Source organism: Haloarcula sp. H-hyl2 (assembly GCF_056934385.1).
Window position 1 is genome coordinate 992,426 of record NZ_JBRIIJ010000001.1, and the last position, 57,671, is coordinate 1,050,096.

The window sequence follows — 57,671 nt, forward strand, 5'->3', positions numbered from 1 at the left end:
TTGCTCGTCGTCGCGCTGGCGTTCTTCCCACCGGAAGCGGTCGCGCAGCCGGTCATCAAACTCGCACTGACGCCACCGGTGCTCCCGTTTGTCACCATCCCCGACCTCTACGGGACCCGTACTGGCATCGTCCTGCCGACCACGACGATGCTGTTACCGATGGGAATCATCCTGTTCACCCTGTATTTCAGACAGATACCGGACAATCTCGAAGCGGCCGCCCGCGTCGAGGGGTCGACCCGCATCGAGTCGCTGTTCTACGTCGTCCTCCCGCTCTCGAAACCCGCGCTCGCGGCGGTCGGCTTCATCGTCTTCATCGAGGTGTACAACGACTACTTCTGGACGTCGGTCCTGACCGGCGGCACGGAGTCGATCCCGACGGTGGCGACCCGGCTCAACGGGCTCATGGCGCTGCCCGCGCTGACGAACGCGAACTTCATGGCCGCGGCGACGCTGATCAGTCTCGTCCCGCCGCTGATTGTCGTGCTCTTCCTGACCGGGCGATTCGACTACTGGATGGGGTTGTGGACGGGAAAGTAGCGTAGCAATCGAAAATCAATGCACACCCGACCGCACGACAGCAGTGCGATCGGGTGTGAATCGTTTCGATTGCTACTATCGGGGCCGGCTACTGTGCGAGGTCGTACAGTTGTCGGAAGGCGGTCGGCGGGAACCGCGGTTCCAGCCGACTCGGCGGTCGCCCCTGTCCCGTATCTTTGGTCGACTGAACGCGTTCGACGATCCCGGTCTCGGCCAGTTCGTAGAGGAACCGTTTGACGGTCCCCTGCGAAAGATCGACAGTCGGTCGCCTGCTGATAGCCTCCGTCGTCTTCGTGACCGACTCCGTCTCGGTCGCGTCGAGGTCGACGAGTTCCCGGAGAACCGCCTGTCTGTTTGCCGGCAGCGAGAGGACGCGGCCGAGCGACACACAGGGATCGGGAATCTCTTCGATAGCGGCGGTGACGTCCGCCTCGGTGAGGCGGTCGCGCCCGTTGCTGTCGGCGTGAACGGCTGCTATCAGGAGCGCGGCGAGGGCGTCGTGTGCGTTCCCGTCGGCCCAGTCGGCGATCGTCCGGGCCAGTCGATGGTCGAGCGCCTGCTGTGCGAGTCCGTCCGAGGCCCGCGTCATCAACACGTCGACGAGCATCTGCCGTCGATAGCGGTCGACACGGATCGACCGGGCGGTGTACTCGGTTAGCTCCGTCTGCTCGGGACTGAGTCGGCCGATCGCCAGCCAGCTCGCCTTGCTCGGGAGCCCGGCGAACAGGCCGACGAGGTCGCTCGTCTCGGTCCCGCCAGGGTCGTCGATGTGGTCGACGGCGACGACGACACCCGAATGGGTACCGCCGAGCTTCTCGTGCAGCCGGGACTGTAAGGTCTCGGTGCCGATGCCGTGTTCCGGAACGGCCTCCTCCGTGAGGCTGTCGAGGATCGCGTGGTAGAACGCGAACTCGCTCGTCGTGGTCCTGGTATCGACGTAGACGAACGCTGGCGAGGTCGGGGTCTGTGCCCGTGTACTCGTGTGGATGACCGGTCGCGCGTCCGTCGGCAGCTGTTCGAGGTGTCCGAACAGCGCCGTGACGACGGCGGACTTCCCGGAGCCAGCAGGGCCGAACACGTACGCGTTGGGGGGCAGTTTGCCGTCGAACACTGGATCGAGGTGATCGAGCAACTGCTCGAAGACCGGCCCACGATCGGTCGGCTCTGCCGCGTGGTAGATCGGCGACAGCGCCTCGTAGTCGAGGACGAGTCTGTGTTCCCCGTCGCGTCGTTGGCGTCGTTTGATTCGCGCTTCGATGTCCATCGTTCAGGAGAGGTGGGCGGTCAGCCCACGAAATAGATTGCGAGCGCCTCGTCTACAGCAGACCCAGCGCCGGGACCCACGACGTGCCACCGAAGACACCGACGATCCCGAGGATCGCGATAGTCAGGGTGGCGACGACGATAGCGGCCGCGGGCGGGTCGAAGTGCGTATCGGAGTGCGCGTAGAAGATGCGCTGGACGACTTCGCCCAGGAGTGCACCGTAGACGCCGAAGACGGCGGCGACGATGACCGCGATAACAGCGTTCATGCCCGTCGGCACGCCGCCGAAGATGGCGAGCGCGGCGGTGCTCGCCGGCAGGGTCATGTGGTGCGTGACCGGAATCTTCTCGACGCCCAGGTTGAGGAACGTCAGGCTGGCGGCCGAGATACCGAAGCCGAGGAACGCACTCCCCGTCTCGACGGCGATGAAGCCGCCGAGGATCCCAGCGACCAGGCCGATCATGGCGACGTTGGCCCACTTGTACTGGTGGGGCAGCCACGGTTCGACGGCCAGGCGCTTGGCCTCGGCCGTGCCACCATCGGTCATGACGTCGCTACCACCGTCGGTAGCCATGCGTTTCTCGCCGTTCTCGAACGGGGTCATGTCGAAGATGTTGCGGTCGCCGGCACCGATCAGCGGGTAGCCGAAGACGACGCGGTGCAGGGCCGCAGAGACGACGACCATGATCGCGATCGGGTCCCACGGCAGTGCGAGGCCACCGGAGATAGCCGTCCCGACGGCGCCGACGATACCGAAGAGCCCACCGACTGCGAGGACGTCCGGGCGCGTGCCCAGCGCGTAGGCGATGTCCTTGGCCAGGTGGTAGTCACCGTCGCCAGGTTCGTACATCGCACCGTCCTGCTTGGCTGCGTACGCTGCTGCTGCGGCACCACCCGCGAAGGCGATGTGGGGACCGAACACGGCACCGAAGCCGATGGTCCCGGTGAGGGCCGACGAGATGCCCAGGCCGTCCGGCGCGTTCTCGAAGCCCGCGACGTTGACCGCCTCACCCGCGATGACCGCGAAGCCGGTGAAACAGAACGCCGGGAGCGCGCCGATCGCCGCGCCGAAGGCACCGCCGGCGAAGGCCGCAATGAGCAGGATGAGGAAATCCGGCACACTGAGGCCGATGACAGGAATCTGCAGTAGCATGTCGTACATCCTAGATCACTCCTCTTTGGCCCAGTCGAGGGACTTCTCGACGGCGTCGTCCCAGCGGCTGTAGAGCTTGTCGACTTCCTCGGCGCTCTTCTCGGGGGTGAACTCACGGTCGACCTGCCAGTTGTCGCGGAGTTCGTCGACGGTGTCCCAGTAGCCGACAGCGAGGCCGGCAGCGTAGGCGCTCCCCAGCGCGGTCGTCTCGTCGACTTCCGGCCGGACGATGTCCGTCTGGATGATGTCGGACTGGAGTTGGCACAGGAAGTTGTTCTTGACTGCACCGCCGTCGACACGCAGCGACGTGGTCTCCACGCCGGAGTCGGCCTCCATGGCCTCTGCGACGTCGCGGGTCTGGTAGGCGATGGACTCCAGGGTCGCCCGCACGATGTGTTCCTTGCGGGTACCTCTGGTCATCCCGACGATGGTCCCGCGGGCACGGCCGTCCCAGTGGGGGGCGCCCAGGCCGGTGAAAGCAGGTACCATGTAGACGCCGTCGGTCGAGTCGACCGACCTGGCCAGTTCCGCCGTCTGGGCGGCGTTGTTGATCAGGTCGACGTCTTCGAGCCACTCGATAGCGGCACCCGTGATGAAGATGGCGCCCTCCAGGGCGTACTGGACGGGTTCGCCGGACATCTGGAAGCCGATCGTGGTGAGGAGGCCGTGGTCGGACTCGACGGCCTCGTTGCCGGTGTTCATCAAGTAGAACGAACCGGTGCCGTAGGTGTTCTTGGCGTCGCCCTCGTCGAAACAGGTCTGGCCGAACATTGCGGCCTGCTGGTCGCCCAGTGCGCCGGCGACCGGGACTTCCTCCCCGAGGAAGCCGTCGGCGTCCGTGTGGCCGTAGAGGTTCTCGTCGGACGACGGCCGGACTTCCGGGACCATCTCCTTGGGCACGTTGAACTCTTCGAGGAGTTCGTCGTCCCATTCGAGGTCTCGGATGTTGTACAGCATCGTCCGGGAAGCGTTGGAGACGTCCGTGATGTGGTTCCCGGTGAGATTGTAGATGACCCAACTGTCGATGGTCCCCATGAGCAGTTCGCCGTCCTCGGCGCGGTCGCGCAGGTCGGCGCCGCGTGAGGCCTGCATCTTGAGCGGTTCCGCGTTGTCGAGGATCCACTCGGTCTTGGTCGCGGAGAAATAGGCGTCACATTCCAGGCCGGTCTTCTCGCGGATCCACTCGACCTTGCCCGCTTCCTGGATCTCCTCGACACGGTCGGTGGTCCGGCGGTCCTGCCAGACGAGTGCGTTGTGGACTGGCTTGCCGGTCTCCTTGTCCCACACGATCGTGGTCTCACGCTGGTTCGTGATGCCCAGTGCTTCCAGTTGGCTGGCCTCGAGCCCGGCGTCCGCGAGCCCCTCCTGGACGACCTGCTTGGTGTTCTCCCAGATCTCCATGGGGTCGTGCTCTACCCACCCCGGCTCCGGGTAAATCTGTTCGTGCTTCTCGTACGCGTTGGCGACGACCTGTCCGCTGTGGTCGAAGACCATAAAGCGTGTGCCAGTCGTCCCCTGATCGATCGAGCCGACGTATGTGTCTGCCATTGGTGTGTACTCCGTTGGCGGCATTGTTTATGCCGAATGCCGCTCTGCTAGTAAACAATATAGTGAACCATTATAAAGATTACCCACATTAGCCGAGCGTCGATAAAAAACGAAAAATCTCTTCACTAGATTACTTCTCGGCTCCAGATACCGGGTATTCGTATTTCGGCGCCTGGAACCCGGCACTTAGAATTCTGTGGCTCTCTACACTACCAGATCGTCGAATTTAATCCCGTGTGTACGTCCCCGATCGCAGACGATCTGTCCAAGTCTGATTCACAATCGTGCTACGGAGCCACACAGCCAGAACGACCGTCCATAGTGAGCGTATCCAGTTCGCGTGTGCGCGAGTCAGCGTGTATACCGACATATCTTGTCGTCACAGGGGCAATCCCGGACGTATCGGCTGGTACTCCCGGTCGGTGCTACCGGGACCAGTGGCAAACTGACTACTACGGGGGTAGTAGTAACTATCGTCTGTTGGGTCGCCCCGGATTATCATGTTCCGATAAAGAGGATAGATATGGGCTCTAGACCCGGTCTAGCGGGGATACTGGCGCTGATTTGTTTATCCTCAAGTTTCGGAACTCGATAATCATAATTATTCATGTTCATGATTACAGATAAAATTTACCAGCGAAAACCGTTCGACGGTAAAATAAAGTACATGGGCTCCAAAGTCCAGGTAAGATAGATGGCTTCATCACCACACATCGTCGTCATCGGCGGCGGTTCCACCGGGGCAGGCATCACCAGAGACCTCGCGATGCGAGGACTCGACGTGACACTGTTGGAACAGGGAAACCTCACGCACGGGACCACAGGCCGGATGCACGGGCTCTTGCATAGCGGCGGACGCTACGCTGTCTCGGACCAGGCCAGCGCCACGGAATGTATCGAGGAGAACCGGGTCCTCAGGGATATCGCGTCCCACTGTGTCGAGATGACCGGCGGAATGTTCGTCAAACGCCCGGAGGACACCGAGGAGTACTTCGAGAAGAAACTGAACGGCTGTGAGGAATGCGGGATCCCCGCAGAGGTGCTCTCCCGCACGGAGGCCCGCAAGATGGAGCCACACCTGGCCAAGGACATCGACAAGGCTATCTCGGTCCCCGACGGGGCAATCGACCCGTTCCGTCTGGTGGTCGCGAACGCCGCCAGTGCACAGGAACACGGCGCACGCATCGAGACACACTCGAAGGTCACCGATCTCATCATCGAGTCCGGCGAGGTCGTCGGCATCGAAGTGGACCACAGCGCCGGACCCGGCAAGCGTGTCCACGGCACCGAGGGCGGGACCGAGGAGATCCGTGCTGACTATATCGTCAACGCGACGGGCGCGTGGGCGGGGCGCATCGGCGACATGGCCGGCGTCGACATCGAGGTCCGCCCGTCGAAGGGTGTGATGACCATCATGAACTCCCGGCAGGTCGACACCGTCATCAACCGCTGTCGGCCCAAGGGTGACGCGGACATCATCGTCCCACACGAGACGACCTGTATCCTCGGGACCACCGACGAGGAGGTCGAGGACCCTGAGGACTACCCCGAGGAACAGTGGGAAGTCGATCTGATGATCGAGACGCTCTCGGAACTCGTCCCGATGCTGGCCGATGCCCGGACGATCCGGTCGTTCTGGGGCGTCCGCCCGCTGTACGAACCGCCGGACGTCGGCAGCGACGACCCGACCGACATCACGCGTGATTTCTTCCTGCTGGACCACGAGGAACGGGACGACTTAGACGGCATGACCAGCATCGTCGGCGGGAAGTTCACCACCTACCGGATGATGGGCGAACAGATCTCCGACCACGTCTGTAACCAGTTCGGCATCGACGCGGACTGCCGGACCGCCGACGTGCCGCTGCCGGGCAGCGAGGACTTCTCCGTCCTGCGGGACTACATGGACGAGTTCGGCCTGCGGTCGCCGATCGGCCGTCGGAGCGTCGAACGGCTGGGGTCGCGGGCCGACGAGGTGCTCACGACCGACGGCCCGAACCCGACGGTCTGTGAGTGCGAGGGTGTCACCCGCGCGGAGATCCAGGACGCCATCTCACAGTCCGGGTCGGACCTGAACGCCGTCCGCATCCGGACCCGCGCCTCGATGGGCAACTGTCAGGGCGGCTTCTGTACCCACCGGATGGCCAGCGAACTCCACGGCGAGTACGACGAGTCGGTCGCCCGCCAGGCCTGGGACGAACTCCTCCAGGAGCGCTGGAAAGGGCAGCGCCACGCCCTGTGGGGGCAGCAGCTCTCCCAGGCGATGCTGAACTACGCGCTCCACGCCACCACACAGAACCGCGACCACGACCCAGCGGACGGCGACCCGGTCGACTTCGCCGCCTTCGACACCGGACCCACACAGGCCGGTGGCGCGACCGGCACGGACGTCGCCGCGGACGGAGGACGCACAGATGGCAATTGAATCGGAAGTACTGGTCATCGGCGGTGGGCTGGCAGGCCTCTCGTCTGCGATAGCTGCGGCCCGCGAGGGAGCCGACGTCCGTCTGGTCTCGTACAAGCAGAGCACGCTCCGGAACGCTTCTGGACTCGTCGACATCCTGGGGTATACCCACGAGGGCGAGGGACCACTGACCGATCCGTACGAGGCCATCCCTGCCCTCCCAGCGGACCACCCCTACCGGACCGTCGGCGTCGACGGCGTCCGCGAGGCGATGTCGATGTTCGACGAGGTGACCGACTACCGTGGCCACCACACGGACACGAACGCGCTCCTGCCGACCCACGGCGGGACGGTCAAGCCGACCGCCCGCTATCCTCGTGGGGCCGCCCCAGGGCTGGCGAGCGACGACCGCGACGTGTTACTCGTCGGGCTGGGCTCGATGGTCGATTTCGACGCCCCCCACGTGGCCGCTCATCTGGACGCTGCCGGCGTCCCCTTCGACGCTCGTGGCGTGACCATCGAGTTCCCCGGTGACCTCCGGGCCGACGCGAAGGTCACCCGGTACGCCAAACTGCTCGACACTAACGGGGAGGTCGCCGTCCGCGGTCGGATGGTCGGCGCGCGCGACGCGCTCGCGGACGCCGTCGAACCCCATCTGGAGGGCGAAGAGCGCGTCGGCTTCCCGGCCATCCTCGGGGACGATCATCCAGACGCCGTCCGTGCCGCGCTGGGTGACGCGCTGGGTGTCGACGTCTTCGAGGTCCCGATGGGGCCGCCATCGCTACCCGGCCTCCGTCTGGAGGACGCGCTCTTCGAAGCGCTCGACGAGGCCGGCGGTAACTTCGAGACGGGCAACCCGGTCGTCGACTACGCCAGCGAGGCTGGTCGTATCGAGGAGGTCTACATCGAGAAGAACGGCGCGAAGATTCCGGTCAGCGGTGACCAGTACGTCCTGGCGACCGGCGGTCTGGTCGGCAAGGGCGTCGAGTCAGACCGCGAGGGGGTCTACGAACCGATCTTCGATTGCCACGTCCCCCACGCCGAGGACCGGTACGACTGGTTCGACCTGGACGTGTTCGGGGACCACCCGTTCGCGGCGTTCGGAGTACCGACAGACGAGCAGTTGCGCCCACTCACAACAGACGACAGCGTCGAGTTCGACAACCTGCGGGCCGCCGGGAGCATCCTGGGCGGCTACGACTTCGCAGCCGAGAAGTCCGGAAGCGGGGTGTCGATCGCGACGGGCCACGCGGCTGGCACGAACGCCGCACAGGAGGCACGATGAGCGACGCCGAATCACCCACAGAGACAGAGTTCGACCCAGCAGCACCGAACACGGGCGAGGACTTCGAGCCGGTCGACGTCTTCCCCGACAGTGACGACTTCGACCTGCGCCCCGGCGCGGACTCGTGTTACAAGTGCTCGACCTGTGACACCAACTGTCCGGTGGCGGAGGTCGACGACGACTTCCCCGGCCCGAAGTTCCAGGGCCCCGAGCAGTGGCGCCTCAAACAGAACGAGGACGACTACACCATCGACGACTCGATCACGGACTGCTCGAACTGCATGCGGTGTGACAACGCCTGTCCGTCGGGCGTCCCGCTCAGCCAGATGCACAACACCGCCCGCGGGGAGTACGTCAGCGAGCAGATGGACAAACTCTCCGTCGAGTACGTCCGTAACCGGATTTTGGCCAACTACCGCACCTCCGCGCGGTTCGCCAGCCTCGTCCCGAGCGTCGCCAACTTCGCGATGAACTTCGGCCCGGCCCGCTGGGTCATGGAGAAGACGCTGGGGGTCACCAGCGAACGCGAGTTCCCGTCGTTCGCCAAACAGACCTTCCGCGACTGGTGGAGCTCCCGTGGCGGAGCGGCCACCTCGAAGGCCAACGCACAGGAGGCCCGCGAACAGCGCGGCGAGGACCGCGACGCCGAGAAGAAGGTCGCGTACTTCCACGGCTGTTACTCGAACTACAACACGCCCGAGGTCGGCAAGGCGATGGTCCGTGTCTTCGAGGAGTTCGGCTACGAGGTCGTCGTCCCCGAACAGCGCTGTTCCGGGACGCCGATGTTCGCCAACGGGATGCTCGACGACGCACGACGGGGTGCCGAAGTCAACGTCTCCTCGATGTCCGATCTGATCGATCAGGGCTACGACGCCATCGCGTCCTGTACCTCCTGTTCGATGGCGCTCCGCCAGGAGTACCCCGAACTGTTCGACGTCGACGGCATCGAGGACGTGGCCGCGAACACCTTCGAGTCCGTCGAGTACCTCCGTATCCACGAGGACCTGCGGGGCGAACTCCGCGAGGCGGACGTCGAAGGCGACCTCGCTCGGGAGTTCGCCTACCACGCGCCGTGTCACGCCCGTAACCAGGGGCTGGAACGCCAGTCCGTCGAACTGTTCCGTGATCTGGAGGGCGTCGGCATCGAGGACGTCGGCGAGTCCTGTTCCGGCATCTCGGGGACCTACGGCTGGAAAGCCGAGAAGTACGAGAAGTCGATGAAAATCGGCGACGAGATGTTCGACCACATGGAGGACGCCTCCGGTGACACCGGGATGACCGAGTGTCCCACCTGTGCGATGCAGATGGAACACGGCACCGGCTACGAGATCCGCCATCCACTCGAACTGCTAGAGGCAGCCCTCGTCGAGTGAAACGGCTGCCGGGTCGTCCCGGCCTCGCGAGTGAGAGAAGCAGGCTGTCGGTTACTCTTCGCCGCGGACGAACGTGACCGGGCAGGGAGCGCTCAGCATGACTTCCTGTGCGGTCGAGCCAAAGACCGCCTTGCCGGTCGGGGAGCGCTTGCGGCCACCGACGACGACGAGGTCGGCGCTGACCTCCTCGGCGAGGTCGACGATCTGTTCGCCGTGGTTCCCGACGGCGCCACGGACGTCGGTCTCGATGTCCGCTTCGTCCAGTCGCTTGAGCAGTTCCCGAACGGTCGTGTGCCGGTCTGCGACCTGATCGGCGTCGGCTTCACTGACCGATTCGAATTCGAGTCTGTCGACGACGTTCTCGTACTCCTCGTCCGTGAATACGTGTGCGACGATTACTTCCGCGCCCGCCGGACCGGCGATGTCCGTGACGGCGCTGGCGAGTTCGTCGATGCGGTCTTTGTCGTTCGGGCCGACCGCGAGCAGGATCGTCTCGAGTGCCATAGCGGCCATGCTGTCGGCGACGGGGTAAATCCTTCGGTAGGTACCACAGGTGTTGTTACTCGACAGGCGCGAAATCGTGGCCACAGACCGCTGGCGCCGGGGGTTACCCGGTGTTCTTCATGCCGGCGGCGATCCCCTGGACCGTCAATCGGAGCGTCCGCTTCTCCTCCTCGGTGAGGTGAGACTGCGCGAGCAGGCGCACCTGCAGGAGGTTCAGCGGGTCCACGTACGGATTGCGCCGTTCGAGGTTCTCCTCTAACCAGTCACGCGAGAGTAGCCCCTCGCGCTGGGTGATCTCGGTGATCAGCTCGACGGTCTCCTCGTACTCGGACCTGATGCGCGGGAAGATACGCTCGCGGAGGTCGTCGTCGGCCAGATCGGCGTACTCCTCGGCGATACCCATCTCGGTGCGGGCCAGCGCCAGGGAGGCGTTGTCGAGTTTCGTGCGGAAGAACGGCCACTCCGCATACATCTCCTGGAGCGTCTCCATGTCGCCGCCGTTGTCGAGATACTCGTTCAGACCGGTGGCGATGGAGTACCAGCCAGGGATGATACAGCGGGCCTGCGTCCAGGAGAACACCCACGGGATAGCGCGCAGGTCCTCGACGCTACGGTCCTCGCTACGTGAGGCCGGGCGCGAGCCCATGTTGAGGTTCTCGATGACGGTGATGGGGGTCGCCTGCTCGAAGTAGTCGACGAAACCGTCCGTCTCAAGCAGCGACTGGTACTCGTCGCGAGCGGCGTCCGAGGCCGTCTCCATAGCCTCGACCCACTCCTCGGGAACTTCCTCGACCGGCTCCTCCATCGCGTTGTGGCGTGCCCGGATCTGGGCGTTGAGCATCTGTTCGAGGTTCCGCTCGGCGATGTCGTGGTTGGCGTACTTCTCGGCGATGGCCTCGCCCTGTTCGGTGAACTTGATCTGGCCGGTCACCGTCTCGTTTGGCAGCGCCAGCATGGCGTCGTTCATCGGGCCGCCACCGCGGGAGATCGAGCCGCCGCGGCCGTGGAACAGGCGCATCTCCACGTCGAAGTCGTCGGTGATGTTGGCCAGCCGGCGCTGGTTGTTGTACAGCGACCAGTTCGCCGCGAGGTAGCCGTTCTCCTTGTTGGAGTCGGAATACCCGAGCAGGATCTCCTGAACGGTGTTGCGGGCCTCCAACGCTTGCGAGTAAGCCTCGTTTTCGAACAGCGTCCCCATGATCCGCCGGGCGCCCGAGAGGGCGTACTCCGATTCCAGTAGCGGGACGATGTCGAGCCCACAGTAGCCGGGGAGGTCGACGATCCCGACCTGGTCGGCCAGGAAGAGGACTTCCAGCACGTGGCTGGGCTCCTCACACCAGCTGATCGCGTAGGTGTCGATGGCGTCGACGCCGAACTCGTTTTGCCAGTCGGCGGTCTTGCGGAACCGCCGCAGGACGCGGATCGAGTCCTCGGAGAGCCCGTCAGTGTCCTCCATGTCGACGACAGGCCCGTCCTGGAGGATCGCCTCGGTCAGGAACTCGACGCGCTCGTCCTCTGACATCGACTCGTAGTCGATCCCCTGGCGGTCGACCGCCTCCGCGATGGCATCCGTGTGCATCTTGCGGTGGTCACGAAGGTCCAGGCTCGCCAGCGTGAACCCGAACGTGTCGACCTTCCGGATGAGGGGATCGACGTGGGATTCGGCGATGACCGCCGCGTCGTTGTCCCGGAGGCTTGCGGCGATCGTGTGGAGGTCTTTCAGCAAGTCTTCCGGGCTGTCGTAGCCGCCCTGGCGTACGTCGTCGACGCGCAGCACCGACTCGCGCATCAGCTTGAGCTTCTGGCGGTAGGGCTCGTCCGGGTAGCGATCTTCGGCCTCGGCGGCGACGCCGGGGAGTCGCTCCTTGTGTTCGGCCAACCGCTCGTCGAAGCGGCTGTCGGTCGTGATGTTGGAGGCGTCCTGGCTCAGGACACCCGAGAGTGCCTTCAGCCGATCTCGATACAGCGGCAGCACCGTCTCGCGCTGGCGTTCCAGGGTCTCTTCGGTGACCTCGGGCGTGACGAAGGGGTTCCCGTCCCGATCGGAACCGGCCCACGACCGGAACTCGTAGAGTTTCGGAACATCGATCTCCTCGTCGTACTCTTCGTCGATCGCGTGTTCCAGTTCGTCGTAGACCTCGTCGATGACATCGAAGAGGACGTTCTCCAGGTACCACTGGATGTTCAGCGCCTCGTCGGTGACTTCCGGTCGGCGGTCACGGACCTGCGGGGTCTGCCAGAGGCTCGTGACTTCCGAGCGAACATCCCGCCGGACGACATCCTCCTCACGGTCGGTCAGTCGGACCTCGTCGAGCGTTTCGAGGTCGTTGGCCACGCTTCGGAGCTTCGCCTTGACCGTCTTCCGGCGGGCCTCGGTCGGGTGTGCGGTGAACGTCGGCTCGATGAACACGTCGTCGAGGACCTGCTCGACCGTCTCGGTGCCAATGTCGGCGTCCGCGAGCTCTTCGACCGCAGCACCGACGCTGTCTTCGAGTGTCCCGGCCTGGCTCGCCTCCCGGATCTCCCGGACACGCTGGCGCTCTTCGGCCAGGTTGATCAACTCGAAGTAGGTGGTAAAGGCCCGTGCGACGACCCCCTCCATCTCCGGGTCGAGGCGGTCGAGCGTCCGCCCGATCGACTCCCGCGTTTCCAGATCGCCGCGCCGATATTCGATCGACGACGTACGGATATCTTCGACGATCTCGAACGCTTCGGTGGAGGATTGCGTCTCCAGTACGTCGCCCAGCAACTCGCCCAGTTCCCGGACGTCCTGGGGAAGTTCTCTGGCGTGCAAAGTCATACCAGTCCCTCCAGAGTCGAGCCCTAAAACAGTATTGAAACGGGGTGGGACGAACCCACAAAGTACGTGGTAATTTGTGATGGAAACGCCGTCCAGAGGGCTTGACAGCCGAAAAGTGTCGATCGGAATTGAAATATGTGTGAATATATATCCACCCGAGTGGGACTGGAAACGATCGAACGATACGACCTACGTAGGAAGAATCATTTATGATTGTGGAGGTTCGGGTTCTGAGTAGCGGACACTACGTATGATTGACATCGCCCTGGACATGGAACAGTACGACTGTCCGTTCATCGACACGACTGCCGACCACGAGGTGGCGTTCGCGGCGATGCAGTGGGACTTCGATCAGAGCGCGCGTGAGCTGGAGACCAGGATGGTCGTCGAAGCGGAGGGTGGGGGCGAACTCGATACCGGATTGGAGGCGCTTCAGGCACACGGGAACATGAACGAGGTGTCGCTACTGCGCCGTCAGGGGGAAGTGGCCCAGATTCGGACGGTGATCGAGGAGACGGCAGCGATGCAGACGATCCGGGCCAACGACGGCTACATCACGGGGCCGTTCCACATCGAAGCCGGCAGCGAAGTCTGGCACGTCGGCTTCGATACCAGCCACGACGCGGACACGACGCTCTCGGAACTGGACAGGGACAACGAGTTCGACGTCGTCGAGCGCGAGAAGACCGGCCTCCCCGAACTGCAGGACGTGGTCCAGAACGCCGGCGCTGCCATGACACTCGTCAACGGCTGTCGGGATCTCTCCGAAACGGAGCGGGAAACCTTAGAGACCGCCGTCTCGGAGGGTTACTTCGAGAGCCCGCGGGGCGCGACACTCGGGACGCTGGCCGACGAGTTCGGCGTCTCCAAACCTGCCGTCTCGAAGAACCTGCGACGCGGTGAACGGAAGATGATCGAACGCGTCGTCGACGCGCTCGACGACATCGACGAGTGACGTTTCTCAGGCCCGGGGCGACGGGCGTTAACATGTAAACGCCCGTTACTATGCTGGTCGTACACGATAGTTTATCGTGTATGAGAGATTATGCCACACGACGCCGTGTACTGGGCGCACTCGGTGCCGGACTGACCGGACTTGCGGGCTGTGTCAGTGAGGACGGCGGCAACGGTAGTGGAAGTGACGGCGGCAGTGATGGAGGCAGTGGTGGCAGCGACGGAGATTCCGACATGAACGGCGACGGCGACTCATCGAGTGACGGCGGGAGCACTGGCGACGGATCGAGCGGGACGACGAGCGTCTCCATCGGGATGTTACAGCCCCTCGCCGGCGACCTCGCGTACTACGGCCAGCAGTCGCTGTGGGGGTTCCTCTCCGGACTCGCCTACAAGGCCGGGGAGGACCCGCCGGCCGAACCGAGCACCGGCGAACTGACGATGACCGTCGGGGACGTCGAGTACACCATCTACGTCCGTGACACGCAGTTCTCGGCCGACACCGCACAGACGGCCGCGACGAACCTCGTCGAGAACCAGGACGTCGACATCCTGGCGGGGTGTGCCTCCTCCGCGTCGGCGAGTCGCGTCGTCACCACTGTGGTCAACCAGGCGAACGTGCCGATGATGATCGGTCCGGCCGCCTCCGCGGGGATCACGTCCAACAGTGAGACCTGTGGCGACCTGGTCTATCGCGCCAGCGAGAACACCGCGATGGACGCCCGTTCTGGCGGGAAGTACGTCGCCAACGAGACCGATGTCTCGAACGTCTACCTGTTCGGTGCCGACTACAGTTTCGGTCGTGCAGTGGTCAACAACTACAAGGCGGTCCTCCAGAACGAGGGCGTCAACATCGTCGGCGAGCGGTTCGTCGAACGCGGCTACGCCGAATGGGAGGGACTGCTCGACAACGCCGAGGAGGCGGGCGCCGAGGGCGTCGTCGGCGGGTTCACCGTCGCGACGCTGCCGAGCATGTTCAACGCCTTCCTCTCGGGGGACTACTCCTATCGCGTGTTCGGCGGCTACGCGACCCGGATCACCAACAGCGTCGTCGGCGGGACGATGCAGAACGTTCTGGGAGAGCCACTGACCGAAGAGAAGATCAGCGACTCGAACCTGGGCCCGTTCACGACGCGGTACCACTGGAACCAGTACGACAACGAGATCAACAACGCCTTCGTCGACAGCTACACCAGCACGTACGGCGTCGTCCCGGATTTGTTCACCTCGGGGACGTTCACGGGTGCCTCGGCCATCCACCAGGCGGTTCAGGAAGGCGGCTCCAGCGAGGGTGCCGACATCGCCAACGCCCTCAAGGGCATGACGGTCACCGACACCCCGAAAGGCGAGGGCGGGTACACCTTCCAGGAGTACAACAATCAGGCCCGGTCGGCGATGACCGTCGCGGACCCCATCCCGACGACCGACGAGTGGGCCGAGAACTGGGGCGCGGCGATCATGCCCGGCGAGCCCCTCGCACGCATCGGTGCCGGCGAGACGACGATCCCGGCAGACAGCGACCAGATGGACTGCTCGCTGTAACATGCTCAGAACGCGGGGCCTCACGAAGGAGTTCGGCGGGCTCACCGCCGTCGACGACGTATCGTTCGAACTCGGGGACGAGCTATGTTCGCTCATCGGACCCAACGGCGCCGGGAAGACGACGTTCTTCAACCTCCTGACGGGGGTCCTCTCACCGACCGAGGGGACTGTCGAACTCCAGCGCGGGAACCAGTGGGACGACATCACCGAGGCGCCACCCCACGAGACGGCCCAGCAGGGGATCCACCGCTCGTACCAGGTGACGTCGGTGTTCCCCAACAGCAGCGTCCTGGAGAACGTCCGCGTGGCCGAGCAGGCCCACGGCGGCGACTCCGCCCGGTTCTGGCGCAACGTCGACCACTTTGAAGGGTACACCGAGCGCGCACACGAGATACTGGAACGGGTCGGTCTGGAGGACCGCGCCCACGACCCGCCGAGCACGCTCAGTCACGGCGCCAAGCGGAAACTGGAGGTCGGGATGGCGATGGCCGGGGATCCGGCGGTGCTGTTGCTCGACGAGCCAAACGCCGGCGTCTCCTCCGAGAGCGTCGACGAGGTGCGAACACTCATCGAGGACGTCGCCGAGGACCACGCTGTATTGCTCGTCGAACACAACATGGACATCGTGATGGACGTCTCGGAGCGCGTCGTCGTCCTCCACCAGGGTGCGGTCATCGCGGACGGTCCGCCCGAGGAGGTCCGTGCCAACCCCGACGTCCAGTCCGCCTATCTCGGTGGCTACGAACCTGGCTCTCTCGACGACGCGGACGAAGCCACGGACGAGGGAGGGGTCGCATGAGCCTGCTGGAACTCTCCGGCGTGAACACCTACTACGGCGACAGCCACATCCTCCAGGGCATCGACCTCGCCGTCGAGGAGAGCGAGGTGGTCGCACTCGTCGGGCGCAACGGCGTCGGCAAGACGACGACGCTGCGCTCGATCCTCCAGTTGAACCCGCCACGCGAGGGTGAGGTCACCTTCCGCGGCGAGTCGCTGATCGGCCTGGAGACGCACGAGGTCGCCGACCGCGGTGTCGGCTGGATCCCCGAGGAGCGGCGTATCTTCGGCCAGTTGACCGTCGAGGAGAACCTCCGGGCGGCCATCCCGGACACCGACAGCATCAGCGAGGGGCTCCAGTACGCCTTCGACGCATTCCCCATCCTCGAAGAACGGCGACGACAGGAGGCCGGGACGCTCTCTGGCGGCCAGCAGCAGATGCTGGCCATCGCGCGGGGGCTCGTCGGCGAGAACGACCTGTTGCTCGTCGACGAACCGAGCGAGGGTCTGGCCCCACAGATCGTCGCCGACGTCGCGGAGGCACTCTCGGAAGCCAGCGCCGAGGCGACCATCCTCCTTGTCGAACAGAACCTCCCGCTGGCGCTGGACCTCTCCGATCGGTTCTACATCGTCGATCACGGCGTGGTCGTCGACGACGGCGACTCCGATGCAGTGACGGCAGACGACGAGCGGTTCAGGAGGTATCTGTCCGCATGATCGTCGAGACGCTGGCGGACTTCCTGACCGTCTCGGAACTGGGCACCGTGATCGTCAACGGGCTCGCGAAGTCGGCGCTGTACGTGATGATCGCCAGTGGGCTGACGCTGATCTTCGGGCTGATGGGCGTGCTGAACTTCGCCCACGGCTCGCTGACGATGGTCGGTGCCTACCTGGGCGGCCTGCTGATGGTCACCGTCGTCGGGCAGGCAACCGGCTCGGTCACGCGGCTGGCGTTCTTCTTCGTCGCCATCCTGGTCGTGTTCGGCCTCCTTGCAGTCCTCGGTGGCACCATCGAGACGACGCTCATCAGGCCGCTGTACGACCGGCCGCCGATCTACCAGATCCTGCTGACGTTCGGCCTGACGCTGGTCGTCGACGAGGTGGTCCGGATCATCCTCGGTGTGTTCGGGATGCAGCCACTCTCGGACTGGCAGGCTGCGCTGGCGACCAAGCCGCAGTTCCTCCGTGAACCGGCGGCGGTCGCGGGCATCAGCGTCCGCTGGATGGCCGTCTTCCAGATACTGCTGGGCGTCGTCACCGTCGTGGGTATCTGGGCGTTCCTGACGAAGACGCGCTACGGGCTCTACATCAGGGCCGGCAGCGAGGACGCAGAGATGGCCTCGGCACTCGGTATCGACGTCCGGCAGGTGTTCACCGTCGTCTTCGCGCTGGGGATCGGCCTGGCCGGTGCCGCCGGTACCCTGCTGATGTGGGACGCCACGTGGGGTGCGAGCGTGCCTCTGGCTGCCGAGACGCTGTTGCCGGCGTTCATCGTCGTCATCGTCGGCGGCCTCGGGACCTTCCGGGGGACCGTCGTCGCCGCGGTCATCGTCGGGATGACCGACTCCGTGATGACCTGGTGGTTCCAGAACTACATCCAGTTCACCGGGTTGCCAGAACTGGTCCTGTTCCTGGTGCTGGTGCTGACGCTCATCGTCAGACCACAGGGCCTGTTCGGCGTCGAGGAGGTGGGTGGCCATTAGCACCGAGACCCAGGCCGGGACACCGACAGAGGTGTCCTGGCCCATGGCCTACGTCCGTTCGCACACGGCCCATATCGCCATCATCCTGCTGCTGGCAGTCTACCCGTCGATCTACAACATCCTGATCAACTCGCCGCTGCAGTACGAGGCGACGATGCTGTTGCCGACGGTCGAGACGATGGTCGGGGTGCTGTACTTCGGCCTGTTCGCGATGTCCTTCGACTTCATCAGCGGCTACACCGGCTACCTCTCCTTCGGCCACGCAGCCTTCTACGGGACCGGTGCCTACACCGTGATCCTCGTAGCAAACGGGAAGTTCCCACTGCTGGGGCCACAGACGCCGTTTATGGTCTCGCTCCTCGTGGCCGGTCTGCTCGCCGTCGTCCTCGCTATCCTGGTTGGCCTGGTCTCGTTCCGGCTGTCCGGGGTCTACTTCGCGATGATCACCCTCGGGTTCGCACAGGTGCTGTACGTGTTCATCCGCGGCTGGGACTACGTGGCGCGCAACCCCCGTGACGGACCGGCCGTCGGGCCGACCCACGCCAGCGGGTTCGAGATCGGGATCCCCTGGGTTGACCAGCTCAACCTCGCCATCGGCGTCCTCACCGGCGACGAGGTGTCGCTCCTCGGGACGACGCTCTCGGGGACGACCGTCTCGTTCTACATGGTCGGGCTGGTGGTGCTGGTCTGTTACTTCGCGATGCAGCGGATCATCCACTCGCCGTTCGGGCGCGTGATGATCGCCATCCGCGAGAACGAGGAGCGGGCCGTCGCCATCGGCTACAACACCTACGTCTACAAGCTGGCAGCGTTCGCCATGAGCGGCTTCTTCGCCGGTGTCGCTGGCGCGCTGTTTGCCGGCTTCAAGCGCTCGGCGAGCCCCGAGAACTCCTTCTACTTCCTGGTCTCCGGTGACGCCCTCCTGGCGAGTATCATCGGCGGCTTCGGCACCCTGGCCGGTCCGCTGTACGGACGCCTCTTCGACGAGACCGTCCGGGAGTTCCTCTCGAAGTCGGGGCAGGGCGGCGGCCTCCTGCCCTACCTCCGCTTGCTGCTGGGCGAACAGACGCTCGCTACGCCTGTCGCGGGCGGTATGACGCTCGGGGGACTCATCGACACGCTGCTCAACGGCCACGCGAGCCTGTATATCGGGATCATCTTCGTCCTGTTCGTCCTCTACGTCCCCGACGGCCTGCTCGGCACGATCCGGAACCGCATCGGCGGCACATTCGCCGACACTCTCCCGGCGAAGGTCTGGGACGACGACCGATGACGGTGGGGATCACCGGCCTCGGGACCTACCTCCCCGAGGCGACGATGACCGCCGCCGACGTCGCTGACCGGAGCGACGTGCCCGAATCCGTCGTCCGTGAGAAGATGGGACTCCGGACGAAACACGTCTGCCCGCCCGACGCGGACCACCCCGCGGAGATGTGCGTCGCCGCTGCCCACGAGGCACTGGCCGACGCCGATATCCCCGCTGACGCGCTCGACATGGTCCGGTACCACGGCAGCGAGTACAAGGACCACGTCGTCTGGAACGCCGCGGCCGCCGTCGCCGACGAGATCGGGGCGACCGGCGCCGCCGCGACCGAGAGCTACGCCCTCTGTGCGGGCTTCCCCGTGGCCCTCCGGGAGGCCCGTGCGCTCCTCGCGACGGAGGACTCGCTGGAGCGTATCCTCCTGGTCGCCGCCAGCCGCGAGGAGGACCTGGTCGACTACGACGACCCCGACACATCCTTCATGTTCAACTTCGGCAGCGGTGCGACGGCAGCCGTCGTCGAGGCCGCTCCCGGTGACCGAGCGCTCGCCCGCCTCCGCGAGAGCGCGACACTGACCGACGGCAGCTTCGCTCGCGACGTGATCGTCCCCGCCGGGGGGACAGCGCGGCCGCCGAGTCACGATACCGTCGAGAGCGGCGGGCACTCGCTGCGCGTACCGGACCACGAGAGGATGAAGGAACGCCTCGCAGAGGAGAGCCTGCCGAACTTCCTGGCTGTCGCCGACGAGGCATTGAACGGGTCCGGCTACGAACGCGCGGACGTCGATTTCGCCGCGATCACCCACATGAAGCGGTCGTTCCACGACCTGCTCTGCGAGCGATTCGGCCTCGACGAGGACCAGCACCGCTATCTCGACGACATCGGCCACGTCCAGAGCTGCGACCAGGTGTTCGCGCTGGCCGACTGTCGCGACCGCCTCGCTGCCGGCGACACCGTCCTCTGTCTGGCTGCCGGAACCGGCTACACCTGGGCTGCGAGTGTCCTGGAGTGGCGCGCGTAGTCGGGGACGGCGACCGCTGCCCCCTCGCATCGACGTTCACATGGTAACGTCCCCCTTGAAGGAGATAGCGGGAGTACTCCTGTCTATGCCATACGCGACCAACGACGGCGTCAGGCTGGCCTACGAACGGGCGGGGCCCAGTGACGCCGAGACCGTGGTGTTCGTCGAGGGACTCGGGTACGGTCGGTGGATGTGGCGCTGGCAGCACCGGGCCGTCAGTGAGGACTACGAGAGCATCCGGTGGGACAACCGGGGCACCGGCGCGTCCGACGAACCCGAAGGGCCCTACACCATCCCGGAGATGGCCAGTGATCTGGAGGCTGTCCTGGACGACGCCGGCGTCGACGCCGCCCACGTCGTCGGCGCCAGCATGGGCGGGATGATCGCCCAGCAGTACGCACTGGACTACGACCGGGCGGCGTCGCTGACGCTCATGTGCACCTCACCGGGCGGGCCCGAGGAGGTCCCCATCCCCGAGGAGACACTGGACCGGATGTACGGCGTCCCCGAGGACGCCGACGAGCGCGAAGCGATCCGGTACAAGATGCGACCGGCACTGACCGACGGCTTCTGGGACGACAACCCGAACCTGATCGAGCGCATCGTCGACTGGCGGCTGGACAGCGACGCCTCCGAGCAGGCCCGCGTCTGGCAGGGCCAGGCCGTCGACAGCTTCGACGTCCACGACCGACTGGACGAGCTCACGCTCCCGACGCTGTTGCTCCACGGGACTGCCGACCGGGTCGTCCCCTACGAGAACGGCGAACTGCTCGCCGAAGGGTTGCCCGACGTCGACTTCGTGACCCTGGAAGGGGCCCCACATCTCCTGTTCATCGAGCGACGGCGACAGGTCGACGACCACCTGCTGGAGTTCCTCGACGATGTCTGACCCCGCCCTGGCCCAGGAGTGGGTCGGCGCCTGGAGCGAGAAACGCGCCCAGTTGACACCGGACCGCGAGGGCCTGGTCGACGCCACGACCGGCGAGCGGTTCACCTACGCGGAACTGGACGGGCGGGCCAACCGCGCGGTTCGACTCCTTCGGGAGCATGGTGTCGAACAGGGCGACAGCGTGGCCGTCGTCTCCCGGAACCGGCCCGCCGTGGTCGACCTGTTCTTCGCCACGGCGAAGACCGGGAGCACGCTGGCGCCACTCTCCCACCGACTCGCACCGCCCGAACTGGGCGAACTACTGGCCCGCGTCGACCCCGCAGTGCTCGTCGTCGAGGCGCCGTTCGCCGCGGACGTTTCGGCCGCGCTGGACCACGCCGGGACGTCGCCCGCAGTACTCACGCTTCCAACTGAGACGGACGATGACGCGGTCCAAGGAGTCCCGGACGCCGCTCCGTACCCGGACGCGCTCCCTGCCGACGGAAGTCCCGTCGAGCGGGCGACACTGGCCCCCGAGGACCCCCACCTGCTGTTGCACACCGGCGGCTCGACCGGGACGCCGAAGGAGACGATCCTCTCACACGAGGGTATCGTCTGGAACTCGGTCAACACGATCACCTCCTGGGGGTTGCGCGACGACGACGTGACGCCGATGGTCTTCCCGATGTTCCACACCGGCGGCTGGAACGTCATCACGGTCCCGCTGTGGCACATGGGCGGCACCGTCGTCATCGCCCGCGAGTTCGACCCTGGGCAGGTCCTCTCGGTCGTCGACGAGGAGGGCGGGACGGTCCTCGTTGCCGTCCCGGCCGTCCTCCGGATGATGACCGAACACGACCGCTGGGCGTCGGCGGACCTCTCGCAGTTGCGGTTCGTCAAGTCCGGCGGCGGCCCCTGTCGCCAGTCCGTCATGGAGACCTGGTGGGACCGCGGGATCGACCTCTCGCAGGGGTACGGCCTCACCGAGTGTGGGCCCAACAACTTCGCGATGCCCGAGGGCTGGCCCCACGAGAAGGCCGATGCAGTCGGGATACCGAACATGCACGTCGACGCCGCGATCGTCGACGAGGACGGCGACCCGGTCGACCAGGGCGAGATCGGCGAACTCCTCCTTCGCTCGCCCCACGCCGCCGATGGCTACCTCGACAACCCAGAGGAGACGGCGGCGACCTTCGGGGACTTCGTCGCCACGGGCGACCTCGCCCGCCAGGACGAGGCCGGCTACTATCACATCGAGGGCCGCAAGAAGGAGATGTACGTCAGCGGCGGCGAGAACGTCTACCCGGCGGAGGTCGAGGACGCCATCGCCGACCACCCGGACGTCTCGGAGGTCGTCGTCGTCCCCGTGTCCGACGAGCAGTGGGGCCAGGTCGGGAAGGCCGTCGTCGAGGGCGACGAGAGTCTGACCCTCTCGGCCCTCCGGGCGTTCCTCGACGGTCGACTGGCCGGGTTCAAACACCCACGTCACCTCGCGTTCGTCGACGAGATGCCGACGAGCGGGCCCGACAAGATCGATCGGCAGGCTATCGAGGATCGCTTCGGCGACGCCTGAACGGGCCGCGATGACCGGGCTTCTTATCCCCGCCTCTCGAACGAGTCGCGTATGTCCTTCGACCGGTCGAGCGGTATCTTCCTGCACGTTACGTCCCTCCCTGGCCCGGACGGTATCGGGACCCTGGGAGAGCCGGCCGAACAGTTCGTCGACTACCTCGCCGATGCCGGCCAGGGCCTCTGGCAGATCTGTCCACTGGGGCCGACAGCCGGTGCGTTCGGCAACTCACCGTATCAGACTCATTCCTCGTTCGCCGGCAATCCGCTGTTCGTGAGCCTGGACCGACTCGTCGACGACGGCTGGCTGACCGACGACGACCTCGCCGACCGCCCCGACTTCGACGACCACTGGGTCGAGTACGACCGCGTGGGCGAGTACAAGGAGGGGATGCTCCGGACCGCCTTCGAGCGGTTCCAGGAGACCGCCGGCCAGAGCGAACAGGGGGCCCTGGACGAGTACGTCGACGAGAACGACCACTGGCTCGACGACTACGCGCTGTTCCGAGCACTGAAAGAGCACTTCGACGACGACGGCTGGACCCAGTGGCCCGCCGACCTCAAGCAGCGCGACCCCGACGCGCTCGCGGAGTACCGCGAGAAACTCGCCGAGGAGATCCGCTTTCGCGAGTTCGTCCAGTACTGTTTCGACCGCCAGTGGCAGGACGTCCGCGAGTACGCCAACGACAACGGCGTCCAGATCATCGGCGACATGCCCATCTACATGGGGATGGACAGCGCCGACGTCTGGGCGAACCCGGAGCTGTTCGATCTGAACGAGGACAACGAACCGGCGGCGGTCGCGGGGATGCCGACCAACCCCGACGGCGACGGCACCGGCCAGCGCTGGGGCAACCCGCTGTACGACTGGGACGCGATGGCCGAAAACGACTACGAGTGGTGGGTCCAGCGCTTCGAGGCGCTGCTCTCTCGGGTCGATATCACCCGCGTCGACCACTTCAAGGGCTTCGAGAGCTACTGGGCAATCCCCGAGGACGCCCCCACCGCCGCCGACGGCGAGTGGCGCGAGGGTCCCGGCATCGAACTCTTCGAGACCGTCGAAGACGCGCTGGGCGACCTCCCGCTCATCGTCGAGAACCTCGGCGCTATCACGCCCGAACTCCAGCGACTCCGCGCGGCGGTCGACGCGCCCGGGATGAACGTCGTCCTCTACGCCGACTGGTGCTCAGAGGACCACATGTACATGCCACACGTCTACGACCAGGACTCGGTCGCCTACACGTCGACCCACGACACGAACACCGTCATGGGCTGGTACGACGACGAGGTCAGCGACCGCCAGCGGGGCTGCCTGCACTTCTATCTCGATTCGGACGGCCACGAGATCAACTGGGACCTGCTGGAAGCGGTCTGGGCCGCCGACTCCATCTTCGCTATCACGCAGATGCAGGACCTGCTCGGCCTGGGCGGGGAGACGCGGTTCAACACGCCCGGCACCGCCGAGGGGAACTGGCGCTGGCGCATCACCGAGGGTGGCCTCGACCAGGGCGTCGCCCAGCGACTCCGTGACGTGACCGAGCGTCACGCGCGGGAGTGAGAAACGACCCGTCTCATACTGTCGGCTGAACGTCCTTCAAGAATTTCGCCACCACGGGGTGGCGAATATCGTGTCTCAGTTACAGCCAACAGTATCAGTCGTCGCTCGTCCCGAACCGGTCGTGGAACGACCGAGCCTGTTCGACGGTCATCGTCTCCCACTCGTCGTCGACGCGGACCTGTACCTTCCCATCGGGCACATCTACGTCGACCTCTTCGGTGTGGGCCTCGACGAGATGTTCTGCGTACTGTCGTCGCGCGCCGGCTGCCGAGGCCGCGATAGCCTGCCACCTGCACCCGTCGTGTGAGCACCGCATTGGTTGGTTACGGAAGGGGAACGACGTGGATAAACGTTGTCCTACCTGTCACCGGAGAAGGCAGAACTGGGGCGGGAAAGCTGCGCTTACTGTTCAGTCCAACGACCGGACGAACAGTGCGGCCTGGCTGTCGGCCAGCGACACCTCGTCGCTCGCACTTTCGACGTCCAGATCGGGCGAGGAGAGTGCGACCTCCCAGCCCTCGTCGTCGACGCCGACCAGGTCGGTCGGCGTGACCGTCTCGGCGACGCCCTCCATCGTCCCGACGAAGAGCAGTTCCTCGCTGTCGTCGGGTGCACGGCGGTGGCCGTAGTAGAGCACGGTGCCGTCGGTGGGATAGACGTAGTCGAGCGTGTCCTCGCCGGTGAAGTCCGTCGTCACCCACTCGTGGTCGTGGCGGAATTCCCGGACCCGCAGGTCGAAGGCGGTGCGCTCGTCGCCCTGCTGGTCGCGCCAGTGCGAGAGGTTGAAAAAGTCGCCCAGGTCACGCATCCACTCGCGGCCGAGCTGTTCGAGTTCGGCGACCGTGAAGTCGTCGCCGATGGGCGTCCCCGCGGTGTTGAGCAGGGTCGCCATCTCCGCTTTGTCGTAGTCGGTCATGCTGACCACGTCCGCGAGCAGGCCGAGGAACTCGCTCAGTTCGTCGCGTGACTCGAAGCCCCACTCCTTGAGCCGCTGGAAGTGGGCGTCGTTCTCGAAGTCCTGCGGGCGGATCTGCCACTCGGGGAAGTTCTCCTCCTCCGAGAGGACCTTCAGGTTCCAGACGGCGTCGGTGTCACGGACGAAGCCCCACGGCGCGCGCATGTTGGCGTGGGTGAAGTCCATCGGACACCCCGGCATGAACCCATGGAACATGATGGTCGAGGCCGGGTTGTTGTACGCCTTCCGGAGCTGTTCGTTGCGCGTCTCGCCCAGATAGCGGTTGATCTGGGGCTGGCTGAACGGTGGATCCGGCTCTAGCTGGGTCCCACGGCGGATTGTGTCGTGGTTGGCGACGCCGGAGATCCAGTTTGCGCCCATGTCCCGGACCTCCTTGACGCGCCACCACTTGGTGGCCCAGAAGGTCTGGAGCGCGGGCGTGTTGTGCGCGAAGGTGACAGGCCCCCACTGGTAGGAGTGGGGGTGTTCCTCGATGAGCGTCCGGTAGGTCGAGGCCAGTTCCCAGTCCGAACGGGGCCACGGGCGGCCGTCCTCGAAGATCATCCAGGGCCGGTACTCGACGCCGGCGACCTCCTGGCTGACCCGGTCCATCTCTGCGAGGTACTCGTCGTCGTGCCACTCCTCCTCGGCCTCGGGGTCCCAGTTCGTGAAGTCCTGTGCGCCGTCGACGCGGATGCCGTCCGCGCCGAAATCCATCTTCCGGCGCTGGAGTTCCAGCAGGCCCGCACGGACGACCGGCTGGGTGTAGTCCAGTTCCTGGCCGTACATGCCGGGGCCGGCGAACCATTCCTCGTTCAACAGCGGGAGTGCACCGTTGTCGGCGTGGCCGAGCGCGATGTCGAAGACCACCTTGATCGGTTCCGGGAGCGTGTGTAGCGTCGCGATGAGGTCGACGAGTTCGTCGGGACGGCGGGTCTCCAGAATGGCGGGGTTGACCGTGCCGAACCCGGAGATGATGATGTCGTAGCCCCAGTTGACCATATCCGGGCGACGGATGGTCGCGCGCAGTCGGTCCCCGGAGGCGACCTCGGGCAGCCAGTAGCCCAGTTCGTCCTCGTTCTGGGTGATCGGCGCGACGGGCATCAACTGGACGGCGTCGTAGCCGACGAAGTTCCGTTCGGCCGGCGTCAACTCCGCGCCGCTGTCCTGTTTCTCGCCGATGGTCTCGAACTGGCGTTGCAGGCCGGCCAGCGTCCCGGATTCGGTCGCCGTGCCGGGATGGATCTCCAGCATGCTCGTCGCCGGCTCGAACCGCGGCAGCCCGTCGTCCTCGTGGGCGTGGGGCGCGACGCCATCGTCTTCGAGCCGCTGGAAGTAGTCGCGGTCGTCGCGCTCCTCGTCGAGGCGGGACATGTCGTACAGCTCCGGCGGGCCGTAGGCACCGAAGGGCAGCGAGTCGGCGAACGGGTCGGTGATCGTCTCGCGCTCGCCGTCGGCCTCGTAGCTGAGCCGGTAGAGCGTCCCGAGCTGGTCGCGGGTGCCGGGGCGTGGCCCCTCGACGGCGGCCCAGGTAAACTCACCCTCGCGCCGGGTCTCGACGAACTGCCGGTCGAAGGCGACCTCGGATTCGTCGGCCGTCAGGTCGACGTCGTCCTCGGCGGTGAGCAGTTCCAGTTCGACCTCGTCTGCGGGGACCTCGTCGACGAGCTGGGGGGTCCAGAAGCCGAACTCCGCGTGGCCATCCCGCCAGTGAGCACCCAGGCGCGTGGTCAGTTCCTTTGCGGCTTCGAACCGGTCGTCGTGTGCGTCGAGCACCTCACGCTGGGACTCGATCAGCGCCCGTGTCTCGTCTTCGACGGTGGTGTACTCCGACATGGCTGGTAGTTACTCCCCTGCGGGCAGGACCACGACGTTGTCGACGGACGCGTCGCCGTCTGCTGCGGCCACGCTGTCGCCGGACACCGCGTCGGTGGTGTCGACAGATTCGGAGGGGAACGAGACCGTCGCGTCGCCCTCGCCGAAGTTCAGCGCGACGACGTAGCGCTCGTCGGCCTCGCGAGCGTAGGCGACGACCTCGTCGGCGTCGGCCTGGTACTCGATCTCCTCGTAGTCGCCCTCGTACTGGAGCGCCGGGATCGAGTTGCGCGTGCTCGTCAGCGTCTTGTAGTACTCGCGCAGGTCCTCCTGGGCGTGCTCCCAGTAGATGTGCCCGCGGCGGTTGCGCTCGCCGATCTCCTGACCGGCGTAGATCATCGGGACGCCGGGCAGGGTGAACTGCGCGCCCGCGGCGGCCTCGACGGCGTCACGGCCACACTCCTCGACGTAGCGGGTCTCGTCGTGGTTCTCGATGTAGAGCATGAAGCCGGCGTGGTCCGGGAAGCCGGTGACGGCACGCTGGCGGTAGGCGTCGGTCAGTTCGTCCGCCGGTGCGTCCCCGCGGCCGATCTGGCGCAGCGTGAAGTACAGCGTCGTATCGAAGTGGATGTCGAACGCCAGGTCGTGGAAGTCCGCGATGTACGGGATGGTCTCGTCCAGCAGGAGGAAGTCGTCGTCACGGGCGCGCAGGCGCTCGCGGATCTCCTGCCAGAACGGGTCCGGGACGGCCCACGCCATGTCACAGCGGAACCCGTCGACGTACTCGGCCCACTTGTCGACGGCGTCCAGCAGGTGCCGGCGGACCTTCAGGTTCCGGTAGTTGAAGTTCGCGATGTACTCCCACTCGAAGTAGGTCCCGGGGGAGCCGTCCTCCTGCCACTCGTAGTAGTCGACGAACTCGGGGTCGCCGGCCTCGGCACGCTGGTAGAACTCGTGGTCGCGCGCGGAGTGGTTCAACACGAGGTCGAACAGGACGTGCATGTCACGGTCGTGCGCGGCCGCGACGAGGTCCTCGAACTCCTCCTCGGTGCCGAGGTCGTCGGCGACCGAGAAGAAGTCGGTGATGTTGTAGCCGTGGTCGTAGCCGTCGTGCTGGAGGATCGGCGTGAGCCAGAGCGTGTTGACGCCCAGATCCTGAATCTCGTCTAGGTTCTCCTGGATGACCTCGAAGACCGACTGGTCCTCGCTGCCCTCCTTGTACCCGCGGACGTAGACCTCGTAGAGGGTCATGCCCTTGCTCCACGCCGGTGGCTCGTTGAGGTTCTCGACGCGGCCGTCGGGGTGGACGCGGACGGTGTCCGGGACGCTGTACTGTTCGCCGATGGCGACGGCACGCACACGGACCGGTTCGTCGAGGTCGGCCACCGAGAACGTCGCCGTCCGGTGATCGGTCTCGAAGTCCGCCGGGGTCGGATCACGGTCGTCGACCATGAACTCGACGTCGAGGGTCTCGTTCTCCTCGTCGCTGCTCGGGTCGGTCTTGACCGTCGCGCGGACGGTCGCGACGTCGTCCTCGGTCTCGCCGGTCAGGTGCAGTCGCGGGCGCGCCTGTTCGCCGCCACGGCTCGCGAGGTCGCCGGAGCGCGCGCTCCCGCTCTGGCCGCCGGAGAAGCCGCTCATACCGCTCACGCCGGAGACGCCGGAGACGCCAGAATAGCCGCTGTAGCCGCTCGTCCCGGTCCCACCGCTGGTGATCGCGGTATCGGCCGGGAACACACGAAGCGTCAGATGATGCGTCGTCTCGGGGGTCGACAGCGACGCCGTGTACTCGCCGGGTTCGTCCGGTGTGAAGTAGACGACCGCCTCGTCGTCTTCGAGTTCGACTGTGCTGTCCTCCGGTTTGTCGCTCAGTTCCCAGCGGTACGATACGGCAGGGTCGGGGTCGCGCGGTGCAAGTTCCGTCGTCTCACCGACGGCAAGAAACCGCGGCGGTCCAGGATGTTTCATCTGTACGTGTACCCTGTCGGGTCTTGGTAAAAGAGTTTTCTCAATCAGGTACTACGGGTGGTATTAAGACTCGCCTGCATCACAGGTGTTATTAAGAATCTCCTCTCTCTCTCAAGCATGCGCCTGCGCACAGCGCTCAACGATTACAAAAACCGCCTCGACGAGCCGTTCCCTGGTGAGGCCCCCACGACGACGGGGACCTTCTCCGGGTTCGGCGACCGACTCGTCTACGTCGAGCGCGATGGCTCTCTCCGCGATTACTCCGCGGAACTCTCCGGACTCCACGGCGTCGACCGCTCCCGACTCGGGATCGACACCGGCGACGGTGTCCTGTGGTTCGACGACATCGAGCCGATCCGACAGCACTACTACCGCGAGACGTCCCTCGTCGAGACCGAATACGACGCGGGGGCGTTCAGCGTGCACCAGTACGACCTGACGCTCGGTCGGGCCCACCTCACGCACGTGGAACTGCGCGGGGAGGTACCGCCGGACGCACAGCTCGTCGCGTTCATGACCCTCGCGCCCGAGGGCAAGGAGACACAGGTCAGTCGACTCATCCACGAATCGGCCGGCTACAACGACGAGCGGGTCGTCGAAGTGTACCACCGACGCGAACACGACTACGTCGCGGCCTCGACGAACCTGGAGATGGCCGTCGGCAATCGCGTCGAGACGATGGCCGAACTGCTCGACGACAGCCCCGTCTACTACCCGCGTGATCGCTACGAGGGCAAGCCCGAACAGGAGTCCCTGACGGGCGATATCGTCGTCACGGCGGACCTCGAACAGGTCGGTCGCGCAGCCCGGACGACGCTGACCACACAACTCTCCGACCACGACGAGACCAGCCGCGAACAGGCTCTCATCGACGTCACTCACGCGGCACGCTCGCACGCATCCGTCGACGACCTGCGTGAAGCAGCCCTCGAACGCGCCATCGACGAGGTGCCCGAGGACACGCCGAACGAGGACGCCGTCGCGTCGGACCTCCGCGCGCTGTCGCTGTTGACCGGCCCCAGTGGCGCGCGACTGGCCGCACCGGAGTTCGACCCGTTCTTCGAACACACGGGCGGGTACGGCTACATGTGGTTCCGCGACGACAGCGAGGTCTCTGCCGCGTTGCTCGACGCCAGCGAACGGCTCCCAATCGACCTCGACACCGAACTGCTCGACAGCGCGTTGCTGTACTGTCGGACCCAGCTCGACGACGGCACCTGGCCTCACCGGATCTGGGCCGTCGACGAGCGACTCGCACCGGGATGGGCGAACGAGCGCATCGAGGGCGAAGGCCCGGGCTACCAGGCCGACCAGACGGCCGCCGTCACGACGTACCTCGCAGAGTTGCTCACCGAGCGTGAGGACCTACTCACCGCCGACGCCCGCTCGCAGATCGTCGAGACCATCCACGACGCGATCGACGGTCTCGACGACGCGCTCGCAGAGAACGGACTGCCGGAACGGTGCCAGAACGCCTGGGAGGACATGACCGGGCAGTTCGCCCACACGACCGCGAAGTACCTCGAAGCCTACGCGACCGTCGCCAACGCGCCACTCGAATCTGGCCTGCGTGAACACGCTGCCAGCCAGGCCGAGCAGGTCTACGACGCGCTCGACGAACTGTGGAGTTCCGAGCGTGAGTTCTACGTGATGCGACTCGACGATGGTGACCTCGACGAGGTGGCCGACTCGGCCGCGCTCGAACTCGTCAGTGCAGTCCGTGCGTACGCGGAGATCGAACCCGTCGACGAGGTGACCCTGAGCCGACTCCAGTCCCACGTCGAGAACGTCGTCGACGCGCTGTACCGGAATCTGGACAACGGGCTCGCCGGCCTCATCCGCTACGAGGGCGACGGCTGGCGGACCGTGAACCAGGACCACGAGAAGCTCTGGTCGGTCGCGACCGCACTCGGGACGACCGCCGCTGCGGAACTGGGGATGCTCCTGCAGTCCGAGGACAAAGACGCCGAGGAGGCCCTGGATCTGGCCGGCGAACTATACAGCTACCTCCTCAACGACGGCCCGTTCGCGACGAACGCCGGGTTCCTCGCGGAGCAGGTGTTCGACGACGGGCGCCGTGACAGCGCTGCGCCGCTTGGCTGGACCCATGCCGTTCGCCTCCAGGCGACCGCTGTGCTCCGGGATCTGGGTGCGCTACCGATGCCCTCGAAGCCGGAGGGGCCCGGCGACCGACCCCACTGGACGACCGGCGAGAAGTTCGGCGTCGGGACCGTCGCAGACCACCACACCACGGGTGCCTCGAAGGTCTGGTTCACGCTGACCGAGGGGGCACTCACGGAGGTACGCTATCCACGCATCGACACCATGAACCTCCGGACGATGGACTTCCTCGTCGTCGACAGGGACGAGGACTCCGACTACGTCGCCCGGACCCACAACGAGACGCGGACCGACGACCACGCCGAGACGATCGAGCGCTCGGCCGAACTCGTCGAGGAGGACGCGCTCGTGTTCCGACACTCCATCGCCGAGACCGGCGACGGCCACGGCCACAAGTGGACGCTCGTCGTCGACTACGTCACCGACCCCGAACACGACGCCCTGCTCGCGAAAGTCACGTTCGAAGCGGACGACGACAGCAACTACGACGTCTTCTCTGTCGCCGACACGGCGCTGACTAACACCGGCAACACCGACCGCGGCCTGTTGCTGGGCAAACCCGGCGAGTACTCGCTCGCGGCCCGCGACGCCGCTGCCTTCGACGTCCACGACGAGGATCCGCTGCTGGTCGACGACGAGGGCGAACCGTTCAACGTCGCCGTCGCGATGACCTGTGATTCCTCGTTCGACTGGGCGTCCGCCGAAGTCGCCGGCACCGAACGCATCGACAACCTCTTCATCGATGGGGAACTCCCCCACTCCTCGAACGAGGTCGACGAGGAGAACGTCGTCCTGATCGGTCGCATCGGCTCCGGGAAGTCCCTGGGCGAGACGGTCGCGCTGGGCTTTGCCGAGGAGTCAGACACTGCAGGCGCGCTGGGTGAGGCCGACGGGGCCCTCGCGCGTGGGTTCAACACCGTCCGGGATGCCTACGAGGACAGTTGGGAGGAGTTCCTGTCCGACAAGGAACTGCCCGCTTCGGTGGCCCACGACGAGGACCTCGCCGCACAGTACAAGGCATCGCTGATGGTGCTCCAGGCCTGTGAGGACAAGACCTACCACGGCGCGGCCATCGCCTCGCCGTCGGTCCCGTGGGGCGAGGTCGTCCCCGCCGACCGGCCGAAGGCCTACGGATACAACTTCGTCTGGTCGCGTGACCTCTACCAGACGTTCACCGCGTTCCAGGCCGTCGGCGAGATCGAGACCGCCCAGGAAGCGCTCTCGTACATCTACGAGTACCAGCAGGACGAGCACGGGTTCATCCCGCAGAACACCTACCTGCAGGGGCGGACCCGCTGGGGCGGCGAGCAGATGGACAACATCTCGTTCCCGCAGGTGATGGCCTACCACCTCGCACAGGAGGGCATCACCTTCGACGACGCCGACTACAACTACGAGAACCTCCGGCGGTCCTCGGACTACGTCGTCCGCAACGGCCCGGCCACGGCCCAGGAACGATGGGAGGAGGAATCCGGCTTCTCGCCGAGTTCGCTGGCTGCGGAGATCGCCGGCTTGACCTGTTCGGCGTCGCTCGCCGACGACCACAGCCACATTGGCGACGCGCTCGTCTGGTACGCCGTCGCCGACGAGTGGGTGACCCACGTCGAGCAGTGGACCGCGACCCAGGAGGGGACCAGCGGGCTGGACCAGACGCCGTACTACTGCCGTATCACCCGCCACGGCGACCCGGACGATGGGTCGCGCCGGGCGCTGGCCAACGGTGGTCCCAAACTCGAAGAGCGGGCGATCGTCGACGCCGGCTTCCTCGAACTCGTCCGCCTGGGGATCAAGCCCTGGGACGACGAGACAATCCTCAACAGCGTCTCCGCCGTCGACGACACCATCCGCGTCGAGACGCCCCACGGACCCGCCTTCTACCGGTACAACGGCGACGGCTACGGGGAACTCGAACGCGACCGGGAGGGTGCACCGTGGCATCCCCACGAACCGGACGGCAAGGGGCGCCTCTGGCCCATCTTCACGGGCGAGCGCGGCGAGTACGAACTGCTCGCCGGTGCCGAGGACGAGAACGCACCCGACCGCCTCCTCGATACGATGGAAGGGTTCGCCAACTCCGGCCGGATGATCCCCGAGCAGGTCTGGGACGTCGAACGCCCCAGCGACTACAACTGGGAGTTCGGCGAGGGAACCGGGTCGGCGACGCCGCTGGCCTGGTCGATGGCCCAGTACGTCCGTCTCGCACACGGTATCGACAACGGCTCGCCCATCGAGACGCCCGCGGTCGTCCGGGAGCGCTACCTCGAAACGCAGCGGCCGGCCGGCCCCGACCTGTGGGTCGACACGAACTACGAGTCGGGCGGTCTCGTGGTCACCGTCGAAACCGACGGTGACCTCGTCGCCGTCAAGACTCCCGCCGAGACCGCCGTCACCGAACCGACGAGCGGCGCCTTCGTCGTCCGTCTGGACGTCGTGTCGGGCGAGAACCAGGTGACCGTCGCCGCCGCGACCGACACCGATCTCGACGTCGCGGGGACGACCGTCGAGCAGTTCACGCTATAAATCGGCCCCGAACACTTCTTTTAGACGCCAGCGCTCTGTGCGAACAGCACGCTCGTCCACAGGAACGCCAGTACACCGGCGAGCAGCATCGACCTGGTCACAGCCCAGACCGGAGCGGCGAGCAGATAGGCACACTGGCGCAACCCGGTCGGCAAGCGACCGGCCGTCGAGAACAGCGTGTCGGTGTCGGCGTCGCTGGGCAGCGCAGTGAAGCCGAAACAGATCCCGAGCCAGAGCCACAGCCACTGGAGCGGTGCCGTCGAACCGTGCCAGGCCCAGAACGCGGCAAAGGCCAGGATCGAGTTCACGGCGAACGGCGCCACCGCGATGGGGAAGTCCGCACCGAACGAGTCGACCGGTTCGTGTTCGAGGACCGCGTCGTCTGCGAACGGGCGCAACGCAGGGGGCGAGAGCACGGTGACACCGGTCAGCCGACAGGCCAGATAGTGGGCGTACTCGTGTGTCACGATACCGGGACCGACAGCAACCGTGACCGCGAGGTTCGAGAGGGAGGGCGCCACACCGAGCGGGTTGGTCCGGGTGGCAAATGGCTCTATCGGAGCCGTCTCCGGACCGCGGTGATTTTTGGACCACGGCCCGGTACAGCGACTCGTGATGACGCTGTGCCTCCACCCGCCCGGTCCACCGGCGTCCCAGTTTCGGACATCGGTGAGCCGAGTCCGTCCTGCGTTAGCACTACGAGTGACGAACCACCAGGGCCACCGCCGGCCCCAGCACCCGTGAGCGACGACGACCAGTCGGCGTCGAAACCGGCTTCGCTCCTGACGAAGACACAGCGGTCCCGTATCAGCAACGAGTTCGCCGACCAGGCCGAACACCAGCGCCGGCGGGATCAACAGCAGATACGCGAACGGATCCGGGCAGGAGTCACCGACTTCGAGTTGCTGGCGTCGTACCCGGACAGACAGTTCGAACTCGCGTTCGACGGCCTCACGGACGATGAGGTGACCGAAGCGCTGGCCAACGCAAGACTCGTGACGGAGCGACTGCGAGTGGTTCGTGACGTCGACCGCGAGGACGTGGTCTCGCGATCGAGCGACAGGGCTCGATCGGTCGCTCACGACTGCGAAGACACAGCGAGCCTCGAAGACGTCGAACTCGTCCCCGCAACGGAGTACCGTCAGCAGGGCCGTGCTGCCGCCACGGCCGAACACACGAACGTCTGGGACCGGCGAGCGGATGGACTCCTGAAGACGGCTGCCGTCGCCGCGTTACCTCTCCTTCTGGGGTGGTTCGTCGATACGGTCACCACGCAGAATCTCCTGGCGACGCGGACGGAGGTCGCTCTCGTCATGTTCCTCTCGGCACTGGTCGTCATCGCCGGCATCGCAGGCGTCCTCCTGATAAAGGGCGCACAGGCCCTGAAACACGACATCGTCCCTGGGACCCGGCGGTTCAGGCGGGATCCAGTCGGCACGCTCGGTGGACTGGCGACGGTACTCCGCCGACCGGGGGCCAAACTCCGGGCTATCTGGGAGGAACTCTGAGCCGGTCCCCTCAGAACGGGAGGAGTTCCAGCCCGATCTCGTGGATTGCGACCGTCCAGCTCATTGCGTGAGTGACTGCCGTCACCGTCAGGTTCTCCGTCCGTTCGTAGGCGTACCCCCAGAGCAAGCCGGGGACGAAGGTCGTCATCCCCCAGTAGAGCGCCCCTCCCGGACCGACACTGGGCGTGACGAGGCCGACGAGGACGTGCATCAACCCGAACGCGAGTCCACCCAGGACGACGACTCCGAACGTGTCGAAGGCCCGCCGGAGCGTTCCCTGGACGATCCCACGGTAGACGAGTTCCTCGGCCGGGGCCGCAAACAGGTACATTCCGACGAACGCGACCGGCCAGAGCAGCGGTCTCGTCGCCAGATCGATCGATTCGCCGCCGCCGTTCGGGTGTGGGTGCGGGAGACCGACGGCGGCGAGGACCGGCGACAGGAGCGCACCCTGCGCGGCGAACAGAATGGGGATGACGACGATCCAGCCCAGGTCTTCGAGGGTCGGTCGACGGAGCTTGCAGTACCGCCCGAACTCGCCTCGCCAGGCGAGGAACGTCACGGCGAAGGCGGCGAAGCCGATCTGGATGAGGTTGCCACGGAGGACCTGCACAGCGGGGACCGTGAAGAGATCTGCAATCCGGAGGACTGCGCCGACGAGGACGATGCCGACGAGGCCAGCGAGGAAAGCTGTGACAGTGATGGCAAGCGTAGCCCCGCCGACACGGAGACGCGCTGGGAACCGGGACTTGCTGCCATCCCAGTAATCAGTCAGAGCACTCACCTGCGGACACCTCCCGGTGTCTGGCGGTGATCGCTGGGCGGGGTCGATTCCGTCTGCCCGAACGGGCACAGCTTCCATATGAATCTCGTCGACATCGCAGTCTGGGCTGCGACGAGAGCGCATATAATCCCGAACGGCCGTTCACGGCTCCTGTACGGCCGTACACCGATGCTCGGCTCGAAACAGGTGGGCGGGTATACGGGTGTACACCGACACAGATCGCGTCGAGACGAGTTTCGGGTTCGCCGCCATGATGTCTCCGGCTGAAACCGCCACCCCAGGGCCGACCACCGGTGACCCGTCGTCCGAGGTGAGACGATCACCGGCAAGAACGAACTGCTGGTCGCCGTGGCCTCTGTCACCGACCTGGCGACGCCAACACGAGGGTGGAACGGCTTGTGTTCTAATGATAAGGGGCAGGATGTCGATCGGCTCGTCTGGCGATCAGTCGATCCCCGTTCGACGGGACGGTCCGCGGATCTCGAACTGCGCACCGCCGTTCTCGCTCTCGGTCACACCAATCTCCCAGCCGTGGGCTTCGACGATGGACTCGGCGATCGAGAGACCGAGTCCCGTTCCCGAACTGCTGGTCGTGAACCCCTTCTCCATGATCTCCGTCCGCTGGTCGGCAGTGATCCCCTGACCGTCGTCGGCGACGAAGAAGCCATCCGAGAGGTCGCCGACGGTGACGGTTACCACGTCCGCCGCATCTTCCGGCCGTCCATGTTCGAGTGCGTTCCTGAAGAGATTCTCGAACACCTCCTGGAGACGTCCGCGGTCGCCCTCGACGATCCAGTCGCAGTCACAGACCAATCTCCCACCCTCGGAGTCGACGCTCTCCCAGGCCGAACGGGCCAGGTCGTCGATCTCGATCGATTCGGTCTCGTCGACGGTCTGGCCCTGCTTGGCGAGCGTGAGCACATCCTCGATAATCTCCAGCATCCGATCGTGGGAGCGACTGATTCGGTCGAACAGTTCGGGATCGTCTCGTTCCTCTGCCATGTCGAGGGTTCCCATGGCGACGTTGAGCGGGTTCCGTAGATCGTGGCTGACGATGTCGGCGAAACTTTCCAGCCGCTCGTTCTGGCGTTCGAGCTGTTCGGTACGGGCCTGGAGCGTCTGCTTGCGCCGCTCCCGCTCGGTCACGTCCTCGATGAGTGCGACCCGACCCGCGTGGTCCTCACCGCTGGTGGTCAGCTCGGTCAGGCGGGCGTCGTAACAGCGCCGTTCACCTTCTGGTGGGTTGGCCCAAACGCCGGTCCACTTGCCGGTCACTTCTGGTTCCAGAAACGAGGTATCCGCCTGTTCGTACATCTCGGGCGGCGTCACCTCGGCGAGTCGCTTCCCGATGACCCGTTCCTCGTCGCGGTTGAGGATCTGCCGCGCCATCGGGTTCACGTCGACGATCCGGTTCTTGTGGTCGATGACGACCACGCCGATGGGTATCTCCTCTAGCACCACGTCACGGGCGATCGGTGAGAGGCTCCGGGACTGGCTGCTGAACCACGACAGGACCCTGTCCAGCGGGAGCGCCGTGACGAACCGGTTGCTCAGCCCGAAAAACAGCGAGACGATTCCCAGTCCGAGAAAGAGCAGTGGCCCGAGCGTCGAGTAGGGCAGGGGACTCAGACCCGCCTCGCTGATTCCGTGGCCCACTGTCAGCAGGACGCTGTCGAGAAAGAGGATCAGCGTCCGCTTGCGGTAGACGTTACGCGAGCCCATGAACTTCTGGAACAGGAGGTAGTTCGCCCACGCCAGCAGGGCGTAGACGTAGACGTAGTTCGGGATCCAGAGCGGGCCCCGAGTGATCTCGAAGACGAGTTCGCCGCCCTGGGAGACCAGTCGTGGATTCGAGAAGACGAGGCCGTGGACACCGTTGGTGGCGAGCGCCGTCAGATAGATCGCCGGTTCGACCGCCAGCGCGAGCAGGATCGGGCGGCCCACCTGTTCACTCCGGCCCGTGTACTGGTACGCGAAGACGAACCAGACCGGGCCGATGAAGGTCAACACGACTGCTGTCATCGACAGCCCGAGCCGGGAGAGCCAGATCGAATCGGAGACAACCAGCAACGTCTGGCCTGCGGCCCACCCCGCGACGACGAACGACCCCACAGCCGCTGCCGTCGAACCGGTCTTCGGGCGTTCGCCCCAGACGAAGGCTCCCACGACGAGTGAGAGCAAGGACGAGATGACGAGGGCCACTACCAGTGACCCGACGGGGAGTGGCATCGAGGATATGATGATTGTCTCTGTTAGTATTTAAGAACCGGTGACGGACTGGGTAAGAAGTGACGGGTAGCTGACGTAGCTCGGTGAACTCGGCGAGGCTTGTCGGCGAACGACGAAAATCTGATATTTTCGTGCTTGTCGAAGCTTACGCTTTGTCAAACACCGCCGAGCGCTGCCTGGCGAGTACGACGAGTCGCGTTACTCCTCGTCGAACAGGGCGAATCAGAGATTCGCTGGCTCGACGAGTCGCGTTACTCCTCGTCGAACAGCGTGTCGCCCTCGACCATGTGCTCCTCGACGGCGTCCATGTCGAGAGTGAGGCCGAGACCGGGTTCCTCCGGGATCTCGATGTAGCCGTTCTCGATGACGTCCTCCTCGACCAGGTCCTCCCACCAGCCGAGTTCGTAGGAGTGGTACTCGACGGCCAGCGAGTTCGGCACGGCGGCGCCGACGTGGGCGCTGGCCATCGTCGCGATCGGCGAGGAGACGTTGTGCATCGCGACCGGGATGTAGTACTGGTTGGCGACGTCCGCGACCTTGCGGGTCTCTCGCATGCCGCCGACCTTGGGCATGTCCGGGGCGATCATGTCGACCGCCTGGTTCTCGATGAGGCGGCGCTCCTCGGTCACGCGGTAGCGGTTCTCGCCGACGGTGATCGGCGTCGTGGTGGACTTGGTGACCTCCTCCTGGACTTCGAGGTTCTCCGGCGGGACGGGGTCTTCGAGCCACCAGACGTCGTACTCCTCGATCTCCTTGGCCAGGCGCTTGCCCGAGCCGCCGCTGAAGGTCCAGTGGCAGTCGAAGGCGACGTCGGCCTCGTCTTTGACCTCCTCGGTGACCTTCTCGACGATCTCGGCCTTGTGGCGGATCTCGCCGGGACGGAGGTGACGGTTCGCGCGGTCCTTCTCCAGGCCGCTCGGGACGTCGAGGTCGAACTTCAGGGCGTCGTAGCCCAGTTCGTCGACGACACGGCGGGCCTCCTCGGCGCAGGCGTCGGCGTCGGCCTCCTCCTCGGTGTGGCAGTCACAGTAGACGCGCATCTCGTCGCGGTACTTCCCGCCAAGGAGCTGGTAGGCCGGGACTTCGAGGATCTTGCCGGCGAGATCGTGCAGCGCGACCTCGATGCCGGCGATGGCGGTGACCGTGACGCCCTCGACGGATCCTTCGCCGGACATCTTCTGGATAAGGTGCTCGTAGAGGCGGTCGATGTCCAGCGGGTTCTCGCCGACGACGAACGGCTTCATCCGCTCGATGAGTTCCGGAACGCCGGCGCCCCAGTAGGCCTCGCCCGTCCCGACGATGCCGGCGTCGGTGTAGATGCGCACGAGAGTCCACGGGAAGTTCCCGTCGACCATCGTCGTCTGAACGTCGGTGATCTCCACGTCGCGGCCGCCACCACGTTTGGCGGTGACACCCATCGTCTCTGCGGAGAGTTCCCGCATCGTATACTCCGCGTTCGGGTCGTGCAGGTCAGCGTAATCCACGTCGTTTGCCTGTCCCATGACTGGGCATTGCTACCCCCGTTACAAAAGTGTAGAGGAATCCGGGATGACCGGCATCCGGTACGTGACGGACTCACACCCTTCGAGAGGGGGTATCTGGCGACCAGGGGGGCGACGAGCCGAGCGACGCCAGCGGGGACCGCCCTTCCGAAACCGTCTGTGACTGTCTCCGAACGGGCCAGGCGTCGGGGCGACGGCTTCCCGGCTCGTAATTTCGAGAGATAGACAAAGAATATTACGTTATGATGAACTCTCCAGGGCCGTAATAACTGAATCCGCGGTCGACTGGATATCCCACGACGAGACGAACGCGGACATCGCGGTCTTCAGTTCGATCAGTTGCTCCGGTTGCACGCCGAGTCCGTGTGTGATCGACAGTGGCTGACTGTCGGCCCGCTGGAACGCCTCGTGCTGGTCACGGAGGAACTCCGTAAACTGGCTCACGTCCACGTCTGCGCGGGGTGGGATCGACCCCTTCTTCTGGTTGAACCGCCGCTGTCCGTCGGCCGACCCGACGTACTGCAGGAAGGTGGCGACGGCCTCTGGGTTCTCCGTGCTCGCCGCGGAGACGACAGAGTCCATGTTGACGGCGTAATACCCGTCGGTACCGGGGAACGGCGTGTGTGTCCAGTCCGTCTGATAATCGAACCCGGAGGTCTCGGTGTACGCACCGGCCGCCCAGTCACCCTGATGGAAGAAGACGGATTCGCCCTCGACGAAGCGGTCGTTTGCGTCGGTCAGCGAGAGGTAGAGCCGGTCCTCCGTGGCGACGTTGCCGTACCGGGCGACGATCTCCAGTGTGTCGGCGATCTCCCGGCGGTGTTGACTCGCCCGACCGTCGCTGATCGCCCGGTAGGTGTCGTGACCGTGCTCACCAAGCAGGACCGTCTCGAATATCTGGAGGACGGTCCAGGGGTTCTTCATCGGGAACAGCATCCCGACGTGGTCGGTCTCGGTGTCGATCCGTTCGAGTTCGTCCGCGAACGCACTCGGACTGTCGATACGTGTGGGATCGACGCCGACCTCGTCCGCCAGCACCGGGTTGATGAACAGGTTGTTGATACGGTGGATGTTCAGCGGGACCGCGTGGTAGGTCCCGTCGAAGCGTGCGGCCTCCTTCGGCCCGTCGAGGTAGTTCCGCTCCATGTCGCTCTCGGTCCACACGTCCGAGACGTCGCCGACGACGCCAGCGTCGGTGTAGGGCTTGAGGTTCTGCCCCGGCCACTCGATCCAGACGTCCGGCGGGTCTTCCTTGAGGATCCGACTCTTGACTGCGAGACTGAGGTTCTCGTTGGTGACGTCGCCCAGTGGGACACTGGGATGGTGCTGTGAGAACCCTTCCAGGAGGGCCGCCAGTGCTGCACCCCCGTCGCCACCGACGAGGCGGTGCAGCAACTCGACGTCCGCACCACTCCCGGTCGAAGCCCGTGACATACAGTGCGATTACTCGCTCCTGGTTATCAAGCTACCCCGCGGATTCTCAATGTTGAACACAGGGGGCAAGGGGATTTATATCGATTATGTATATATCCCATATCATGGTACATACTCGACGTAGGTGGGTCTTCGTCGGCATCGCGGTGCAGTTTCTCCATGCTCTCTACCAGATCGCCGTGGTCGGGTTCGGTCCCACAGGCGTCAGGTGGCCGCTGGCTATCGGTGGCGCGATAGTCGCAGGTTCTGGCGCCCTGTGGACCGGGATGCTCGTCCGGGACAGTCTCGGGGATCTGGCCGACGAGCGCGATCGGCTCCAGACAGAACTGGTCGAGGAACGCACGACACGACAGGATCTGGACGCCGAACTCGAACGGGTCCGAGCGGAGTTCGCGGAGCTGGAAGCCGCAAAGGTGTCTCCGAGCAGTGCCACGGCTGCTGCGACCGACGGCGGCGTCTCCGCGGCCGACGGCCTCGACCACGAGCAGCTCTCGGCGTATCTCTCGGACTGCTGTGCGACCATCGACGCGGCGAACGAAGGGGACCTCGGACGGCGGATGGACGCCGAGACACCCTCGGAATCGCTGAACGAACTCGCGGCGGAGTTCAACGAGATGGCGGCGGCCTTCCAGCAGACCATCGAGACGGCCGACGAGTTCTCGAACGACGTGGCTGGCTCCTCCGAACAGGTGACCGCGGCGACCCAGGCGGTCAAGGAGGCCTCACAGAACGTCGCCGAGACCGTCCAGGGAATCGCCGACGTCTTCCACGAGCAACACCAGCAGATCACGACCATCAGCGAGGAGATGTCACAGATGTCGGCCACCATCGAGGAGATCGCGGCCTCCTCGAACGAGGTGACCGAGATGGCCGATAAGACCGAGCGACGGACCGTCGAAGGCATCGAGGCTGCCGAGCGCGCTCAGGAGACGATGGTCGAGACGGTGACACAGACCGACGAGGTCGTCGAAACCGTCCAGACGCTGGACGACCAGATGAACGAGGTCGGCCGGATCGTCGACCTCATCGACGACATCGCCGAGCAGACGAACATCCTGGCGCTGAACGCCTCCATCGAGGCGGCCCACGCCTCCTCCGGCGCCCAGAACAACAACGGCTTCGGGGTCGTCGCGGACGAGGTCAAGACGCTGGCAGAGGAGACCAAGGAGGCGACCAACGAGATCGAGGGGCTCATCGGCGACATCCAGTCACAGACAGAGGAGGCTGTCGGCGAGATCTCGGAGATGCAGGGCTCGGTCGAGGACGGGCAGGACGCGGTCGAGGAGGGCCTGACCGCGCTGGAATCGATCATGGAACACGTCGAGAAGACCTCCTCCGGCGTCAAGGAGATCAGTAACGCGACCGACGACCAGGCCGCGACCTCCGAAGAAGTGGCCTCCATCGCGGATACGGTCGCGGAGACCTCCCGGCAGAACGTCGAGGAGGCCGAACACGTCGCCGCTATCGCCGAGGAGCAGAACCTCGCGCTCGGCGAGATGTACGTCAACGCGAAGATGCTCACGATGCGTGCACAGCAACTGACGACACTGTTCGAGCGGTACGACACCGCGGAGTGAGGATCGACAGACGGCACAGCCCCACGCAAGGATTTAATAGCCTCATTTTCGCAGTACCACGCATGCAAGTCGGTGTACTCACCGTCCCGCTGGGGGACCAGTCGCTCGCGGACGCACTGTCGTACCTGGATAGCATCGGCGTCGACGCCGTCGAACTCGGCTGTGGCGGGTTCCCAGGGGACGACCACCTGCCCCGCGACCAGTATCTCGACGACGAGGACGCACAGGCGGACCTCCAGGAACTGCTCGACGAGCACGACATGGCCGTCAGCGCGCTGGCGACCCACAACAACCCGCTCCATCCGGACGACGAGCGGGCCGACAAAGCCGACACCGAACTGCGGGAGACCATCCGGCTGGCCGATCAGCTCGGCGTCGATGCGGTGACCTGCTTCTCGGGCCTGCCCGCGGGCGGCCCCGACGACGAGGTGCCCAACTGGATCACGGCGCCGTGGCCGACCGAACACGCCGACGCCCACGAGTACCAGTGGGACGTCGCCACCGACTACTGGAGCGACCTGGCCGACCACGCCGCCGACCACGACGTCGACGTGGCCATCGAGATGCACCCCAACATGCTCGTCTACGAGCCCCACGGGATGCTGAAACTGCGTGAGGCCACGAACGAGCACGTCGGCGCGAACTTCGACCCCTCCCATCTGTACTGGCAAGGCATCGACGTCACCGAGGCCATCCGGCTGCTGGGTGAGGAGGACGCGATCCACCACTTCCACGCCAAGGACACGAAGGTCTACGAGTCCCAGTCCCGCGAGAAGGGCGTTCTGGACACGACCGCCTACACCGACGAACCCAACCGCTCGTGGCTGTTCCGCTCGATCGGCTACGGGCACGACGAGAGCCACTGGAAGGACGTCGTCTCGACACTGCGGATGGTCGGCTACGACGGCGCGCTCTCGATCGAACACGAGGACTCGCTCACGAGCGCCCGCGAAGGACTGGAGAAAGCCGTCGACGTCCTCTCGCGGGCCGTCTTCGAGACGCAACCGGGCGAGGCCTACTGGGCGGAATAATTCATGACCGACACACCACTCGACATCGGCGTCCTGGGGTACCGCTTCATGGGCAAGGCACACGCCAACGCGTTCGCTCGCCTCCCGATGTTCTTCGACGACGCGCCGGCACTGAACCGGGACGTCATCGTCGGCCGCGACGAGGAGGCACTCAGCGAGGCCGCCGACCGACTGGGCTTCGACCGCTACGCGACCGATTGGCGCGAGGTCGTCGACGACGTCGACGTCTTCTACAACCTCGGGCCGAACCACGTCCACCGCGAGCCCTCGATAGCGGCCCTGGAGGCCGGAACACCGACGTTCTGCGAGAAGCCGCTGGCCCCGACGCTGGACGATGCCGAGGCGATGGCCGACGCGGCCGCCAAGGCCGACGTGCCCGCCGGCATCGCATTCAACTACCGGTTCGTGCCGGCGATCCAGTACGCCAAGGGGCTCATCGAGGACGGCGAACTGGGTGAGTTGCACCACTTCCGTGGGCGGTACCTCCAGGACTGGCTGGTCGACCCCGAGGCGCCGTGGTCCTGGCGCAACGACGCGGAGATGGCTGGAAGCGGTGCGCTCGGCGACCTAGGCGCCCACACCATCGATCTGGCGCGATTCCTCGTCGGCGACATCGACCGACTCAGCGGTCACCTCACCACGTTCGTCGACGAACGCCCGGTCGAGGGTGGCGACAAGACCCGGCCGGTGACCGTCGACGACGCCTACAGCGCGCAGGTCGAGTTCGCGGACGGCACCGTCGGCACGCTGGAGGCCTCGCGGTTCGCCAACGGCCACAAGAACGATCACACCATCGAGATCCAGGGCTCGAAGGGGAGCCTGCGGTTCTCGCTGGAGCGACTCAACGAACTCGAACTGCTCCGTGATGACAGTCGGGGTTACGAGACCATCCTGATGACCGACGAGAGCGACCCCTACGTCGACCACTGGTGGCCGCCGGGCCACGTCATCGGGTGGGAACACACCTTCGTCCACGAGAACTACGAGTTCCTCTCCAGCGTAGCCGCGGGCAGCGACTACGAACCCAGTTTCGCCGACGGTCTCGCGGTCCAGCGGGTCCTCGACGCCGTCGAGCGCAGCGACGAGCGCGGCGAGTGGGTCGACGTCGAATAACTATCGAGTCGACCCCACCTGTTCTCCAGATTAAGTTTATATACTATTCCGGGAGAAGAGTGGCGTGAGAACCTATGGACGTCGAACTCACCCACAAGCCCTCGTACACGCACGTGGTCGTCGACCTCGAAGACGGTGAATCTATCATGGCTGAACCCGGCGCGATGGTCAGTCACACGACCAACGTCTCGATCGACACGACGACCAGTCGTGACGGACTGCTCAGTTCCGCGAAGTCGATGTTGGGCGGCGAGTCGTTCCTGGCCAACGAGTTTACCGCGAACGGTGGCAGCGGCACTATCACGCTCGCCCCGCCGACACCCGGTGACGTCAACCACCACGTCCTGAACGACGAAACACTCTACGCCGTCGACGGCGCGTATCTCGCTTCCGACCCAGAGATCGACATCGACTCGGAGTTCGGCGGGCTGAAGTCGATGCTCGCCGGGGCGAGCATCACACCGCTCGCACTGAAGGGGACCGGCAACGTACTCATCGAGGCCTTCGGCGGCATCGAACAGAAGGAACTGGCCGACGGGGAGACCTACACCATCGACAACGAGCACGTCGTGGCCTGGACGGAGTCGGTCGACTTCGACGCCCGCCGTGTCGGCGGCCTGAAGTCGACCCTCCTGAGCGGCGAGGGGCTCGTCATGGACTTCTCCGGGCCGGGTACCGTCTGGTACCAGACCCGCGGACTGGACTCGTTCATGGCAGCCATCGCCGAATCCTTCGGTGGGAGCGGCGATCAGGGCGGCGACGCCCCGGACATGACGGACTTCCTGTAGTCAGTCCTCGCCGACGGTCACGTCGGCGGTCGCTTCGAGGTGCTTGACGACTGCGCCCATGTCCTCGCCACCGTGTCCGCGGGCGCGTGCGGCGCTGAACGCTTCACGCGCGGCGGCAGTCTGGGAGAGCGGGACGCCGACCTCGCCCGCCCGGTCCAGCGCCAGCGAGAGGTCCTTGAACTGGTAGTCGACGGGGAACCGCGGCTCGAAGTCCCGCTCGGTCAGCAGCGCACCCTTACCGGCGAACAGCGGACAGTCCAGCGCGCCGTTCTCGACGACCTCGAGCATGTCGCCCAACTCCAGCCCGTTCGCACTGCCGAAGACCAGCGCTTCGGCGAAGGCACTCATCGCGTCGCCCAGCAGGAGGTTGATGAACAGCTTCATGTTCGTCCCCTGCCCGACGTCGCCACAGTGCACGACGGGCTCACACATCGCTTCGAGGACGGGACGAACCTCGTCGACAGCCGCTTCGTCCCCGCTGGCGAGGCCGACCAGCGTCCCCTCACGGGCGGGACCGACCGTCCCCGAGACCGGCGCGTCGAGGAAGGTCGCGCCCGTCTCGGCCACGAGCTCGGCGGCAGCCATCGTCTCGGCGTAACCGATGGTGCTCATCTGGACCACGGTCGTCTCCTCGTCGAGGCCCTCCAGGACGCCGAGATGGCGTTCCAGGACCTCTTCGACGGCGTCGCCGTCGCTGACCATGATACAGACCACGTCAGATCGTTTGGTGAGGTGTTTCGGCGAGTCGGCGACCGAGACACCGGCCTCCGCGAACGGCTGTTCGCGGTCGGTCGTCCGGTTGTACACGACCAGGTCGAACCCGGCGTCGTCGAGGTTCCACGCCATCGGTGCGCCCATCGCACCGAGGCCGATGAAGCCAACTTTGGTCATGGCGCCGTCTTCGAGTTCGTCCCTCTTGTAAGTCGGGGCGGGAAACGCTGATACATCAGGCCGTCTAACCGCCAGGTATGAGTGAAGGTAACTGGACCGACCGGATCGCGGCCGAGCGGATGCAGGTCGACCAGCAGTTCAACGACCAGGTAGAGGTCTCCTCGTTCTCGAGCCAGCAGTGGGGCCTGGTGATGACAGCCGTGGAGTTCGAGATCGAGAACGCGTCCGATCCGGATTCGGCCCGTATCGTGGCCGATACGTCGAAGCTACCGAGTATCATGCCCGAACTCGACCGGATCGAGCAGCAGTCGGCGATGGGCGGCGCGCCCGAGAAAGGCGGCGGATCCGGCGGCGGTGGCGGCGGCATCTTCTCCGGTGTGAAGGACGCGCTTGGCCTCGGTGGCGGCGGCGACGACGAGCGGATGGACGAGGCGGCCGAACTGGCCCAGAAATACGCCGAGCAGCTCCAGGAACAACTGGAGTCGAACGGACGCTGGAAGGCGGTCTGTGAGCAGGCCTAGTACTCGTCACCGCCGTGGAACAGCGTCAGTTCCTCGGCCTCGTAGATGTTGATCAGTTCGGTGACGAGTTCGTCGTAGGATTCGTCCTCCTCCCGGAGCGCGTCGAGCCGTTCGACGGTGTCGGCGTCGAGTTCCACTGTCGGCATATGACCTCCTTCCACGGCGAGGGTCCTAATGGTTGTGAACGTGCAAAAATGAACACGAACAGTAGTAAACAATAGATACCGAAAACTGTTAATGGCCGTTCTGGGTAGTTCAACCACATGCGACCCGTTGATGACTCCCCGATCGTTCGTGACGACAAGACGCTCGTACTCGCCCACGACCACGGGCTCGAACACGGCCCCAAGCAGTTCAGCGGTGTCGAGGAACGCCTCGACCCGCGTGAGGTGTTCGAGATGGCGACCCACGACGCCGTCACTGCACTGGCCGTCGGGAAGGGGCTGGCCGAGACCTACTACCCGAGCTACGAGGACGACGTGAACCTGCTGGCGAAGCTCAACGGCAGTTCCGACCTCTGGATGGGCGACCCGTACTCGCCCCAGAACTGGTCGGTCGACTACGCCGCCGAGCTGGGTGCCGACGCCATCGGGTACACGATCTATCCCGGAATCAACCGCGAACCCGACTCTTTCGAGGACTTCCGGCCGGTCCAGGAGGCGGCACGCGACCACGACCTGCCGGTCGCGATGTGGTCGTACCCGCGCGGACAGGCCGTCAAGGACCACCGGACGCCCGATATCATCGCCTACGCGGCCCGTCTGGGCCTGGAACTGGGCGCGGACTTCACGAAGGTCAAGTACCCACGAAGCAAGGAGGCCATGGCCCACGCCGTCGATGCTGCCGCGGACAACCGCGTCCTGCTCTCGGGCGGCTCGAAGACCTCCGACCGTGACTTCCTCGAACTCGTCGCGGACTGCATGGACGTCGGCGTCTCCGGGCTGGCGGTCGGCCGGAACGTCTGGCAGCGCGAGGACCCCTACGACATCCTCGACAAACTCGAACCGGTCGTCTTCGAAGGCGCTGCAGCAGACGACGTGCTGTAGGCCATGGCAGCGGAGACGCCATCGGACGCTCCCGACCAGCCGACACGCGACGCCGTCACCGACGCACAGCGTCGCCTGGGCGATGGACTGGACGACGGCACGCACGGCCACGTCGTTTTCGGCTTCGACGGCTACCTCGACCGCGTCCGTGAAGTCGTCGCCGACCGCACCGACCCGGAGACCTACGAACGACTGGCCACCCTCGAAGGGTTCGGCGACCGGGTCGAGCGGTCGGTCGCCGCCGAGAGCTCGCTGACCTTCGAGTGGCTCCAGGACGGGAGCCGGACCGGTGGCCACACCTGCCATCTCGCCCGAGCGTTCGACACGTGGGCGTTCGAGACCGTCATGATCGGGATGTACGACGACCCCGTTCGCGAGCCCTTCGAGGCCGAGTTCGGTCACCTCGATCTGTACAGTATCGGCGAACCGGGCGTCACCGACGCCGTCGAGTTCGACGACGGGAAACTGATGCTGACCGAGATCGGTGACACGATGGATCTCGACTGGGCGACCCTGGACGAGCGGTTCGGTCACGACCGACTGCTCAACCGGCTCGACGGTGCCGCGCTGTTCGGGACGGGCTACTGGTCGGAGACGCCGGACCTGCCGGACGTCTACCAGGGCTTGCGAGACGACTGGGGACGGATCGGGGACCCACCCGAGACCGTCCTCGTCGATCCCGGTGACGTCCGGAAACTCGACGCCGACAGGCTCCGTGCGGGCCGTGAGGCGCTCGCCGCACTCGACGACGTGACCGACGTCGTCGTCTCCTCGAACCGAGCGGAGACGGCCGTCCTGGCCGACGCCTACGCCGGCGAGGCCGAGCGGACCTTCGAGGAATCGGCCCAGGCGGCCTTCGAGGCGCTCTCGCCGACGTGGTTCGTCGGCCACGGCGTCGACCGCTCAGTCGTCGTCACGGACGAGGGGACCGAGAGCGTCTCCGTCCCCGCCGTCGACGATCCCGAACTGACGACGAGTTCCGGCGACCACTTCAACGCGGGTCTGGCACTCGCTCGTGTCGCCGACCTCGATCCGGCAGCGGCGATCGTCGTCGGGAACGCCGTCGCCGGCTACTTCGTCCGGACGGCGGACCAGCCGTCGCTCGACGAGGTCCGGGCGTTCGTCGACGACTACGTCGAGAAGTTCTGATCGACTGTCCGGCCCGGTCAGAGTGTCCGGACGACGACGTCCTCCCGCAACGATTCGACGGGCTCGAAGGAGGGGACGCCGGTCCCTGCCTGTGAGACCAGCAGCGACGAGACGGCGATGCCGGTCCGGAGCGCCATCTCGTCGCTCTCGCCATTTTCCCAGGCCGACAGCACGCCCGAGAGGAGCGCGTCGCCGGCACCGACGGTGTCGACGACGTCGACGTCCAGTGCTTCCGCGAACAGCAGGTCGTCGCCTGTCGCCATGACTGCACCGTCGGCACCAAGTGACGCCAGGACTCGGTCGAATCCCTCGGTCCGGAACTGGCCGGCAGCACGTGCACAGCCCTCCAGCGTGGAGACGTCGGCGTCCGTCGCGTCACCGAGCTCCTGCCGGTTCGGTTTACACAGCGCGTACTGCGCGTCCAGTTCCCTGAGGATCGTTCCCTGGACGTCGACGACGGTCTCCCAGTCGCCACCCTCTGCGACGCGGTCGATATCCGCGATGGAGAGCCCCGGCGGGAGACTGCCGCCGACGAGGACCCGATCCGGATCGTGGGTCCGAATGCGGTCGAGAACCTCGTCGACCACCCCGTCGTCGACCGACGGCCCCTGTAGGTTGAGTTTGTACTCCTCCCCGTCGGCCAGCGCGGTCGTGTTCAGCCGGGTGATACCTGCTATCTCCGTGAAATCCGTCTCGACGCCGCCGGACTGCATGTCCTCGCGGACGAACTGTCCGGTGAACCCGCCGGCCAGTCCCGTGGCAACACAGGGCTGGTCCATCGCGGTGAGGAACTGGGCGACGTTGATCCCCTTCCCACCGGCGTCGTAGCGGTTGCTACTGGCCCGCATGACGCGATCGGGTTCCATCGGCTCGTCGAACTGCACTGTCTGATCGACTGCTGGGTTGTAGGTAACTGTCACAATCATGCGCTGACTCCATCGACGACGACACCGGCGTCTTCGAGTGCGGTGGCGAGACGACCTGTCGGTGCCTCGTCGGTGACGAGGTGATCCACTGCGTCGAGATCCGCGAACGAGACGAAACTCCGTTCGCCGAACTTCGAGTGATCCGCGACCAATACGACTCGGGAGGCTCGTTCGACCATCCGGGACTTGACGGCGGCCTCGTCCTCGTTGGGGGTCGAGAGCCCGGCCGTCGCGTCGAGGGCGTTCGTCCCGAGGACGAGCAGGTCGAAGTTCGTCCGGTCGAGGAAGGCCATCGCCGTCGGCCCGACGAGTGCGCGGGTCCGCTTGCGCATCGTCCCGCCGGTCAGTTTCACCTCCAGACTCCGATCTGCCAGTTCCATCGCGAGATCCGGCATGTTCGTCGCGGCCACGAACTCCATGTCCGGCACTGCGCGGGCGACTTCCATCGTGGTCGTGCCCGCGTCGAAGAACACCACTTCCCCCTCGCGAATCTCCTCGCTCGCCCGGCCGGCGATCGCACGTTTGGCGTCGAGGTTCTCGACCTCCCGCTGGTCGTACGGGCGCTCGGTCCCGACCGACGAACTGGGGACGGCACCGCCGTGTGACCGTTCGATGCGTCCCTCCGCCTCCAGGTCCCGCAGGTCACGGCGGATGGTTGCCTTCGAGAAGTCCAGTTCCGTCGCCAGTTCGGCGACTGAGCAGCCGTCTCGCTCGGTCACCAACTGGACGATCGTGCGTTTGCGCTCGGCCGGGAGCATCCTCTCTCCCGTGATTGTTTCGCTCCGGTTTTACACCTTTCTATCGGAAGCTGACTGTTTCTGCTCGGTTACAGTTCCGCGAGGATCGCCGCCGTCACTTCCTCGGTGGTACCGTCGCCACCGAGGTCAGGTGTGCGCGGGCCGTCCTCCAGGACCGTCTCGACGGCGTCCCGGACCTGGTCACCCGCCTCGTCGTAGCCCAGGTGATCGAGCAGCATGGCCGCCGAGAGGATCATCGCGGATGGGTTCGCGACACCCTCGCCGGCGATGTCCGGAGCCGAGCCGTGGACCGGTTCGAACAGCGCGTTCTCGTCGCCGATGTTCGCCGAGGGGAGCAGTCCCAGGCCACCGACGAGACCGGCTGCGAGGTCCGAGAGCATGTCGCCCGCGAGGTTCGGGCAGATGACGACGCCGTAGTCCTCGGGGTTCATCACGAGGTGCATCGCCAGCGCGTCCATGAGCGCGGTGTCGTAGTCCGCGCCGCGGTCCTGGCCGACCTGCTCGGCGGTCTCCAGGAACAGCCCGTCGGTCGTGCGCATGACGTTGGCCTTGTGGGCGATCGTCACGTCGTCGTAGCCGTTCTGTTTCGCGTAGTCGAAGCCGAACTCGGCGATCTTCTCGGAGGCGCCCTCGGTGATGACCCGCGTACACGTGGTCACGCCGTCGGTGATCTCGCTCTCGATACCCTTGTAGACACCCTCGGTGTTCTCGCGGATGAAGACGAGATCCGTGTCCGGCTGGACGGCGTCGAGCGCCGGGTAGGCCACCGCCGGGCGGACGTTGGCGAACGAGCCGACGATCTGTCGGAGCGGGAGGATGACGTCGGCGGCCGTCTCGCCCGCTGCACCGAACAGCGTCGCGTCGGCGTCGGCGGCGATGTCGGCGGTCTCCTCGGGCAGTGCCGTGCCGGTTTCGGCCTTGACGGCGTCGCCGGCCTCGGCCTCGACGAATTCGAAGTCGACTGTCTCGACTGCTTCCAGGACCTCGACGGCGGCGGGCGTGACCTCTTGCCCGATCCCGTCGCCAGGGATGACGGCGATCTCGTGTGTCATATCCCAGCAGAGACGAGCGGGGGGTGAAAGTGGTTCGATTTCCGTCGCGCTACAGCCCACCCGTGGCCTGTGCCTGCCGGCGCCGCTGGTCGAACACGTACAGACCGGCGACGACCAGTGGGAAGGCGACGACCCAGTAGCTCACCTGCGTGTACGGGTCCGGGGGCGCTGCTAGCGCAGCCACGGCGAACGAGAGGACGCTCCCGATGGCGAGCACCCTGGCGAGATAGAAGCGATTGCCGGGCGGCCGGGTACGAGCGGCCCGTCGGCGCAGCAGGTAGAAGACCACCGGGAACACGGGATAGAGCGGCACTGCCAGCAGCCCCCACAGGAGCGGGTTCTCGCCCCTGGTCCGGGCGTCCAGGGCCACCCAGAGGACCAGCCCACCGACTGTCACCCCGAGCATCAGGCCCAGCAGCGGGACCAGGAGACCGTGTTCTGTCACTGTCGTCGGTTCGATACGGGTCGAGAAAAGCGCCGCGGTCGCGCAGTCGGTAATCGACCGGATGCGTCAGCAGGGACCAGCGGGCAACTGGAAGGCCCCGGGCAGGGCCCCGTGCGTGTCAGAGGCACGCCCTCACTGCACGGGGTGAGGGCGGGCGCGGGGTGGCGTGTCCGTCCCGGTGTCCGCGATGGAGGGCCGAAGGGGGTGGACACCGGGGACGACTCGCCGACCCGTGCGCATCTCCTGCTTCGACGGGTCGGTATGTACATTCTATCTGTATACTCTCGATACAATTCATAGTATCTGTACTATCTATACTATCGAGACGAGAATTTCCGTAGTGGGCGTCACCGTCGTCGAGAGAACGATCCGACGGGTCCGGCCTCAGAGTTTGTGCCGGAACGCGTGGAGCACGTTGCGGCCGGTCTCGGTGAGTTCGATCTGCTTGGTCCGCCCGACCTCACGGACGCTGATATATCCGTCGTCGGTCAGCGGGTCGACGATGTTCGCGTTCAGCAGCGCGAACTTCGCCTTGTCGTTGGCCGGGTCCGCGTCGTCGATGAACGCGAGGCCGGCCTCCTCGGAGAAGTCGATGAGATCGGATTTCTTGGCAGTGTAGCTGTCGGTGTTCGTCCGGTCGAGATAGTCCAGCACGGCGACCTGGTCCCGGGAGATGGCCTCGATGGGATACGAGGGCAGGACCTCGGCGTCCTGCATCCCCCGTGTGAGCGGTTCCTCGGCCACGGCGGGGACGTGGCGCTCGGGGTGGACGTAGTAGGCCGTCGCCTCGGTCGCCATACAGGCGATAGCACTCCCGATCGCTGCGAGCTTTGGCCCGCTGGAGACGTTGACACGGACGATATCGTCCGGGTGGTCGGCCGTGACCGTCGTGACGACCGCGAGGACATCGTAGAGGTCGTGCAGGTCGGTCTCGGTGATCTCGATCGCGACACCGTCGGCTTCGAGGTCCTCGACGAGGGCCTGCTGGTACGGCGTGAGTCGCTGCCGCCGCGTGCTCTGGGTGAGGAGGTAGACGGCGTCGGCGTTGTGCTCGCGGATGGGCTCGACGATCCGGTCACGTTCGTGACCCAGCGGGGCGATGTGGATCTCACGAATCCGCTCCATAGACAGTACAGGTGGTCCGCGGGTAGATGTGACTTGGCATCGCCACCCGGCACTCAGCTCGTGTTCGCGTATCCACCGTCGACGAGCAGTGACTCCGCAGTGACGTGGCTCGCCATGTCGCTGGCGAGGAAGGTCGCGGCGTCGGCGACCTCCTCGGGCTGGGCGAACTTTCCGAGCGGAATCATCTGCTTGATCGCTTCGCCCTGTTCGGTCCCGACGAGCGGCATGTCCCGGGTAGTCATCGCCGTCTCGACCTCGCCGGGGTGGACCGCGTTGACCCGAATCCCGTGCTCGCCGAGCGCGTCGGCGAGCGCGTAGGTCATGTTCCTGACCCCACCTTTCGCCGCGGAGTAGGGGACGACCTCCCCGTAGCCGACGATCCCCGCGAGGCTGGAGATATTGACGATGGCACCCCCGTTGCCCTGTTCACGGAACGCCTCGGCGGCGGCCTGCGAGCCCAGGAAGACCCCGTCGAGGTTGATCTCCATCAGTTCGCGGTAGTCTTCGTAGCTGACCTCCGTCACCGGCCCGAGCGGCCCCATGATGCCTGCGTTGTTGACCATGACGTCGAGCCCGCCGAACTCGTCGGCGGCCGCGACCGCTTCTTCGAGATCACCCTCTTCGGTCACGTCGGCGTGGACGAACCGCGCGTCGGCGTCGGTCTCCTCGGCGATGACATCGTGCGTCGGCAGCCCTCCAGTCCGTGGATCCTCGCGGACGTCCGCGACGACGATGTCGGCGCCCGCCTCGGCGAACCGCGTCGCGATTGCTCGGCCGATACCGCTCGCAGCGCCCGTGACGACAGCGCTCTCACCGCGCAGTAGTGTACTCATCGTGACGGTCGATAGACCGACGGCTCGGCCTTTAATCTATCTCCCGAGACGCAGGAATGAATCGCGTTCTGATGGGAGGAGAGCTGCCGCGGTTCTCTCAGTCGTCCGCTTCCAGATCCGACCGGGTCTGATCGAGATAGGGCAGGTTCGCCGCGGTCTCCTCGATGGCGTTCTGGTTGGCCTTCATCAGGGCCGTGGTGTCCCAGATGCCCTCGACCAGGGCCTGTCGCTGGGCGTCGTCGACGGAGACGCTGATCTCGTTCCCACCGTAGCGAACGGTCTCGGCGGCCACGTCGACCTCGATCTCACCGTCGGGGTGGTCGTCGACCCACTGCTGGAGCGCGTTGATGGTCTCGTGGTCGGCAGTCACCGTCGGGATTCCCAGTGCGAGGCAGTTCCCGGCGAAGATCTCGGCGAACCCTTCGCCGATGATCGCGTCGATGCCCCAGCGCATCAGCGCCTGCGGGGCGTGTTCGCGCGAGGAGCCACAGCCGAAGTTGTTGTTGACGACCATGACGTTGGCGTCACCGAATCGCTCCTCGTTCATCGGGTGCTCTTTCTGGTTGTCCTCGTCGTCGAACCGCAGGTCGAAGAAGGCGAACTCGCCCAGGCCGTCGAAGGTGACGACCTTCATGAACCGTGCGGGGATGATCTGGTCGGTGTCGATGTCGTTCCCGCGGATCGGGATGCCGGTGCCCTCGACGTAGTCGACCTCGGGGATCTCTTCCGTCGGATCGCTCATGCCAGCGCCACCTCCTCCAGGTCGCGCACGTCAGAGACCTCGCCGGTGATGGCCGCGGCGGCCACCATCCGAGGGTTCATCAGCACGGTGCGGCCGTCCTTGCTGCCCTGCCGGCCGACGAAGTTCCGGTTCGAGGAGCTGGCACAGGCCTCGTCGCCCTCCAGCTGGTCCTCGTTCATGCCCAGACACATCGAACAGCCGGCGTTGCGCCAGTCGAAGCCGGCCGCCTCGAAGATGTCCTTGAGCCCTTCCTCCTCGGCGGCGCGCTGGACGCGCTGGCTGCCGGGGACGACGAACGCGCGCACGTCGTCGGCGACCTCGCGGCCCTTGACGATGCGGGCCGCACGGCGCAGGTCGGGCAGCCGCGCGTTGGTACACGAGCCCAGGAAGGCAACGTCGATCTCGTAGCCGTTCATGGTCTCGCCGGGCTCGACGCGCATGTGCTTCTGTGCGCGCCGGGCGGTGTCGACTTTGTCGTCGGCGAGGTCCTCGGGCGCCGGGATCGGGTCGTCGATGCCGATACCCTGTCCGGGCGTGGTCCCCCACGTGACGACGGGGTCCAGTTCGCCCGCGTCGATCTCGACGACGTCGTCGTACTCGGCGTCGTCGTCGCTCTGGATGGACTCCCAGTACGGGACGAGCTCCTCGAACTTCTCGGGGTGCTCCTGGAAGTAGTCGGTCTCTTCGAGCCACTCGAAGGTGGTCTCGTCGGGGTTGACGTAGCCCGCGCGAGCGCCGCCCTCGATAGACATGTTACAGATGGACATCCGGCCTTCCATGTCGAGGTTCTCGATGGCCTCGCCGGCGTACTCGTAGACGTAGCCGACGCCGCCCTCGGTCCCGAGACGGCGGATGATCTCGAGGATGATGTCCTTGGCCTCGACCCCCTCGCCGAGTTCGCCGTTGACCTCGATCTTGCGGACCTGCTGTTTCTCCATCGCGATTGTCTGGGTCGCCAGGACGTCCCGGATCTGGCTGGTCCCGATCCCGAACGCGAGCGCGCCGAAGGCGCCGTGCGTCGAGGTGTGGCTGTCGCCACAGACGATGGTCTTGCCGGGCTGGGTGATCCCCTGCTCCGGCCCGATGACGTGGACGATCCCCTGATCGCCGGTCGTCGGGTCCGAGAACTGGATACCCGCGTCCCGGACGTTCTCTTCCAGCTCTGCCATCATCCGTTCGGCCGCGTCGTCGGCGTAGGGCCGGTCCTGATTGGCCGTCGGGACGATGTGGTCGACCGTGGCGTGAGTCAGGTCGGGCCGTGCCACTTCCAGGCCGCGTTCCTGGAGCATCCCGAACGCCTGCGGGCTCGTGACCTCGTGGATGAGGTGGAGCCCGACGAACAGCTGGTCCTGTCCGTTGGGCAGCGTGGTGACCTTGTGTTGGTCCCATACCTTGTCGTACAGCGTGCCGTTGCTCATGCTGTGGCCTCCGTCGTGTCAGAGCGACGCTCTTCGTTAGTCATCTGCCGGCGCTTCCTCCGCGGCCTGTTCGTCCTCGCCCCAGGCGAACAGTTTGCGCAGTTCGCTCCCGACCTCCTCGATCTGGTGGCTCTGCTCCGCGTTGCGATACTGCTTGTAGGACGGGCGGTTCGTCTGGTTCTCGGTGATCCACTCGCGAGCGAACTCGCCGTTCTGGACCTCTTCGAGGATCTTCTCCATGCCCTCGCGGTCGATGACCTCCGCACCGCGGGTCAGACCGCCGTACTCGGCCGTGTCGGAGACGGAGTTCCACATGCCCATGTTCCCGCCTTCGTACATCAGGTCGACGATGAGCTTGAGTTCGTTCAGACACTCGAAGTAGGCCATCTCCGGCGCGTAGCCGGCGTCGACCAGCGTCTCGAAGCCGACCTTGACCATCTCGGTGACCCCGCCACAGAGGACAGCCTGCTCGCCGAAGAGGTCGGTCTCGACCTCCTCCTGGAACGTCGTCTCGATGACGCCTGCGCGGGTGCAACCGATGGCCTTCGCGTAGGCGAGTGATTCCTCCTTGGCGTTGCCGGTGGCGTCCTGGTAGACGGCGATGAGCCCGGGGGTCCCCTCACCGCGCTCGTAGGTCCGCCGGACGAGGTGGCCCGGCGACTTGGGGGCGACCATCGTCACGTCGACGCCCTCGGCGGGTTCGATCTGGCCGTAGTGGATGTTGAACCCGTGGGCGAACTGCAGCGTGTCGCCGGCCTCCATCCCCTCCTCGATGGCCTCGTAGACGGCGGGCTGGATGGTGTCGGGCACGAGCATGACGACGCGGTCGGCCTCGGCGGCCGCCACGTCGGGTGTCTCGACTCGCAGGCCGGCATCCTCGGCCTCGGCCCACGAGGAGGAGTCCTCGCGCAGGCCGACGACCACGTCGACCCCGGACTCGTGGAGGTTCAGCGCGTGGGCGTGGCCCTGTGAGCCGTAGCCCAGTACGGCAACGGTCTCGTCTTCGAGTGTCGATACGTCTGCGTCGTCGTCGTAGTAGACGGTCGTGGATAGGTCAGTCATGTTTGTCCAGTGTGGTGGGGCCACGCTCTAGCGCGGCGGCCCCGGTGCGAACGATCTCCTGTACGTCGAACTGCTCGAACGCCTCGACGGCGGCGTCGATCTTCTGCTTGCTGCCCGTGATCTCGACGGTCACCGAGTCGGTCGAGGCGTCGACCGCCTGACCGTCGTACATCTCCGCGACGGCGTTGACGTCGTCCGGTTTCTCGCCGCCCACCTTGATGAGCGCGAGTTCC

48 protein-coding genes (2 of these 48 running past the window's edge) are annotated in these 57,671 nt (G+C 65.6%); 23 read left to right on the forward strand and 25 right to left on the reverse strand.

The features are described from left to right. A protein-coding gene (locus Hhyl2_RS05170; protein WP_483549662.1) for a carbohydrate ABC transporter permease crosses the window boundary here: on the forward strand, nt 1-540 show its 3' portion. It extends 363 nt beyond the left edge of the window; only the last 540 of its 903 coding nucleotides appear in the window; its start codon lies beyond the left edge, outside the window; the stop codon is at nt 538-540. 88 nt (nt 541-628) lie between these two features. Here the strand turns inward: Hhyl2_RS05170 and Hhyl2_RS05175 are convergent, their stop codons facing one another. From Hhyl2_RS05175 to glpK, 3 genes are read right to left on the reverse strand one after another with little or no spacing between them, the layout of a single operon-like run. After that, the gene (locus tag Hhyl2_RS05175) at nt 629-1,804 is read right to left on the reverse strand and encodes a Cdc6/Cdc18 family protein (RefSeq protein WP_483549663.1); all 1,176 of its coding nucleotides are present in this window, start codon (nt 1,802-1,804) and stop codon (nt 629-631) included. Between the two features lie 52 nt (nt 1,805-1,856). Then, nucleotides 1,857-2,966: a DUF7973 family transport facilitator gene (locus Hhyl2_RS05180; protein WP_483549664.1), complete on the reverse strand. Its 1,110-nt coding sequence runs from the start codon at nt 2,964-2,966 to the stop codon at nt 1,857-1,859. A gap of 6 nt (nt 2,967-2,972) precedes the next feature. Further along, nucleotides 2,973-4,505, reverse strand: coding sequence for a glycerol kinase GlpK (glpK, locus tag Hhyl2_RS05185; RefSeq protein ID WP_483549665.1), 1,533 nt, complete (start codon nt 4,503-4,505; stop codon nt 2,973-2,975). 694 nt (nt 4,506-5,199) lie between these two features. On the opposite strand from glpK, the gene glpA reads away from it, so the two are divergent. The 3 genes from glpA to Hhyl2_RS05200 are packed head-to-tail and all read left to right on the forward strand — an operon-like array spanning nt 5,200 to nt 9,567. Beyond that, nucleotides 5,200-6,930 (forward strand): anaerobic glycerol-3-phosphate dehydrogenase subunit GlpA, encoded by a 1,731-nt coding sequence (gene glpA, locus Hhyl2_RS05190; RefSeq protein ID WP_483549666.1) that lies wholly within the window; start codon nt 5,200-5,202, stop codon nt 6,928-6,930. Continuing rightward, on the forward strand, nt 6,920-8,194 hold the full coding sequence (gene glpB / locus Hhyl2_RS05195; RefSeq protein WP_483549667.1) for a glycerol-3-phosphate dehydrogenase subunit GlpB: 1,275 nt from the start codon (nt 6,920-6,922) through the stop codon (nt 8,192-8,194). The genes glpA and glpB overlap by 11 nt, the downstream gene beginning before the upstream one ends. Next, entirely contained in the window at nt 8,191-9,567 is a 1,377-nt protein-coding gene (locus Hhyl2_RS05200) for an anaerobic glycerol-3-phosphate dehydrogenase subunit C (protein WP_483549668.1), read from the forward strand. Before glpB ends, Hhyl2_RS05200 begins: the two co-directional genes overlap by 4 nt. A 51-nt stretch (nt 9,568-9,618) precedes the next feature. Here the strand turns inward: Hhyl2_RS05200 and Hhyl2_RS05205 are convergent, their stop codons facing one another. After that, the gene (locus Hhyl2_RS05205; protein ID WP_483549669.1) at nt 9,619-10,071 is read right to left on the reverse strand and encodes a universal stress protein; all 453 of its coding nucleotides are present in this window, start codon (nt 10,069-10,071) and stop codon (nt 9,619-9,621) included. Between the two features lie 103 nt (nt 10,072-10,174). Then, nucleotides 10,175-12,871: a phosphoenolpyruvate carboxylase gene (gene ppc, locus Hhyl2_RS05210; RefSeq protein ID WP_483549670.1), complete on the reverse strand. Its 2,697-nt coding sequence runs from the start codon at nt 12,869-12,871 to the stop codon at nt 10,175-10,177. A 250-nt stretch (nt 12,872-13,121) separates the two neighbouring features. On the opposite strand from ppc, the gene Hhyl2_RS05215 reads away from it, so the two are divergent. The 10 genes from Hhyl2_RS05215 to malQ all read left to right on the forward strand — a co-directional run bounded on the left by Hhyl2_RS05215 (nt 13,122) and on the right by malQ (nt 24,125). Beyond that, a complete protein-coding gene (locus tag Hhyl2_RS05215; protein WP_483549671.1) occupies nt 13,122-13,826 on the forward strand; it encodes a helix-turn-helix domain-containing protein in 705 nt (234 codons plus the stop codon). A gap of 80 nt (nt 13,827-13,906) precedes the next feature. Then, entirely contained in the window at nt 13,907-15,367 is a 1,461-nt protein-coding gene (locus Hhyl2_RS05220; RefSeq protein ID WP_483549672.1) for an ABC transporter substrate-binding protein, read from the forward strand. Nucleotide 15,368: 1 nt separating this feature from the next. Continuing rightward, nucleotides 15,369-16,166 carry an ABC transporter ATP-binding protein gene (locus Hhyl2_RS05225; protein WP_483549673.1) on the forward strand — a complete coding sequence of 266 codons (798 nt, stop codon included), beginning with the start codon at nt 15,369-15,371 and terminating at the stop codon, nt 16,164-16,166. Beyond that, nucleotides 16,163-16,861: an ABC transporter ATP-binding protein gene (locus Hhyl2_RS05230; RefSeq protein WP_483549674.1), complete on the forward strand. Its 699-nt coding sequence runs from the start codon at nt 16,163-16,165 to the stop codon at nt 16,859-16,861. The genes Hhyl2_RS05225 and Hhyl2_RS05230 overlap by 4 nt, the downstream gene beginning before the upstream one ends. Beyond that, a complete protein-coding gene (locus Hhyl2_RS05235; RefSeq protein ID WP_483549675.1) occupies nt 16,858-17,847 on the forward strand; it encodes a branched-chain amino acid ABC transporter permease in 990 nt (329 codons plus the stop codon). The genes Hhyl2_RS05230 and Hhyl2_RS05235 overlap by 4 nt, the downstream gene beginning before the upstream one ends. A 109-nt stretch (nt 17,848-17,956) precedes the next feature. Then, nucleotides 17,957-19,120 (forward strand): branched-chain amino acid ABC transporter permease, encoded by a 1,164-nt coding sequence (locus tag Hhyl2_RS05240; RefSeq protein WP_483550554.1) that lies wholly within the window; start codon nt 17,957-17,959, stop codon nt 19,118-19,120. Continuing rightward, the gene (locus Hhyl2_RS05245) at nt 19,117-20,130 is read left to right on the forward strand and encodes a 3-oxoacyl-ACP synthase (protein ID WP_483549676.1); all 1,014 of its coding nucleotides are present in this window, start codon (nt 19,117-19,119) and stop codon (nt 20,128-20,130) included. The genes Hhyl2_RS05240 and Hhyl2_RS05245 overlap by 4 nt, the downstream gene beginning before the upstream one ends. A gap of 85 nt (nt 20,131-20,215) precedes the next feature. After that, nucleotides 20,216-21,019: an alpha/beta fold hydrolase gene (locus Hhyl2_RS05250; RefSeq protein ID WP_483549677.1), complete on the forward strand. Its 804-nt coding sequence runs from the start codon at nt 20,216-20,218 to the stop codon at nt 21,017-21,019. Continuing rightward, nucleotides 21,012-22,571, forward strand: coding sequence for an AMP-binding protein (locus Hhyl2_RS05255; protein WP_483549678.1), 1,560 nt, complete (start codon nt 21,012-21,014; stop codon nt 22,569-22,571). Before Hhyl2_RS05250 ends, Hhyl2_RS05255 begins: the two co-directional genes overlap by 8 nt. 51 nt (nt 22,572-22,622) lie before the next feature. Beyond that, nucleotides 22,623-24,125, forward strand: coding sequence for a 4-alpha-glucanotransferase (malQ, locus tag Hhyl2_RS05260; protein WP_483549679.1), 1,503 nt, complete (start codon nt 22,623-22,625; stop codon nt 24,123-24,125). 94 nt (nt 24,126-24,219) lie between these two features. Here malQ and Hhyl2_RS05265 read toward each other — a convergent pair whose 3' ends face one another. The 3 genes from Hhyl2_RS05265 to malA form a co-directional block, all read right to left on the reverse strand. Continuing rightward, nucleotides 24,220-24,441, reverse strand: a complete 222-nt coding sequence (locus tag Hhyl2_RS05265) for a hypothetical protein (RefSeq protein WP_483549680.1) — start codon at nt 24,439-24,441, stop codon at nt 24,220-24,222. A gap of 93 nt (nt 24,442-24,534) precedes the next feature. Further along, a complete protein-coding gene (gene gghA / locus Hhyl2_RS05270) occupies nt 24,535-26,916 on the reverse strand; it encodes a glucosylglycerol hydrolase (protein WP_483549681.1) in 2,382 nt (793 codons plus the stop codon). A gap of 9 nt (nt 26,917-26,925) precedes the next feature. Then, on the reverse strand, nt 26,926-28,863 hold the full coding sequence (gene malA / locus Hhyl2_RS05275) for an alpha-amylase MalA (protein ID WP_483549682.1): 1,938 nt from the start codon (nt 28,861-28,863) through the stop codon (nt 26,926-26,928). 117 nt (nt 28,864-28,980) lie between these two features. Between malA and Hhyl2_RS05280 the strand changes: the two genes are divergently transcribed. Beyond that, nucleotides 28,981-33,504: a DUF7997 domain-containing protein gene (locus tag Hhyl2_RS05280; RefSeq protein WP_483549683.1), complete on the forward strand. Its 4,524-nt coding sequence runs from the start codon at nt 28,981-28,983 to the stop codon at nt 33,502-33,504. A gap of 20 nt (nt 33,505-33,524) precedes the next feature. Here Hhyl2_RS05280 and Hhyl2_RS05285 read toward each other — a convergent pair whose 3' ends face one another. Then, nucleotides 33,525-34,025 (reverse strand): hypothetical protein, encoded by a 501-nt coding sequence (locus Hhyl2_RS05285; RefSeq protein WP_483549684.1) that lies wholly within the window; start codon nt 34,023-34,025, stop codon nt 33,525-33,527. Nucleotides 34,026-34,244: 219 nt separating this feature from the next. Between Hhyl2_RS05285 and Hhyl2_RS05290 the strand changes: the two genes are divergently transcribed. Continuing rightward, nucleotides 34,245-35,012 (forward strand): ABC transporter permease, encoded by a 768-nt coding sequence (locus Hhyl2_RS05290; protein WP_483549685.1) that lies wholly within the window; start codon nt 34,245-34,247, stop codon nt 35,010-35,012. 10 nt (nt 35,013-35,022) lie between these two features. Here Hhyl2_RS05290 and Hhyl2_RS05295 read toward each other — a convergent pair whose 3' ends face one another. The 4 genes from Hhyl2_RS05295 to Hhyl2_RS05310 form a co-directional block, all read right to left on the reverse strand. Further along, nucleotides 35,023-35,796, reverse strand: coding sequence for a lysostaphin resistance A-like protein (locus tag Hhyl2_RS05295; RefSeq protein WP_483549686.1), 774 nt, complete (start codon nt 35,794-35,796; stop codon nt 35,023-35,025). Nucleotides 35,797-36,240: 444 nt separating this feature from the next. Next, nucleotides 36,241-38,025 (reverse strand): sensor histidine kinase, encoded by a 1,785-nt coding sequence (locus tag Hhyl2_RS05300; RefSeq protein WP_483549687.1) that lies wholly within the window; start codon nt 38,023-38,025, stop codon nt 36,241-36,243. Between the two features lie 251 nt (nt 38,026-38,276). After that, entirely contained in the window at nt 38,277-39,527 is a 1,251-nt protein-coding gene (locus tag Hhyl2_RS05305; protein ID WP_483549688.1) for a mandelate racemase/muconate lactonizing enzyme family protein, read from the reverse strand. A gap of 240 nt (nt 39,528-39,767) precedes the next feature. Further along, nucleotides 39,768-40,961 carry an ABC transporter substrate-binding protein gene (locus tag Hhyl2_RS05310; protein WP_483549689.1) on the reverse strand — a complete coding sequence of 398 codons (1,194 nt, stop codon included), beginning with the start codon at nt 40,959-40,961 and terminating at the stop codon, nt 39,768-39,770. A gap of 104 nt (nt 40,962-41,065) precedes the next feature. Here Hhyl2_RS05310 and Hhyl2_RS05315 point away from each other — a divergent pair, with 104 nt between their 5' ends. The 4 genes from Hhyl2_RS05315 to Hhyl2_RS05330 all read left to right on the forward strand — a co-directional run bounded on the left by Hhyl2_RS05315 (nt 41,066) and on the right by Hhyl2_RS05330 (nt 45,470). Beyond that, nucleotides 41,066-42,538 (forward strand): methyl-accepting chemotaxis protein, encoded by a 1,473-nt coding sequence (locus Hhyl2_RS05315; RefSeq protein WP_483549690.1) that lies wholly within the window; start codon nt 41,066-41,068, stop codon nt 42,536-42,538. Nucleotides 42,539-42,600: 62 nt separating this feature from the next. Continuing rightward, nucleotides 42,601-43,569 (forward strand): sugar phosphate isomerase/epimerase family protein, encoded by a 969-nt coding sequence (locus Hhyl2_RS05320; RefSeq protein ID WP_483549691.1) that lies wholly within the window; start codon nt 42,601-42,603, stop codon nt 43,567-43,569. Nucleotides 43,570-43,572: 3 nt separating this feature from the next. Then, entirely contained in the window at nt 43,573-44,682 is a 1,110-nt protein-coding gene (locus Hhyl2_RS05325; protein ID WP_483549692.1) for a Gfo/Idh/MocA family protein, read from the forward strand. A 74-nt stretch (nt 44,683-44,756) separates the two neighbouring features. Continuing rightward, on the forward strand, nt 44,757-45,470 hold the full coding sequence (locus Hhyl2_RS05330) for a TIGR00266 family protein (RefSeq protein ID WP_483549693.1): 714 nt from the start codon (nt 44,757-44,759) through the stop codon (nt 45,468-45,470). Here the strand turns inward: Hhyl2_RS05330 and Hhyl2_RS05335 are convergent, their stop codons facing one another. Beyond that, nucleotides 45,471-46,361 carry an NAD(P)-dependent oxidoreductase gene (locus Hhyl2_RS05335; RefSeq protein ID WP_483549694.1) on the reverse strand — a complete coding sequence of 297 codons (891 nt, stop codon included), beginning with the start codon at nt 46,359-46,361 and terminating at the stop codon, nt 45,471-45,473. A gap of 77 nt (nt 46,362-46,438) precedes the next feature. Between Hhyl2_RS05335 and Hhyl2_RS05340 the strand changes: the two genes are divergently transcribed. Then, nucleotides 46,439-46,882 carry a DUF5799 family protein gene (locus Hhyl2_RS05340; RefSeq protein ID WP_483549695.1) on the forward strand — a complete coding sequence of 148 codons (444 nt, stop codon included), beginning with the start codon at nt 46,439-46,441 and terminating at the stop codon, nt 46,880-46,882. On the opposite strand, the gene Hhyl2_RS05345 is transcribed toward Hhyl2_RS05340, so the two are convergent. After that, on the reverse strand, nt 46,879-47,028 hold the full coding sequence (locus Hhyl2_RS05345) for a DUF7557 family protein (RefSeq protein ID WP_483549696.1): 150 nt from the start codon (nt 47,026-47,028) through the stop codon (nt 46,879-46,881). The two genes, Hhyl2_RS05340 and Hhyl2_RS05345, sit on opposite strands and share 4 nt — an antisense overlap. A gap of 117 nt (nt 47,029-47,145) precedes the next feature. On the opposite strand from Hhyl2_RS05345, the gene Hhyl2_RS05350 reads away from it, so the two are divergent. Beyond that, nucleotides 47,146-47,928, forward strand: a complete 783-nt coding sequence (locus Hhyl2_RS05350) for a class I fructose-bisphosphate aldolase (protein ID WP_483549697.1) — start codon at nt 47,146-47,148, stop codon at nt 47,926-47,928. A gap of 3 nt (nt 47,929-47,931) precedes the next feature. Further along, entirely contained in the window at nt 47,932-49,077 is a 1,146-nt protein-coding gene (locus Hhyl2_RS05355; protein ID WP_483549698.1) for a hypothetical protein, read from the forward strand. A 17-nt stretch (nt 49,078-49,094) separates the two neighbouring features. Here Hhyl2_RS05355 and pfkB read toward each other — a convergent pair whose 3' ends face one another. The 10 genes from pfkB to ilvN all read right to left on the reverse strand — a co-directional run. After that, a complete protein-coding gene (pfkB, locus tag Hhyl2_RS05360; protein WP_483549699.1) occupies nt 49,095-50,003 on the reverse strand; it encodes a 1-phosphofructokinase in 909 nt (302 codons plus the stop codon). Beyond that, the gene (glpR, locus tag Hhyl2_RS05365; RefSeq protein WP_483549700.1) at nt 50,000-50,761 is read right to left on the reverse strand and encodes an HTH-type transcriptional regulator GlpR; all 762 of its coding nucleotides are present in this window, start codon (nt 50,759-50,761) and stop codon (nt 50,000-50,002) included. The genes pfkB and glpR overlap by 4 nt, the downstream gene beginning before the upstream one ends. A gap of 68 nt (nt 50,762-50,829) precedes the next feature. Continuing rightward, complete coding sequence (locus Hhyl2_RS05370) at nt 50,830-51,813, reverse strand: isocitrate/isopropylmalate dehydrogenase family protein (protein ID WP_483549701.1); 984 nt, start codon at nt 51,811-51,813, stop codon at nt 50,830-50,832. Nucleotides 51,814-51,862: 49 nt separating this feature from the next. Next, the gene (locus tag Hhyl2_RS05375; protein ID WP_483549702.1) at nt 51,863-52,258 is read right to left on the reverse strand and encodes a hypothetical protein; all 396 of its coding nucleotides are present in this window, start codon (nt 52,256-52,258) and stop codon (nt 51,863-51,865) included. Between the two features lie 384 nt (nt 52,259-52,642). Further along, on the reverse strand, nt 52,643-53,383 hold the full coding sequence (locus Hhyl2_RS05380; protein WP_483549703.1) for an HFX_2341 family transcriptional regulator domain-containing protein: 741 nt from the start codon (nt 53,381-53,383) through the stop codon (nt 52,643-52,645). 53 nt (nt 53,384-53,436) lie between these two features. Beyond that, nucleotides 53,437-54,216: an SDR family oxidoreductase gene (locus Hhyl2_RS05385; RefSeq protein WP_483549704.1), complete on the reverse strand. Its 780-nt coding sequence runs from the start codon at nt 54,214-54,216 to the stop codon at nt 53,437-53,439. Between the two features lie 97 nt (nt 54,217-54,313). Further along, the gene (gene leuD, locus Hhyl2_RS05390) at nt 54,314-54,958 is read right to left on the reverse strand and encodes a 3-isopropylmalate dehydratase small subunit (RefSeq protein ID WP_483549705.1); all 645 of its coding nucleotides are present in this window, start codon (nt 54,956-54,958) and stop codon (nt 54,314-54,316) included. Then, a complete protein-coding gene (gene leuC / locus Hhyl2_RS05395) occupies nt 54,955-56,376 on the reverse strand; it encodes a 3-isopropylmalate dehydratase large subunit (protein ID WP_483549706.1) in 1,422 nt (473 codons plus the stop codon). The genes leuD and leuC overlap by 4 nt, the downstream gene beginning before the upstream one ends. Before the next feature lie 36 nt (nt 56,377-56,412). Then, nucleotides 56,413-57,438 (reverse strand): ketol-acid reductoisomerase, encoded by a 1,026-nt coding sequence (gene ilvC, locus Hhyl2_RS05400; protein WP_483549707.1) that lies wholly within the window; start codon nt 57,436-57,438, stop codon nt 56,413-56,415. Then, nucleotides 57,431-57,671, reverse strand: partial view of an acetolactate synthase small subunit gene (gene ilvN, locus Hhyl2_RS05405; RefSeq protein WP_483549708.1) — the final stretch only. The gene runs 347 nt beyond the window's last position; 241 of the gene's 588 nt are visible here — the last part of the coding sequence; its start codon lies off the right edge, out of view — the gene reads right to left on this strand; it ends in the stop codon at nt 57,431-57,433. The genes ilvC and ilvN overlap by 8 nt, the downstream gene beginning before the upstream one ends.

Bases quoted from the DNA above. Each gene is read 5' to 3' on its own strand.
- Hhyl2_RS05215 (WP_483549671.1), top strand. From the start codon at position 13,122: ATGATTGACATCGCCCTGGACATGGAACAGTACGACTGTCCGTTCATC.
- Hhyl2_RS05385 (WP_483549704.1), bottom strand. From the start codon at position 54,216: ATGAGTACACTACTGCGCGGTGAGAGCGCTGTCGTCACGGGCGCTGCG.
- glpR (WP_483549700.1), bottom strand. From the start codon at position 50,761: ATGCTCCCGGCCGAGCGCAAACGCACGATCGTCCAGTTGGTGACCGAG.
- Hhyl2_RS05380 (WP_483549703.1), bottom strand. From the start codon at position 53,383: ATGGAGCGGATTCGTGAGATCCACATCGCCCCGCTGGGTCACGAACGT.
- Hhyl2_RS05325 (WP_483549692.1), top strand. From the start codon at position 43,573: ATGACCGACACACCACTCGACATCGGCGTCCTGGGGTACCGCTTCATG.
- Hhyl2_RS05310 (WP_483549689.1), bottom strand. From the start codon at position 40,961: ATGTCACGGGCTTCGACCGGGAGTGGTGCGGACGTCGAGTTGCTGCAC.
- ppc (WP_483549670.1), bottom strand. From the start codon at position 12,871: ATGACTTTGCACGCCAGAGAACTTCCCCAGGACGTCCGGGAACTGGGC.
- malA (WP_483549682.1), bottom strand. From the start codon at position 28,863: ATGAAACATCCTGGACCGCCGCGGTTTCTTGCCGTCGGTGAGACGACG.
- Hhyl2_RS05225 (WP_483549673.1), top strand. From the start codon at position 15,369: ATGCTCAGAACGCGGGGCCTCACGAAGGAGTTCGGCGGGCTCACCGCC.
- Hhyl2_RS05320 (WP_483549691.1), top strand. From the start codon at position 42,601: ATGCAAGTCGGTGTACTCACCGTCCCGCTGGGGGACCAGTCGCTCGCG.
- Hhyl2_RS05175 (WP_483549663.1), bottom strand. From the start codon at position 1,804: ATGGACATCGAAGCGCGAATCAAACGACGCCAACGACGCGACGGGGAA.
- Hhyl2_RS05340 (WP_483549695.1), top strand. From the start codon at position 46,439: ATGAGTGAAGGTAACTGGACCGACCGGATCGCGGCCGAGCGGATGCAG.
- Hhyl2_RS05205 (WP_483549669.1), bottom strand. From the start codon at position 10,071: ATGGCACTCGAGACGATCCTGCTCGCGGTCGGCCCGAACGACAAAGAC.
- Hhyl2_RS05305 (WP_483549688.1), bottom strand. From the start codon at position 39,527: ATGGGACAGGCAAACGACGTGGATTACGCTGACCTGCACGACCCGAAC.
- glpA (WP_483549666.1), top strand. From the start codon at position 5,200: ATGGCTTCATCACCACACATCGTCGTCATCGGCGGCGGTTCCACCGGG.
- Hhyl2_RS05265 (WP_483549680.1), bottom strand. From the start codon at position 24,441: ATGCGGTGCTCACACGACGGGTGCAGGTGGCAGGCTATCGCGGCCTCG.
- Hhyl2_RS05280 (WP_483549683.1), top strand. From the start codon at position 28,981: ATGCGCCTGCGCACAGCGCTCAACGATTACAAAAACCGCCTCGACGAG.
- Hhyl2_RS05235 (WP_483549675.1), top strand. From the start codon at position 16,858: ATGATCGTCGAGACGCTGGCGGACTTCCTGACCGTCTCGGAACTGGGC.
- Hhyl2_RS05330 (WP_483549693.1), top strand. From the start codon at position 44,757: ATGGACGTCGAACTCACCCACAAGCCCTCGTACACGCACGTGGTCGTC.
- pfkB (WP_483549699.1), bottom strand. From the start codon at position 50,003: ATGATTGTGACAGTTACCTACAACCCAGCAGTCGATCAGACAGTGCAG.
- Hhyl2_RS05180 (WP_483549664.1), bottom strand. From the start codon at position 2,966: ATGTACGACATGCTACTGCAGATTCCTGTCATCGGCCTCAGTGTGCCG.
- ilvC (WP_483549707.1), bottom strand. From the start codon at position 57,438: ATGACTGACCTATCCACGACCGTCTACTACGACGACGACGCAGACGTA.
- Hhyl2_RS05230 (WP_483549674.1), top strand. From the start codon at position 16,163: ATGAGCCTGCTGGAACTCTCCGGCGTGAACACCTACTACGGCGACAGC.
- Hhyl2_RS05200 (WP_483549668.1), top strand. From the start codon at position 8,191: ATGAGCGACGCCGAATCACCCACAGAGACAGAGTTCGACCCAGCAGCA.
- Hhyl2_RS05220 (WP_483549672.1), top strand. From the start codon at position 13,907: ATGAGAGATTATGCCACACGACGCCGTGTACTGGGCGCACTCGGTGCC.
- glpB (WP_483549667.1), top strand. From the start codon at position 6,920: ATGGCAATTGAATCGGAAGTACTGGTCATCGGCGGTGGGCTGGCAGGC.
- Hhyl2_RS05300 (WP_483549687.1), bottom strand. From the start codon at position 38,025: ATGCCACTCCCCGTCGGGTCACTGGTAGTGGCCCTCGTCATCTCGTCC.
- Hhyl2_RS05345 (WP_483549696.1), bottom strand. From the start codon at position 47,028: ATGCCGACAGTGGAACTCGACGCCGACACCGTCGAACGGCTCGACGCG.
- Hhyl2_RS05255 (WP_483549678.1), top strand. From the start codon at position 21,012: ATGTCTGACCCCGCCCTGGCCCAGGAGTGGGTCGGCGCCTGGAGCGAG.
- Hhyl2_RS05315 (WP_483549690.1), top strand. From the start codon at position 41,066: ATGGTACATACTCGACGTAGGTGGGTCTTCGTCGGCATCGCGGTGCAG.
- Hhyl2_RS05245 (WP_483549676.1), top strand. From the start codon at position 19,117: ATGACGGTGGGGATCACCGGCCTCGGGACCTACCTCCCCGAGGCGACG.
- Hhyl2_RS05335 (WP_483549694.1), bottom strand. From the start codon at position 46,361: ATGACCAAAGTTGGCTTCATCGGCCTCGGTGCGATGGGCGCACCGATG.
- glpK (WP_483549665.1), bottom strand. From the start codon at position 4,505: ATGGCAGACACATACGTCGGCTCGATCGATCAGGGGACGACTGGCACA.
- leuC (WP_483549706.1), bottom strand. From the start codon at position 56,376: ATGAGCAACGGCACGCTGTACGACAAGGTATGGGACCAACACAAGGTC.
- Hhyl2_RS05350 (WP_483549697.1), top strand. From the start codon at position 47,146: ATGCGACCCGTTGATGACTCCCCGATCGTTCGTGACGACAAGACGCTC.
- Hhyl2_RS05250 (WP_483549677.1), top strand. From the start codon at position 20,216: ATGCCATACGCGACCAACGACGGCGTCAGGCTGGCCTACGAACGGGCG.
- gghA (WP_483549681.1), bottom strand. From the start codon at position 26,916: ATGTCGGAGTACACCACCGTCGAAGACGAGACACGGGCGCTGATCGAG.
- Hhyl2_RS05370 (WP_483549701.1), bottom strand. From the start codon at position 51,813: ATGACACACGAGATCGCCGTCATCCCTGGCGACGGGATCGGGCAAGAG.
- Hhyl2_RS05355 (WP_483549698.1), top strand. From the start codon at position 47,932: ATGGCAGCGGAGACGCCATCGGACGCTCCCGACCAGCCGACACGCGAC.
- leuD (WP_483549705.1), bottom strand. From the start codon at position 54,958: ATGAGCGATCCGACGGAAGAGATCCCCGAGGTCGACTACGTCGAGGGC.
- malQ (WP_483549679.1), top strand. From the start codon at position 22,623: ATGTCCTTCGACCGGTCGAGCGGTATCTTCCTGCACGTTACGTCCCTC.